The following is a 57671-nucleotide window of genomic DNA, read 5'->3' as shown; positions in this document are numbered from 1 at the left end:
CATTTTTGATATTTCTACCAAATGGTACGTATGGATTTTGCTTTTGCTCGCAACCGATTTTGTTTGGTACTGGTACCACAGGTTAGGGCATGAGATTAATTTTTTATGGGCAGCACATATTGTGCATCACCAGAGTGAAGAGTTTAATTTATCTGCAGCGGCGCGGATTACCACCATACAGGCTATTTTCCGTAATATTTTTTGGTGTGCCTTGCCATTGGTAGGTTTTCACCCCAACATGATTATTACCATTCTTTTGGCTCATGGTGCCTATTCATTTTTTACGCATACCCAATTGGGAGGTAAATTGGGCTGGCTGGAAAATATATTTATTACACCCTCTTTACATGGTGTTCACCATGCATCGGATGAGAAATATTTAGATAAAAACTATGGCGATGTATTCGTTTTTTGGGATAAACTTTTCGGTACTTTTCAAAAGGAGGAAGAAGCCCCCAAATATGGCTTAACACATCCTATTAAAAGTTATAGTTTTATTTGGCAGCACTTCCATTATTACCTGGAAATTGCTGAGGCTTATAAACGTGCAGATGGATTTAAAGCGAAATGGAATGCGGTTTTTGGTAGTCCGGCTTTAATGGACCAGAATATCAGGCCTATCCTGGAACAACGTTATTATCAGAATAAAATCCAGCATGAAGCCAAACCGAAACCCAAATTTAAAATTTATTTAAATATCCAGCTGGTCCTGGTGGTGGCCATGCTTACCGGAACCACCATGTTTTACGGGTATTTAACTCTGGTGCATAAAGTGGCCATATCGATTTTTATCTTGGTAACCCTTATCAATATCGGGGCATTGCTTGAACAGCGGAGATGGATTTATTACCTGGAATGTTTCAGGCTGATCCTCGTGTTCGGTTATGTTTTTTATACTTTCAATATTGTCGAATTTCTAATATTCCCGGTTGTAGGATTGATCGTTCTTGAGCGTAATTTTTCTTTGAACAGCCTTTACAAAAAGCACGTACTCAACATCAATCCAACACAATTAATACATAGGTAACTTAAAGGCAAAGTTTGCTTAATATTACCGTAACGTTGCCCGGGTACTTTTGCTGGCAAGATGAAGGATTTATATTTAAGCAAAAGCGACGAGGAACTAATGTCTTTATGGGTAAATCAGGACAGCCTTGCACTAGAAATCCTTTTTAACCGGTATTATCCTGCCTTATGCAAATTTACCTCTATTTACATTAAGGATTATAATAAGGCTGAAGAGCTGATCGCTGATCTTTTTATGAAGCTTTGGGACAAAAAAAATATGCTTCAGGTTAAATCGGTAAAGAAATACCTTTTTACAGCGGCTAAAAATTTGGCCTTTAATGAAATCCAGCGGGCAAAACTTCATATTTTAAGTATAAATGAGCATGGAGATGCTTTAGATTATCCGGATACACATTTAAATCCCCATGAGCAATTAACGAGCAGGGAATCTTATTCCGAAATTATAAATCTGATTAATCTGTTGCCCTATCGGCAGCGCGAAGTGCTTTTAATGAGCCGTATCGATCTGCTCGAAAAAAATATCATTGCCGATTTATTGGGTATTTCAGTAAGAACTGTAGAAACCTTATTGTACCAGGCAGTGAAGAACTTCAGATCGTTAACTGCCGATCGGTCGGCTATTTGATTTTCTTCCGTCTCATAGATAATAAGCGATTTTTTGCGCTTAACAATTTCTTAATAATTACTTGATCTTTTCCGCTACGTATCTGCGCTGTTTAATCTGTCTTAAACGAAGAACAGCATGACTAGATGGACGAACGTTACTACCGATTAATAGAAGATTACAGCAAGAAAACCATTAGCAGTGAAGATTTAACTGATTTACTGGCGTGGGTGGGGAGCAGCAAGCACAACCAACAGATTTTCAGGGAAACCTTGCAGGCCTTTGATGCCGCAGATTATTATTTAAAAAAGCCAGAAAACCAGCTAAAAAACTGGCTGGCAGTTCAACAACATATCAAAAATACAACTGCTGATCAATTACCCGTTGTACGCAAAATCAATTACCTTAAATATTTGACCATCGCAGCCGCCATAACGGTTGCTGTTTTGTTGCCATTGCTGTATTTCGGTACTTTCAATACTAAGAAAATTGAAGTTGTTTCCTATAACGAAATTTATAATCCACGCGGGCAAAAAAGATTGGTTACCATGCCCGATGGTTCGAATATTTATTTAAACGGAGATAGTAAAATCCGTTATGCCCTAAATTTTAATACTGGTAAACGCATAGTCTATTTAGAGGGCGAAGCCTTTTTTGATGTGCAGCATCGTGTTAAACAGCCTTTTGTGGTGTATGCCGGAAAAGTATGTACCACGGTTTTAGGCACGTCATTTAATGTTAATGCCTATTCATCACTAAACGATGTCAACATCACTGTTCAAACCGGAAAAGTAGGCGTGATATTCAGGGACAAGGGAAAAAATGGCCCTGTCCAATTTCTATTGCCGAATGAGCAGCTCAAGATTAACAAAAATAACGGCCGGTTTACAAGAACGCAGGTAAACGCAGCCGACTTTAACTGCTGGAGGGAGTATAAACTTTTTTTCTACGATAAACCCTTAAAGGAAATTGCTGAGATCATATCGCGCGAGTATGATCTTGATTTTGAAATAAAAACAGAGGCTTTAAAAGAGGTAAAGCTTACGGCAAAATTTGATAAATGTTCGGTAAAGCAAATTATGGAAATAATTGCAAAGTTATCCGGATCAAAATATACAATCTATGAAAATAAAGTAATCATTTATTAACGATAAACTATAAAAATAGATATGATATAAAACTACCAGAAAAAGAAAGATGGCCTGAAATGCTGGACACATTTCAAGCCCTGATAAACTGTATACTCATTTGACAAAGTAAAACTTAGTAAAGATATGAAAATTAATACCCGATGGATTAAAAATTTCCATCAGTATGCCTCAAAAATTATGGTTATTGCTACCGTAATGATGTTGAATCTGCTCTCTTCATCGATATATACCTGGGCACAAAGCGATAAGAAAATTCTATTCGAGGCAGATGGCATAACATTAAAAAAAGCTTTTGAAACTTTGGAAAAGCTAAGTGGCAATCATATTGCCTATAATAACTCGCAACTTGATGATCAGAAAAAGGTATATGTATCTCGCGGACAGCGCTCGGTAGGTGAGGTATTAGGGCTGCTGCTAAAAGGCTTGCCTTTCACCTTTAAATCGAGTACAACAGGTAATATTCTGATTACGGCAAAAAACATATCCACTGGGAAGCTCACAGGTAGGGTAGTCGACGAAAACAATCAGCCTATACCGGCGGCAACCATTAAAATTGTAGAGCTTAATATGGTTGGGCAAACAAATAATAATGGAGAGTACAATTTTAATATTGCGGAGGGAGTTTACACTGTTGAGGCGAGATTTATTTCTTACGAAATTTCCAAAAAACAACAGGTGAAGGTTGTTATTGGCAGAACTACCAGTGTTAATTTTAAACTTGTACCGGCAGATAATTCGCTTAATGAGGTGGTGGTAACCGCATTGGGAATTAAAAGACAAGAAAAAGCTTTAGGTTATGCCGTAACCAAAATTGATAGCAACCAGTTAACTGATGCGGTTTCTACGAACTGGACTGACGCACTATCTGGTAAGGTAGCAGGTTTAAACCTGATCAGGTCGAACAGTGGGCCAGCGGGTTCTAATAAGATTATTTTAAGGGGGGAAAATAACCTGACCGGCGATAATGAGGCCTTAATCGTATTGGATGGAGTGGTAATTAACAATAGCAGTGGCAGACGTACTGCCAATAGCTCAGACGGAGTTTACGGTACAGGAAGTGATAACATGCCTGCCGATTATGGAAGCTCCATCAACGATATTAATCCCGAGGATATTGAAAGTGTAATCGTATTAAAAGGTCCCGGAGCTGCAGCTCTGTATGGTCAGCGCGGAGCTAACGGTGCCATCATCATTACTACTAAATCAGGTAGCTCGAAACATAAAAAAGTAAACATTAAATTCACTTCTAACGGATCTTTTGAAGAAGTAAACCGGTGGCCTGATATGCAATACGAATATGGTCAGGGATTGGATGGTGCCGCATACTATTCGTACGGTACAACTGTAGATGGTGCAAGCACCAGTGGAACCAGTTCTGCCTACGGACCACGTTTTGACGGACAGATGTTTTTTCAGTACGATCCGGTTACACAAACCACTGGTAAAACCCGTACACCCTGGGTACCTTACAAAAACCAAATCAGGGATTTCTTTAGCACAGGCGAGAATTTAACCAACTCATTAAGTTTAGATGGCCGTTATAAAAATACCACAGCGCGTTTTTCGATCACCAATCAGAACAACACCTGGATTGTACCCAATACCGGGGTAGAACGAACCACGCTTACCTTATCTACCAATACCGATGTAACTTCTAAATTGAAGATTACAACTAAAGTAAATTACGGCAACAGGTTTAGCGATAACTTACCTGGTGCCGGTTATGGTAACCAATCGTTAATGTACTGGTTTATTTTTTGGCAGCCTAATGCCAGTTTGGATTGGATCAAGAATTATTGGGCAAATGGTAAAGAAAATTTATCTATCAAATACCCTTTCAGTTCATTTCCTGAAAACCCTTATGCGGTTGTGAATGAATTTATTAACAGGACAGGCCGTAATAACATTACTGCAAATATTCAGGCCAGCTATCAATTTAATAAAGAATTGAGCTTGTTGCTAAGATCAAGTATTGACTATTCTGAAGAAAGACGTGCCCAGGAACGTCCTTACGACGCAGGTAGCCGTTTGCCGCTGGGATCTGTTCGTAAACAGCACATCAAAGCACAGGAAACCAATATTGATTTCTTATTAAGATATGATAAAAAAATCAGCAAAAATTTCAGCATCAATGCTACATTAGGTGGTAGCGAGTTGAGGAACGAATACAATAAATCGGATCTGCGTGCTGATGGCTTGGCCGTTCCTAATATTTACGAGTTAACCAACAACCTATATCCATTAATTTCAATTCCTGATACCAGCAGATACAGAATTAACAGTTTTTACGGCGTTTTATCTACTAATTATAAAAATTACTGGTACGTTGAGCTTACCGGGCGTAAAGACTGGAGCAGTGTATTGGCTACTGCAACCAGAACAGATAACGTAGGATTCTTCTATCCGGCAATCAGTACCAGCTTTGTTCTTTCAGAATTCTTTAAGCTTCCAAAAGCAATAAGCTTTGCCAAATTAAGGGCTTCAGTATCACAGGTGGGTAGTGGTGGTACCACACCTTACCGTACGGCTTATACCTATTCTTTAGCAGCCAACGGCACCTATCCTGACAGCTCATTGGTAAACCCTACGATTTTGCCTAACGAAAATTTAAAACCATTAAAAACAACCACCTATGAGGTAGGTACTGAAGTAAGTTTATTTAAAGGCAGGTTAGGTTTTGATGTGGCTGTTTATGCAGGAAATACCAAAAACCAGATATTAACGAGAATTGTAGACCGCTCTTCGGGTTATAACCAGGCATTAATCAATGCCGGACAGGTAAATAACAGTGGTGTGGAGGTAGCTTTAAACGGAACGCCAATAGTTACAAAAGGTGGTTTTAAATGGACTATGAATGCAACATTTGCATCGAACAGAAACGAAATCAAGGCATTATCTGATAGTTCGATTATTCTCCGGACCGGACCGGTTGCGGGAGGACAGATTGTTGCCAAAGTTGGTGGCAGCATGGGCGATTTATACGGCAGGGGCTATGTTCGCGATCCCCAGGGGAATGTGGTTTATGATGCAGCAACAGGTTTTGCAAAAATTACCAACGATGTGGTTTACCTGGGTAATACCATGCCTAAATATAAATTCAGTATCGGTAGTACTTTTGCATACAAAAATCTGAGCTTAAGCGTGTTATTTGATGCGCAGGTAGGAGCGGTTGCACACTCTTTATTAAACTACAAAATGGTTGAGCAGGGTAAGTTAACCAGTACATTACCAGGTAGGTATAATGGTATTGTGGGCAATGGTGTGGTGCAATTAGCCGATGGTTCTTATGTTCCGAATACTACTGTTGCATACGACATCGACGAATATTACCGTTCACATATGGGAGCTGATAATGCCGAGGGAAGTACTTTCAGTACAGATTTCATCAAATTTAGAGAGGCTTCTTTAAATTATAAATTCAATCCGCGTTTTCTTAAAAAAATAGGCCTTTCTTCTGCAACTTTTGGGGTTTATGGCCGTAACCTTTACATCTGGTCGCCATGGCCGATGTTCGATCCGGAATTTGGAACACTTAGCGGTTCTGATATTGTAACTGGCTTCGAGATCGGTCAGTTCCCTTCAACCCGAACTTTTGGTTTCAATTTATCCATTGGTATATAATCTTTTAAAATATGAAAAAGAATCTATATAAAATTATTGCTGCTTCATTGGTATTGGTTACCATGCTTTCTTCGTGCGATAAAAACTTCCAGGAAGTTAACACCGATCCGATTAATATCCTCTCTACTACACCGGAAAAATTGCTGGCCCCGGCATTGGTAAATACCCTTACCGCAGGTATGACCCGTAACCGGAATTTTAATAATGAACTCATGCAGGTAACGGTGAGCATTAGTGATGGTGACGGTACAGTGTTCAGGTATGAATATAGAAATACCTTTTCTGACTATTTATGGAATGCCTGGTACATACAACTAACCAATTTTAAGGATATATATAAACTGGCAGGAAAACCGGGAATGGAAAATAAGTCGTATCAGGGAATATCATTGGTATGCCAGTCGTGGGTATATTCTATGCTGTCTGATACTTATGGTGATATTCCATATTTTCAATCAAACCAGGGTACTAATGCGGTTTTAGAGCCAGCTTTTGATAAGCAGCAGGATATTTATCTGGATATGTTTAAAAAACTGGAAGAGGCAAATACTTTATTAACTGAAGGAACAGCGATTACCACCTCCAGCGATCCGGTATTTAAGGGAGATATTGCTAAATGGCGAAAATTTTGCAATTCTTTGTATTTGAGGTTATTACTAAGGGTTTCGGGTAAAGCAGCAGTTTCTGCTCAGGTGATTGCTAAAATTAAAGAAATTGTAGATACCAATCCGGCCAAATATCCTATTATGACCAATAATGCAGAATCTGCCACACTGAAATGGACGGGTTTAACCGGTACTGATCCATTTGTTAACCCTTATGTAAATGGAGTAAGGGTTCAGGATTTCAGGGCTCCTGCCATTGGAAGCTTCTTTATCGATCATCTGGCAAACTGGGGCGATCCACGGATTGATATTTCTGCAGGTAAAGGTTATGCCGTTAACGGTATTAACAGATTTGGAATTTCGCAGGGCGCAACAGGTGGGTTTAAAGGTGTGCCGAGTGGTTATATAGTTGGCGCCGGGGTGGTTAAGGAGGCCTATTTTTATTCTTACGACCAAACCAGCTCAGGTGTAGCTATCGGAGCAAGATCTCTGCAACAATCATCACAAACAGGTATACTGATGAATTTTGCAGAAGTTCAGTTCATTCTGGCCGAAGCAGCACTAAAAGGCTGGATCAATGGCCCGGCCGAAGGTTTTTATAACACTGGTATTGCAAATGCCATTAATTACTGGGTACCAAATTTCCCTACATCTACCACTTCACCAACTTATATAGAGTATATCACAAATGCAGATATCGATTGGAATAATGGATTATCAGCAGATGAAAAAATGGAGCAAATCCATCTTCAGAAGTATTACGCACTGTTTCTGGTTGACATGCAACAATGGTTCGAGTACCGCCGTACAGGTCATCCCATTTTACCAAAAGGACCAGGACTGAGAAATGGCGGCATTATGCCTGCCCGTATGGTTTATCCCGTATATGTACAATCAGCAAATCCTACCAGCTATCAAAAAGCTATTGCCGCTCAGGGAGAAGATGTTATTTCAACCCAGGTTTGGTGGCAAAAACCATAGTTAAGGATCATTAAAATTATAAAAATGAAAAAGATAATATTGTATAGTATCATATTACTTGCAGTGCCATTGTTATGGATTGGCTGTAAAAAATCAAATTATCCGGGCGGTGTTGTAAGTCCTTATATTCCTTTATTCGATTTAAGAAGTTTATATAAAGGTTCAGATGTAACCCTGGGCCCTGATAATATGTTTGGTGGGAACAGCATCAGTGTAGTTGTTATTTCTGATCATTCAGGTAAAAACCTCCCCTCAGGATTATTGATTGTACAGGATAGAAGAAGGTTGAATGAATTAAGGGGGATTCAGATTCCGCTAGGGAGCGAGGCAAACAAATACGTTAGTGGCGATTCTATTTTAATCAATGTAGAAGGTGCCATACTTAAGCGTGTTGATGGCAACCTTCAGATTACCAATGTTAACCCCGGGGCCATTAAAAAAGTGGCTTCGAATGTTAAAATTGTTCCCAATGCAGTTTCCAGTTCTGTAATATTTGCCAATCCGGATAAATATGAAAGTACACTCTTGTCAATTGTTAAAGGAACTTATAATCCACAGCTTCTTCCTACCGATGTAATATCGGGTGATAAAATGTTAAATGATGGATTTGATGATATTAAACTTCATACGGAGGCAAGTGCATCATTCGCTGGTAAAATTCCACCGGTAATGGGGAATTACCTGGCTATTATGATGAATAAGGTTAGCGCTGATGGTAATGTTGTTCCGGAGCTGAGGTTACGTACAGACAAAGATATATTTACCTTAAGCTCTACTATTGAGATTCCGGCATTTATTATATCTGGTTGGATAGCAGATCCTAAAGGAACAGATGCCAATAACGAATACATTCAGTTTTTAGCTACCAGGGATATTAATTTCGCAGTAACGCCATTCTCTGTTGTTACCACCAATAATGCCGGGGCATCTACGCCAATCGGTAACCCAACAAACGGATGGGCTACAGGAGGACTTAGGACCTATAAGTTTAACCTCACATCCGGGACAGTTTCTAAAGGTCAGTTTTTTTACGTTGGTGGTGGTAATAAACTCATCAACAGTACAGGTTCTACCAGTATTGCGTCATCTAAATGGATCAGATCATTTAATTATTCTACCGCAGATGGTGATGGATTTGGAACCAAAACTACCAATTTGCTTGCCAATAGTGGTAATGCTTATGGGGTGGCTGCCTTTGAGGGTACTTCCGTAACGGCTGATAGCAAGCCAATTGATGTTTTATTTATATCAAGCGGCGGAAGCTTATTTTCTGCCGGTCCGCCAGCGGTGGGCTATAGAATCGGAAATACCGACCTTTATGATGTAATCGAGCCGCTTACCCAGGTAGCCCAGCCATTTTACCGGCAGGGCAACAATACCAAGTTTTTTGCCTACCATCCTGATGCTTCGACCATTTCCGATCAGGGCTATTATTATAAATTTGGTGGCATCTATAGTGTTACATTGGGTAAATGGATTAAAGCCAGAACCGTTACACACTTCTTATTAACCAAAACATCTCAGTTAAATGAAATTGAGGGCATATTTCCTGAAGCTTCAGCAACCAATCCTGATGGTGTGCCAGCAACCACACTTAAGTAATTGATTTTAAATGGCCAGAAAAACCTGATGAAAGGTTTTTCTGGTTAATAAATCACCGGCCGGAAGTGCCTTTATCAATATCACTTTATCTCCTTTATGCGAACCACCATTTAGTTATTAATGATATAAATTAAGAAAATTATGAAAAACCACATCCCTAAATTATTTACTGCACTATTACTTGTTCTCTTTGTCAATTTTTCTTTTGCAAATAAGATCGCTGGAAAAACAATTCCGTTACAAACAGCTTATAAAAAAAGAAATAACGCCGGATTTAGTATCATTAACCACACAGGCGTAGATTTTGTATCTATTACTGTTTCTGGTTTGGATATTAACGGAAATACGCAAACACAAACCATCCAGGGTATCGCTAACGGAAATTCGGATTACTTTGATTTTTACAATTATGGATCACTGCATTCGGTATCGGTAACTATTGTAACTTCATCTCCATCTGTTTATGCCTTTGATGTTCGTACTCAATTATATAGTCAGATTTATTCCACTATTAACTATAATACCAATCCCAAAACATTTTATATCCCTGATAATGAAAATGAAGAGATCATAATAGAATGTTATAGTGAAGACTATTAATTAAAATTTATTTGAATTAGAAACTCTGGTGGTTGAGCCATCTAAATCGTTAAAATTAAGCTTAAAACTTGCCAGTTGGTAGGTTTTGAGTTTTTAAATTCACCACATCACAAATGCTTTATTGAGCAGTTTTTAAAATGATATGAACAGAAGATCTTTTATACAAAAATCGACCATATTAACCACCACTTTATTTGTTAGCTTAAAATCATTCCCATCATCACTGTTTGCTGTTGACGGATGGGTAAGCGGTGCGGTAACCAGTAAAGGAAAAGCCATTTCGGGGGCAGTAATTTCGGATGGTTACAGCGTGGTACAAACCGATAAAAGCGGAAACTACCAGCTTAAATTGCACGGACTTGCGCGTTTTGTATGGATCAGCACGCCTTCGGGTTACGAATTTAAAACCGAAAGCAGTATTGCCCGTCATTATTACAAGCCTGATAGCGCTGGTAAATTAAACTTCGACCTTAAGCCTTTAAAACAGGATGATAACAAGCATAACTTTATTATTTGGGCCGATCCACAGGTAAAGAACAAAAAAGATGTTCAGCAAATGATGGAAACCTCCGTACCGGATACCAGGGATGTGGTAAATAGCATGGGTAAAACATTGGTGCACGGTATCGGAGTAGGTGACCTGGTTTGGGATAATTTTGATCTTTTTCCTGCCTACGACGAAGCCATTGCCAAAATAGGGATCCCGTTTTTTCAGGCATTGGGTAATCACGATCAGGATTACCGCCAAGGTGGCGACGATACGTCAGACCGTACTTTCCAGGCGCATTATGGTCCGACATATTACTCGTTTAACAGGGGCAAAGCCCATTACGTAGTTCTGGATGATGTACGTTATTTAGGGATAGAAAGAACTTATGATGGTTACATTACCCCAACCCAGTTGGAATGGCTGGCAAAAGATTTAGAACTGGTGCCCAAGGATGCACTGTTAATCATTTGCCTGCATATCCCGGTTCATAATAGTGTTAAAAATAAAGAAGATTTTTATGCCGTATTAAAAGATTTCAAAAATGTACACATTATGTCGGGCCATACGCATTTTAATAAAAACGTAATTAAAAATGGTATCTATGAACATAACCATGGAACGGTTTGTGGCGGCTGGTGGACAGGCCCTATATGTGAAGATGGTACACCCCGAGGTTATGGCGTTTACCAGGTAGATGGAACCAATTTAACGTGGTACTATAAATCAACAGGCAGAGATCGTAAAGAGCAGCTGGATATCTATGTAGATACCTTAACCAATCAGAAAAGATTGATTGCCAATGTCTGGAATTACGACCCGGCATGGAAGGTGGAATATTTTCTGGATGGTAAAGCAATGGGCATATTGGCACAGCAAGATGGATACGATCCCTTAGCTGTTAAATTATATAAAGGCGATAAATTGCCAAATCCAAGACCATTTGTCGAGCCACGTTCTACGGATCACTTATTTATGGCACATTTTAGCCCGGAAGTTAAAAAAGTTAAAGTAATAGCTACCGATCGTTTTGGAGAAAAATTTGAAGCGGAAACTGATGCTTAATGGGCCAGAAGTACGGTCAGATGTTACCTCAAACAGCTATTAAAAATTAATATAGATTTAATTAACCGCGTTAAATGTAAACACCAGATCTGTTTATCTTGGCGATTAACTAATAGCCTTATATGGTGTATCAAATTCAACTGTAAAATCCCTTTTTTGGATATGAAACTTAAAAAAACAGCAATCTTTATTTTTTTATCTGCATTTGTAGTAAAATCGAATGCTCAGGAAGTTAAATTCCCCGCATTTAGCGCTGAAGCACACCGTGGCGGACGTGGTTTAATGCCTGAAAATACTATAGAAGCCATGTTAAATGCCATGAAAATTGATGGTATTACCACTTTGGAAATGGATACACACATCTCAAAAGATGGTAAAGTGGTGGTAACACATGACGATTACCTGAGCCCGGCTTTTATGCGAACACCCGACGGACAGGACATTCCTACAGCTGATGCCAAAAAATACCCTATTTTCGGCATGAATTACGATGAAATTAAAAAGTTCGATTTGGGTAGTAAGTATTACGATCTCTTTCCTCAACAGAAAAAAGAAAAAACGCACCTCCCTTTGCTTGCCGATCTGATTGATGCTGTACAGCGTGATATCAAAACCCATAAACGTAAACAGTTTTTCTATAATATCGAAACCAAATGCAGTGAAAGTGGCGATGGTATTACTAACCCCATGCCTGAAGAATTTGTTAAGCTGTTAATGGACGTAATTATCAGGAAAAAAGTTGCTGATTTTGTCGTGATCCAATCTTTCGATAAACGCACTATTCAGTTAATCCATGAAAAATATCCGAAAATGAAAACCTCTTTTTTGGTGGCAAACAAAAAAACTTATGATGAAAATATAGCTGATTTAGGGTATAAACCTTTTATTTTAAGTCCGGTTTGGCAAATGGTGAATGAAGATTTGGTTAAAAGGGCACACGCTGATGGTGTAAAAATTATTCCCTGGACAGCCAATACACTGGCCGATATCCAAAAATTAAAAGCATTAAATGTAGACGGGATTATTTCCGACTATCCTGACATTTTGGTGCAGGCGAAATAAGTACAATATATTGAACGGAAATTTGCAACCTGCTATTCGAAAATAAATATAGGACTTTCAGTTCTTCTTAACCTGACAAGTCTTTTGTTCTCTTTAGGAATTAAATATTTTTATTCCTTAATTTAACTATTATGAAAGTACTGATCAAGAAGTTACATATCGTTATTATAGCATTAATCCTGAGCCATGGAGCAGCAGAAGCCCAGATTGTAAAATGGGACAGCACTTACCGTCCGGGAAAATATGTTGAGCTGGTGGCAAAGTTTAAAGCCGATCCAAAATCGAAAAAAGATTTTGTTTTCCTTGGAAACAGCATCACGGCCGGGACAGATTGGGCGAAGCTTTTAAATCTTCCTCAGGCAAAAAACAGGGGCATTTCGGGCGACATTACCTTCGGGGTTTTAGAACGGTTGCAGGATGTAATCGACGGTAAACCAGCCAAAATATTTATCCTGATCGGGATCAACGATATTTCGAGAAACATTCCGGACAGCGTTATCCTGAGTAATTATAAAACAATGATTTCACGTATCAGAAAAGGTTCGAAAAATACCCACATTTATTTCAATACCCTTTTGCCGGTAAATAGCGCTTTTGAGAAATTTAAAAAGCACTATGGTAAAGATGGGCATATCCTTTGGCTAAACAACGAAATCAGGAAATTTACGGCTAAAAACGTAACGGTTATCGATCTGTATCCAAATTTTATTGACCAAAACAAACAATTAAGGGCCGAACTTACCAAAGATGGTTTGCATCTTTTGCCTGAGGGGTATCAGCTATGGGCCGATTTTCTTAAGAAAAGTGGTTACCTGACCGAAAAATAAAATGTATGAGTGGTGGATTGAAAATCCGAAGTTAAATGGGTTGACATTGTAATCCCGACCGGCTCAAAATCTCAGGCCCCGCAGGCTTTCGAAACCTGTTGGGCCTTTTAGCATTTAAATCAATATATTTTCGCCAACTGTAGCAACCTGTTCCTTATTAATCAGCTTTAAGTTGGGTACATTGCCCAATTTGTTTATTTTGGCATATTGCCGGATATACCTTTCCGTTTCGGGGTTTTCATCCCCGTTAAAAATAATTCCCTTAACCGGAATCTCATACTGTTTAAGCAAATTGATAGATAAAAGTGTATGGTTAATGCTACCCAAGTAATTTTGAGATACCAATATCACTTCTGCACCCAGTTTTTTGATCAGGTCGATAATCAATTCAGTTTCATTTAAAGGAACCATTAAACCGCCTGCGCCTTCGATAATCAGGTTGTTTTCGGTTAAGGGTATTTTAATTTTGTTGAGGTCGATTTCAATTCCGTCCAGCCTGGCCGATAGATGTGGAGATAGGGGCTGCGTTAACCTGTAACACTCGGGATGGATAACCGTTTTTTGGTTACTGATTAAATTTTTTACTGTTAAGCTGTCGCTGCTTTCAAGATCTCCGGATTGTATGGGTTTCCAATAGTCTGCTTTTAATTTTTCGGTTAAAACAGCGCTGGTTATTGTTTTTCCAATCCCTGTTCCAATGCCTGTTATAAAGTATGTTGCCATTTAACTCAATTCTTTTAAATGTTCTACCAACGAGATAATCTCTTCGTCTGTATTAAATGTGTGAAGACATATCCGTAGCCTTTCTTTTCCCTCTGCTACAGTAGGACTTAATATGGCTCTTACATCAAATCCTTTATTTTGTAATGCGGTTGCCGCCAGTTTAGTTGCCCCGTTGGAGGAGAATAAAATCCCCTGAATGGTGCTTTCGCTTTCGAAAGCATTAATATTCTGTTCTTTTATGGTTTTTCTGAACAGGCCGATTTTTTGATGGACCAATTGATGGTTTATTTTATCCAAAAGCTGATAAGCCGAACGGATAGCTATCATATTATGGACCGGCGCTGCGGTGGTATAAATAAATGACCTGGCAAAATTAATAAGGTAATGCCTTAAACTGGTACTTCCTAATATAATTGCACCGTGTGTGCCCATTGCCTTGCCAAAGGTAACAATACGTGCAAATACTTTTTGGCTGAGGTTTAATTGACTGATCAGTCCTTCACCTTTTTTACCGAAAATACCTGTAGCATGTGCTTCATCTACAATTAAATTGGCCTGATAGGTTTCGCAGAGGTTTGAAATTTCTTTCAATGGGGCAATATCACCATCCATAGAATATACACTTTCTACCACCACAAAAATATTTCCTTTTGCCAGTTTAAGCCTGGCTTCGAGATCGTTGATGTTGTTGTGTAGAAATTTATAACGTGTTGCATAACTTAAGCGGCAACCATCAATAATGCTGGCATGGATCAGTTCATCTGTAATAATGGTATCGCCACGCTGCGGAACGCTTGATAGGAAACCTACGTTAGCATCATACCCCGAATTGAAAATCAACCCGCTTTCGGCCTGATGAAAATCTGCAATAAACTGTTCGGTTTCTTCGGTATATTGAGAATTGCCGCTCAGAAGCCTCGAACCTCCGGCACCATTTAGATAATGAGGTATTGTTGAAGCAGTTTTATTAATTAGTTTTTTCAATTCAACCGAGCGTGCAAAGCCCAAATAATCATTTGAGCAAAAATCAACAGGGTAGTGGTGGACAGATAAATTCCTGATCGAAAGATTATCTTTCCGCTCCTGAAGTTTGCTGTTAAGGAACTGTTCAATTTTACTCATCGGTCAAAAGTAAAAAAAGCGCCCCGGATTACCGGAACGCTTTTAAAAATATAATTAATTACGCTTTACTCAATTTATCCTTGCGAAGGAGGATTCGAAACCACCGGCGCTTTATCTCTTTTACCTCTGCCTCCAAACTCTTTTCTCATTTTTTCGCCTTTTTCTCTGGCTTCAGCACGAAAAGCATCCATTTTTGTTTTCTGATCGGCAGTTAAAACGGCATCAACTTTGGCTTTTTGTTCTTCTATTGCTGCTTTGCGCTCTTTTATTTTACCTTTAATATCGCTTTTGTCTGCAGTTCTCCAGGCATCTAGTTTTTTTGCATTTTCGAGCTCAATAGCATAGATTTTTGTTTTCTGATCTGCAGTTAAACTTAATTGTTTGTCCAGCCTGGCCGTTACTTTTTCAGCCCTTTGCTCAGCAGTCAATTTAGGCATTGCCCTTCTTTCACGTTTGGTTGTGTCTTGAGCAAATGCAGCAGTTAAACCCATTACTGCAATTGCCATTGTTAAAATTACCTTTTTCATGTTATGTTTTTTATGTGTTTGTTAGTGTAATAGATACATAAAAAAGCAAACGGTTTAATCGGTGCCTGTTAAAAAATGTTAATTCTTATTTAATTGTGAAATTGATTTCTGCATCTGCGCCATCATCTGGGTCAATGTTTCCATTGTAGGATCTGGTGCAGGCTCAGGCAAAGAAGTAGATATATAGGCTTTAGCTTTCCAGATTTCGAGGATATCATCGGCCGCAATTGTATAAGCATCATATACCTTATTATCTGATATTAATTTCAGGTCTTTATTTTCCCTGAAACGATTACCGGCCCTTTTATATACCACGCCTTCGTTTTTACTGATGATGATATAGGTTTCGCCGGTTTTTACTTCATTCCAGTTGTCAAGATATTCTCCAATAATCACACTTCCCGGTTGAACGGGTAACATACTATCGCCCATAATTTCAAAAGCCCTGAATGTGCCCTGTCTTAAAGCCGGTAAGGGAAGTTGAAACTTCGGCAAATCGCTGATGTATTGAGGATCTGAAAAACCGTTCAAATAACCAGCACTTGCTTTAACAGGAACCAGTTCGATGTTTTCTCTATCGTTCTGATCAACAGAAATACTTAGCACCCTTAGGTTAGATCCCTGGCTTTTTGGCTTTGGTTTCCAGCTGTCGTTTATTTTTTCGTTGATGAATTCATCGATGGTAAGGTCAAAGTATTCGGCTATTTTTTTTAGCAAATCGTATTTAGGTTCAGCCCGGTCTTCCTCGTAAGCACCGATCAATGATCTTTTAATTTCCATAATATCAGCGAAATTTTGCTGTGTATGGCCTTTTTTCTTCCTGAGGTACTTTAAATTATTTGAAATATTTGACATAAAAATAAATTTTAAAATAAATTTGGAATTACTAAAATAGTTAGTAATTTTATGCTCATAAAGTTAGTAATATTATTTTGAATTGCAAGAAAGTATACTAAATAGTTTAGTTTTAATTTTTTAAAGACCCAATCATGAAAAAGTTTGTTTATATCGTTACCGACAGAAATCGTACAAGTATGCACGTGGGCATGAGCTCTGATTTAATGAAGACACTGGATTTCTACAAACAAATGCCAAACTTATTTTTTGATAACGGGCAGCAGTTAACCAGGTTGGTTTATTTTGAAGAGTTTAAAACAGAAGCACAGGCTTTGGTGCGTTTTAAATCGATCAGCAGGTTTACACGCATGCAAAAGGAACGTTTGGTAAGGTCTTGCAATCCAGACTGGATTGATTTAACAATAGGTCTCGATTTCGAAAATATTCTTTTACACAGGAATGCCACCAATCAGGTAAAACTTTCATTCTCGAGCCTATCTTAGGCAATTTAAAGGTTAATAGAAGATTACTATGAAAAACATATATAAATTAAAATGCTTGAATGATGGCCTGGTTTTTGGCACCCAATCATTCAAGCACTTATAATATGTTTTTTAACTTACCTGTCAGGATCAATATTTATCGCTTTGCAACCTTCCAGGTATCTAAACGTTTTTGCCATTTAAAAACCAGAAATTATACAAGGGTTAAATTACCACCCTGGGGCAAATGTTAAACCAAATACTCCGGTTTTAACATCTTTTCTTTGGAAAGGAATTGCATAATAAGGTTCTAATACAAAGTAACCAAAAACATTTACCCGTACCGATACACCAACACTCATTACAGGAACACGCTCATTCGTAGCCAGATAGGTAACTGGGTTTCCTTTGTCATCTTTAACCGGCGCTCCGTTATTATCTAACAATGGTTCTGTAGTATAGGTTGGCTCACTTTTAAATTTCACTTTGGTATCGTTGGTCCAGGCTAAACCTGCATCAAAAAATAAATTCAGATCTGAAAATAAAAATTTCGATGGTATTGCTGCTAATTTTTTCGGCCCGGTAAATGGTAAACGTACCTCAAAATTGAAAACCGCTATCTTACTTCCTGTTAACTGGTTGATATCAAAAGACTCAGATGATTGTGCAGAGGTACTTTTGTAAATCGAGTTAGATTCATAACCTCTAATTAAATAAGGATAACCAAGGTACATTGGATAAAGCCTGTCGGCATCTTTACCAATTCTTAAGGTATTATAACTTCTTACTGCAAAGGTAACTGGTTTTGTTCGCCAGTATTTACGGAGATCGGCAGTTACACCAGCAAAATTATAGGTACCCAGGTATTTTTCGCCGCTTACACGATACCTGTAGCCGTCAAGCGGCGCGGTTAAACCGAAAATAGAATTATCGCCAACAAAACCAGCATTCAACTGATAGAGTGTAAACGAATTGAAGGGAATGCCATAATCTTGTGAAGCTACATCATTAGAAATCCTGCTCTTATCAGAACCAATATAATTTCCGAACGAATTATAATAATTACTGTACCTGTCAATTCTGTAACTATAATGAGAAAATGCGCCACCTAACTCAAAACGGTGTATTTTACTAAATGGATATGCTCCATAAACCTGTAACTGGTCTTCGAAAGTCCTGATGATATCGGTTCTGTCTGCCAGGGCGTTAATTGTTTGATTGTTGCCCGTAGGGATATTCTCGTAACCATACGATCTGAACCCTGATACATAAGGGATATGTGAAATAGCTGCTCCCCAGTTGATCCTGCTTTTTTGGTTGATATAACCTACCAAACCACCGAAATCATAAATTTCTCCATTTACCGATAAATTTGCCACAATCTGATTGGTGCCCAATATGTCGCTAAACATACCTACAATACCCCCGGCAATACCTGTTCCGAAACGACTTGTAGAAACCCCAACACCACTGTTAGCCAGATAATCTAATCTGAATTTTGGTTTGTAAGGTACCGCTCTCATCGAATCGGCAACAATTTTTTCAAAACGATCAAAATTATTCAGGTTGGAATTGATGATGTTCACCCCAATATTTTCCATGGGAGGGAGGATTGCAGCATCAAAATTTTCGTCCTGGTTACCAATTCGTTTTGCTTTAAAGCTGCTCAATTTGGCATTATATAAAGTATATCGTTGATAACGGTAATAACTGTACACAATTTCGTCGGTTGTAGAAACTGAAATGGCCGGAGAAAATTCGGTAATCCCGCTGATACCGGTAAAATAATCGGTTAACTGATCGACGGTATTATCTGCAAAATTGTATTTATATAAGTTCCTGAAACCGTCTCTGTTGGAAAGGAAATAAATATTTTGGCTATTGGCCGAAAACTGCGCATTTAAGTTGTTTGCTCCCGGAAAAACGTCAAGATTGGTAACGGTTTTTGAAGCGATATCGTAAACAGCCAGGTTGATCGGCAACACTGCATTGATTACATTGGCCTGTATAGCTGCCCGGTCTGAAGAGAATACCAATTTTTTGCCATCAGGCGAATAACTCGGTGCATAATCAGAATAAACATCGTTAGTAATCTGTGTTACTTGTTTGGTATCGAGGTTGTAAGAAAAAATGTCGCTCTGACCTTCAACCATACCTGAAAAAGCAATATCTTTTCCGTTCGGTGACCAGGTTAAATTGCCAAATTGTTGTACCTGGGCCATAGGGGTTTGAGATACAGTAGTTCCATTCGCCACATTGATAATCATCATCTGGTTTTTTCCCTGACTGAAAATACTGAAGGCAAATTGTTTACTATCTGGCGACCAGGCACCAGCTGATTCAATAAAGTTAAAATCATCAATGTGTCCGTTGGAAATCTGGCTGCTTAATTTCCTGATGATACGTCCGGTTTTTGCATCTGCAAGGAACAGATCGATGCCAAAAAGATCTTTTTCAGACATAAAGGCCAAGTATTTTCCATCAGGACTAAGGGCAGGAGCCACGTTCATGTTCCCTGCGTTTTTATTATCGATGATTTTTGTACCCGTAATCTTAATCTGCGAACTATCGGCTTTTAACATCGGTTTGTAATGTGCATCAATGGAGTTTTTCCAAAGACCAGATAACGTTTTATCATCGTAACCAAATGTATATCGGATGGCATTTTCGTAGCCATATTTTGCCGTATTCTTAAATAAAGGCACGATAGTAGTATCGCCATATTGCGAGCCTATGTAAGTCCAAAAGGCCTGACCATAACGATAAGGAAAATATTTGTTGGAATTGGTTAAGTCTTTTAACGAAGGAATATCTCGGTTCAGCATGGCATCACGCATCCACATGGAAGTAAACGCATCTTTTTTACCAATTGAAAGGTATTCGGCCATCCCTTCAACCATCCAAAGTGGTGTTTGTCCAACATTTTCTAAGCTGATTGAATCTTTTTCGAGTAGCAGGTGGTATTGAAAAGCATGAACAAGCTCGTGACCTAAAACGTGCCTGGTTTGACTGTTAAGTTCCATAACAGGCATAATTACCCTGTTTTTAAGTGCCTCGGTAACCCCACCTGTTCCGATGCCTATTTCTCCGTTAAGGACTGTCGTTTGCTGGAAATCGGGATGATTATTGTACAAAATAACAGGGTTTTTCTTTAAAAAAGTATCCCTGAAAACCTCCTGATGCATTTTGTACCAGGTTTCTGCATCTTGCGAAAAACGTTTCAAAAGTTTCTCGTTCTTGATGTAGTAGTAAATCTCGAAGTGAGGCGTTTGTAAAACCTTAAAATCTAGTTTTTTATACCTTACCTTATTTTGTCCGAAATATTGTGCTTTAACAGAAAAAGAAAGAATAAGCAGTAGCAATAAAAAAGAATATCGCTTTAATGTGGTAGAGCCTATTTTCATATATGTGTGTTTAGTAATGAAGTTCTATAATTTGCGAAAATGAAAATGTATAAGATTTGGAAAATAAAAATAGCAATTGTTTAAAAAAGTATTGAAATTTTAACACTTTTTAAAAGTTTATTGCCTGTTATTGTGCAGGCAATAAACTATTTGGGGGCATCGTGGCCTGAAAAACGATCACTGATTGTTATTTTCGTTTTTCTTTTTTTCTTTCTCTTCCTGGCGTTGTTTTCTCCTCAGTTCACGTTCTTCTTTCCGGGTTAACGGAATAGTAGGGGTAACCGGAGATTGAGCGGGTTCTGTTTTCTTCTCTTCTTTTTTAACTTCCGGATCCGGAGTTACAGGTACTTCAGTTACCGGTAATTCTGTAGGAACATTAAAATCTGCAGAATCGACCGCTACGCTGTCTGTAGCACTCGTATCCCTCACAATCCTTGGGCTAGGGCAGTTGTAGGTTCGGGTAATATCAACGGTTGCTTTAGGGAAGGGGCCGTAAGTATAACCCGAATGAGGGTCGAGGTATACTTTTTCCATAAACTTGGCAAAGATTGGTAAAGCCGTTCTCGATCCTTCGCCTTGTTCGCCATTTTTAAAATGTGCAGTTCTTTCATCACATCCTACCCATACACCAGTTACCAGGTCTTTAGTTAAGCCCATGTACCAGGCATCTACGTAATCAGAAGAAGTACCCGTTTTACCGCCAATCTGGTTATTTTTCTTAAACAGGTTAGGCCATTCCCATAGCGCCTGCGAAGTACCTTCGGGCTCTTCCATACCACCACGGAACATATAGGTCATTAACCAGGCAATTTCTTCACTTAAAACCCGCTTGGTTTTAGGCTTAAATTCTTCGATTACATTATTGTCCTGATCGGTAATTTTTTCTACTAAAATAGGATCGGTTTTAATCCCCTTATTCATAAAGGTAGCATAGGCTTTAACCATCTCGTAAACAGTAACATCATTTGATCCTAAACTTACCGATGGAACTGACTCTAAATGGCTATCGATACCGCACTCATGCGCATATTTAACCACATTATCCCAACCTACCTTTTCAGTAACCTGTGCAGTGATGGTATTAACCGACTTAGCCATGGCCCAGCGTAAGCTCATTTCGCGGTAAGAAACACTGTAATCGGCATTTTTTGGCTCCCAGTATTTGGTTTCACCTTTATCCTGATACTGAATTTTAACCGGTTTATCGGTAAATTTATCGCAAGGGCTCATTCCTTGTTCCAAAGCCGTTAAATAAGCAAAAGGTTTAAAAGTAGAACCCGCCTGGCGTTTAGACTGGTTAACGTGGTCGTATTTGAAAAAATTATGGTTAATACCGCCTACCCAAACTTTAATTTTTCCGCTGGCCGGCTCCATTGTCATCATACCCGTATTTAAGATTTTTCCATAATAACGGATCGAATCCATGGTTGAGAACAGGGTATCGCGATCGCCTTTGTAAGTAAATATCTGCATCCTTTTCTTTTTGTTGAAATAGGCTTTAACAGAATCAGGGTTATTCGGGAATTTCTTTTGTAAAAGCGCGTAGATTGGCAGGTTCTTCATCGCCCTGTCCGGGTAATCTACTTTTTGTTTTTCTGAATCATACCATGGATCTTCATTGCCCCAAACGCTGTAGAACCTGCGCTGCAAAATCCTCATCTGGTCAGCAACGGCCTCTTCAGCATATTTTTGGAGTTTAGAGTCGATTGTAGTGTAAATTTTTAATCCATCTTCGTAAAGGTCATAGCCATTATCTGTACACCATTTCTCTAAATATTTTGCTACAGCAGCTCTTAAATATGAGTCGCCATCACTACCATCCTGCATTTTACCTTCTTTTAATTTGATGGGCTCTTTTGATAATGCAGCCAAACTATCTTTGCTCAGGTATTTGTATTTATTCATTTGTGCCAGCACCACATTTCTTCTTTCCAATGCCTTGGCCGGGTTTTTAGTAGGATTGTACAGGGTAGTGCCCTTTAACATTCCCACCAGCATGGCTGCGTCAGTAGTGGATAAATCTTTAGCCTCTTTATCAAAATAAATCCGGCTGGCCGTTTTTATTCCGTAAGTGTTGTTACCAAACGAAACGGTATTAAGGTACATCGTAATGATCTCGTTTTTAGAATAATTAGATTCTAATTTTACCGCAGTCTGCCATTCTTTTAATTTTACAATTAATGTTCTTACCAGAGGAATTTTAATTAATAATCCCTGCGATTTGTTGTAACGTGTACGGTAAAGGTTTTTTGCCAATTGCTGAGTAATGGTACTCGCGCCACCATCTTTACCTAAACCTACCACGGCACGGCCCACCGCCTGTACATCAATGCCCCAATGTTTGTAAAAACGTACATCTTCTGTAGCTACCAGCGCCTGTATTACACTAGGGGCAATTTCTTCGTAATTAACCGGAGTTCTGTTCTCTTTAAAATAACGTCCGATGAGTTTTCCGTCTGCAGTATAAAGTTCTGAACCTACACGGAGGGTAGGCGCTTTGATATCATGAACGCTTGGAGAATAGCCAAATAACCACAAAAAATTTAGCTGAAGCGCAGAAAAGAAAATTATTATAAAAAATAAAACTATTGTGAAATAACGTAAATACTTGTTTTTTATCTCTTTAAACATATTAGACTGGGTAATCTTTAGGTAATTGCTGTGGCGTTAAATATAAAAAACTCTATATGCAAATTAACGTATTTAATTTACTTATTTTTTAGTTCTATATTTAAATTACAGTTGCATCAATTTATCTAAAATAATACATGATCATGAAAAACGAATTTAAAGGTTTAATTGTACGGGGTGATAAGAAATTTTCTTTAAAAAATCATAAAACCGACTTTACGGGCGGTTACAACAAAGAAAAAGCTAAAGATGCACTGGTAAATTCAAAAATAGAGCTTAACCACCTGCAGGAAAAATTATACGCATCAGGAAAACATTCTCTGCTGATTATTTTTCAGGCGATGGATGCTGCCGGAAAAGACAGTGCCTTAGAACATGTAATGAGCGGGCTAAATCCGCAGGGATGCCAGGTTTACAGTTTTAAGGTGCCTACATCCAAAGAGTATCAGCATGATTTTTTATGGAGACATTACAAGGCTTTGCCAGAGCGTGGACGGATCGGCATCCATAACCGGTCTCATTATGAGAATGTTTTGGTTTGTAAAGTACATCCTGAATACATTTTGAACGAAAATATACCTGGTTTTTCAGATGTAAAAAAGATCAATAAAAAATTTTGGCAGGAACGTTATAAAAGTATTAAAAACTTTGAAGAACACTTAACAGCTAACGGAACAGTGATTCTTAAATTCTTTCTAAATGTAAGTAAGGGCGAACAAAAGCAGCGCTTTTTGGATAGGATAGAGGATCCGACCAAAAACTGGAAATTTTCTTCAGGCGATATTAAGGAAAGGGCCTTATGGGATAAATATATGGAAGCCTATGAAGATGCGATCAATGCAACAAGTACCGAAGAATTACCCTGGCATATTATACCTGCCGATAAAAAATGGTTTACACGATTAGCCATCAGCGAAATTATAGTTGATAAGTTAAAAAGTTTAGGGCTTGAATTTCCGGTATTAGGAGAGGAAGAAACAGCTAAACTTAATGAAACCAAGAATATTTTGCTAAGTGAATAAAAAATGCAGGTCTATAAGCCGGGTTCTGTTTCCTGATTGCTCAGGCTTCTACCATTTATCTACTATAAACGTTGCCGTTTATCTCTAACGACCTACCCACTAACATCGGACGGGCAGCCCTTTATCCCGATATAAAATCGGGACGTTAGCCTATTTGGTCTTTCAACTCCCGGGGTTTACAAACCACTGCAGTCGCCTGCAGTGCTCGTGCGCTCTTACCGCACGTTTTCACCCTTACCGCGACTTAAAGCCGGGGCGGTATATTTTCTGTTGCACTAATCCGTAATTCAGGTTTTCATTCCTGAACCCCTTTCCGTTAGAAAGCGGGATGCCCTGTGTTGCCCGGACTTTCCTCTCTCCAGATAAATCCGGACAGCGATAGAACAACCTGCATTTTGCGCAAAGATGGTGTTTTTTGGCTACAAAGACACTAAGAACACAAAAAAATATTGAAAAGTATCCGCTATGCCGAAGCCTGAATATTTGGAAATGCTTTGAAGGAGTTGGCAAGCCAAAAGAAGCAATAAACTAAACAGTTCGTAATACCGTACCAGTTTCGCTTACAATAAAGGTGTGGTTTACACCACATCTTAAGGCAAAATTATTCCGTTGGTGACCAACAGGGAAATCGAAGGCAATGGGATAATGATACTCCTTAACTTTTTCAAGAACGATTTCATAGATGGTTTTGCCGAATTCTTCACCTATATCATCCGGTTTTACCTTAAAACCACCTACAATTAAACCTTTCAGGTTTTTCAATTTACCACTGCGCTTTAAATTCCACAACATTCTATCAATACTATAAAGGTATTCGCCGGTATCTTCAATAAAAAGGATTTTGTCTTTCGTATCCAGATCAGAATTGCTGCCCGCCAGGGTTTCGATAATGCTCAGGTTACCACCAACCAAAATACCATCCACCTTTCCCGCCCGGTTATTGATGTTAGCAGGAGCAGTGTAGCCCATCTGGTCGCCCATTAAAGCATTTTTTATGGATAATATGGTGTCAATTTGTATAGGTTCGGCTTTGCTCCAATCGTCGGGAAAACTGTTGCACATTTTGGAATGGATAGATGCAATTCCGTAATTTTTGGCCAAATGGCAATGTAATACGGTAATATCGCTAAAACCGATGATCCATTTCGGGTTTCTTTTAAAAACAGAAAAATCAAGCTTATCAATAATCCTTACAAAACCATAACCGCCACGTGCACACATGATAGCTTTAATTTCAGGATCGTTTAGCATTTTCTGGAAATCTTCTAGTCTTTCTTCATCCGTTCCTCCATAGGTGAAGTCACGTTTACCAATATTATCGCCAATTTTGATATTGAAGCCCCAGTTTTGCATCTGTAAAACTGAAGGCTGCGTTTGTTCTAAAGTAATGTAACCTGCCGGACTGGTTATTCCGATTGTATCGCCAAGTTTTAGATATGGAGGTATTTTAAATGATGGGCTTTCATTTTCTACGGTATTTGCCAGCGTTTTTAGTGTAGGAAGGACTGCTGCAGCGGTAATAAATGAGGAAAGAAAATGTTTTCTATTCATCTGAAATCAGATTTTTTGTTGATATGGCTAATATATGATTTAAAATATTGGCATAAAAGAAAAGGGATTTATATCCATAAATCCCTTTTTTAAACCAAACAAATAATCTGTAAAAGATTAGTATAATGTGAATTATATAGATAACCCCATTTGAGATAAAATGTTTGGGTGATTAATGAAAAAAGTAATTAACAAGAAAAGGAAAATCTGGTTACATGCGGTTAAGTTTAGGGGGGTACACATTGAATAACATTTCTGATTTATTCAGGCCGCTTTGTACAGTAAGGGTGCTGCAATAAATTCAGTATCAAAATAGCTGAAAAAGTTAAAGGCTATCCCTCGCGGATAGCCTTTGCTAACAACAAAACAAATATAAGATAACCAAATATTACCTGACTGAACAGAATCAGGTGAAGTGCTATGAGATACACTTTGCGGCCTAGTAATGGATTCGAACCATTGTAGAGGGTTTATGAAACCCCAACCTTCCTGTCGGTCAACTGGCCATGTTTTATAACTGTTTTAATGCCAAATAATCTCTTAATTCCAAGAGCTGCTCTTTAATTATCCTGTCTTCATCCTTTGTATATTCATGGTCTTCTTTTTCCTCTTTTACCGGATAGGGAATGGTTTGATATTCATCAATACTCGGGTACTGAAAATAGATTGACATGATTTTATCTTTTTAATTGTTCGACATTGTTTTTTTGATTAATGTTGAGCAAATATATAAATTAAGTATATAAAATCTATCTATTTAGTAGTATTTATTTGAAATATTTTATAAGTATCTTATTGTCAGATTTTTATTTTTTATAAAAAATAAAAAAAGAAGTTCAAAAAACTGATTTTAGGTCTTTAAGTAATCGCTTGGTTGGTTTCAAAGTGCCATAGGTTAGGCAGATCCATAAACCTGGCATTAAATTCAATTTCAGAAAAGCTAATTATTTTAAGGATATTTGCATTTCAATCATTAAAATAGGAACAGTGTCTTTAGATAAATTAAAACTTAGCAAACCACTTGTGGCGGCCATGACCGAAGCCGGATTTTTAACCCCAAAAGAAATCCAGGTTAAAACCATGTCGCGGATTTTAGGCGGTCAGGATGTTATAGCGGTGGGGCCTGAGGGGGCGGGAAAAACAACAACCTACGTTTTAGCTACTTTAATGAAATTGAAGTATGCTTTTGAAGAAGCACCAAGGGCCTTGATTTTAGTGCCTGATGCAGAACATGTAGATCATGTGTTGGAACAGTTTAAATTACTCAATCGAAACAGTACCTTCAGGATTCTGGGAATCGACAGCCGTGGCACAATTGATACGCAGATGAACGAAATAACAGATGGCTGTGATATTATAGTTGCTGTTCCGGACAGGGCACGTGCTTTATATTTAAAACTGGCGCTGAATACGAATAAAATCCAGTTGTTTATCGTAGATAATGCCGAACTTATCGTGAAAAAAGGCTTGCAGCTACCGGTAGTAGAATTGGCAAACAGTGCTTACAAATCACAGCATGTGGTATTTACGGAAGTGATGCACGAAAAGCTGAAGCATATGATTTTTCCTTTCATGAAAGATTCAGCCGCAACGGTCGAAGTGGATGAAATAGATGGAAAACAGGCTGAGGTTTATCCTCAAATGCTATATCAGGTACCTAATTTCCGCACCAAACTGAACCTGCTAACCTTATTGTTAAATGATGCTGAGGTTTTTGATAAAGTAGTGGTTTTTGTCAATACCAGGCTAACGGCACAAACGGTATATAAAAACTTCAATCATAATAAAAGAGGAGAAATCAGTATTTACCGACCATTGTTTTTTGACGATCAGGGATATGATAATATTGAAGATTTTAAAGATAACCCCAATGCAAGGGTTTTAATTGTTGCAAACGAAAATCTCGGGGAATTAAACATTCAGGGGATTCCCATTATTTTGCACTTCGAACTTCCTGAACAGAAAGAAACTTTAATTCAGCGTATTGTTAAAAATGGCGAGGAAGAAGTGATAGCAATTACCTTTTCTACAGATATTGAGCTGATCGAGGTGAAGAAAATAGAGCAAGCCATTGGGCAGAAACTGGAAGTGGTTGAACTGCCTGATGATCTAAAAGTTGTTGATATGGCTGCCAAACCAAAGAAAAAGAAAGCCGATGCCGAAGATGCAGATAGCGGGCGGGGAGCAGCTTTCCATGAAAAAAAAGCCAGTAACCTGAAAAATTATAATTACAGCGCCGGTACAAAGGCGAAAATGACTTATAAAAAGAAAAAAGGATTGTCTTAATAACATTCCCAGGTTTCAGGTCAATTCGTTGTGCTGATTTATTTTATAGCACAGATCGACAGCTAATCATGGCCAGCATGGCTTTGTAACTACAGCGTTTCCATAAAAATAAAAAAGCTCCCCAAAATTCATTTGGGGAGCTTTTTTATTAACTGTTATTTCTGATTAATATAAAGTAAACTCTACACGACGGTTTTGTTGACGGCCAGCTGCAGTTTTATTGGTTGCAATTGGTTGGTCAGGTCCGTAACCGGTAGCTTCAATTCGTGATGCGTTTGCACCTTGAGATACTAAATAAGCTCTTACTGATTCAGCTCTTTCTTTAGATAAACGTAGGTTTAATTCTCTGCTGCCTGTGTTATCAGTATGGCCAGCTAATTTTAAACTAAAGTTTTTCTCTACTAATAATCCGGCAACACGGTTTAAAGTAGCATAAGATTTTGAACGGATAGTTGATTTACCCAAATCGAACTCTAAGTTGGAAATAGCGTCTCTAACCACTTTACGATCGGCTTCAGTAATTACCTTGGTTTCTTTGATCACCTCACGTTGAACTTTGATCGGACAACCAGAACCATCAACAACAGTTCCTGAAGGAGTACCAGGGCATTTATCGAATTTGTTTGCTACACCATCGTTATCATCATCACCAAGATCTTTAGCATATTGTTCTCTGTCACGTTGTGCATTTTGCTCTGCTGTTGATAGTGCTCTTCTTAATTCTGCACTTTCTTCAGCACTTTGTTTGCGCAAGTTTGCCAATGAACTGTAGTTTTGTAACTGAGGTTTGTCTTTACTTCCTAAAGCAAATTCCAAACCTGCATGTGCATAGGCAAATCTATCGTTAGTACCGGTATTAAAACCATCAAATTTAGCCGATTTAACAAAATTCACATCGTAGCCTAAATCGATATTAATACCTTTGGCAACACCTAGTTTTAAACCAGCTCCAACCGGTACAAACCAACCTTCTCTGTAGTAACCAGCATCTTGGGTGTTAGGCGTAGTAGTAGCACCAGACGACATATAACCAGCACCTGCTTTTAGGTAAGGGGTTAAAATTGCATTTTCCTGGTTGATGTTGATATTAGCTACGTTCCACACTGCAGATAAAGCTCCAGACCATTGGATGTTGGTTTTGTAACCTGTGTTAGCAATAAAACCGCCTGCACCGTTCGATGCCCTTAATTCTTCTACTTTACCGGCTAAGAAATCGGCTTGAACACCTAATTGTGGCAAAATTTGTTTTTTAATGTAACCACCATAACCAATATGCTCAACAGGAGTTTCGAATTGATGGTTCGAATTGCCGAAAATGGTTCTCGGGGTTAACAAACCTCCGTGTACACCTACTGACCAGGTGCGGAATTGGGTAGGAGAGAAACGACCAGAGGCTGTAGGAGTTTCCTGTGCAAATAATTGTGATGATAATCCAAGTAAGGCAACCAACATTGTTGATTTAGTAATTCTCGTATTCATGTTTTTCTATTTTATAAATATTAGTGTCTTAACAGTTTTTATATCGTACTGTTTTACTCTGGCTAAGAAAAAATCTTGCCAAAAGACCTAATTTTTATACAAATACCCTATTTATCAGAAGATTAGGGGCTGAAAAATATTTCACGAAAAAGTTACGCAACAAAGGCGATTACTTTGTTTTTTGTATAGTATTCTGTACAATAACGCAATTTTGACTGAATTTATTGCGCTGGAATTTTATTTATCTGATGGATTTTTCTTCCGGTTTAACAGCATTTCTATAGTTTTTTCCAGTCTGCTGCTACGTGTTTTTTCCTGTTTTGCTGTTAAAATCCAAAGTACATATTCTTTTTTGTGAGAATAGGCAAGCGTGTTAAAATAGGCATAAGCCTCGGTATGGACAGCTAAAAGTGTTTGTAAATCATCAGGCAGCTTTACGGTTTTATTTACCGGATCGATATACTCACCAAATTCATTGGTTTTGATATGATCGTTGCGCATACCCGAAGGATTTATTTCGGAAATGAACTTTAGCCTAAGCGCCGTCCAGGTTTCGTTTACAGCTGCCGAAGCGCAGGGCGTTAAACCAAAAGCATTCAGTTCTTCCCAGCTTTTCATCAATTCCAGATCTGATGGTATTTTTGAAGTCTTTTTTGGATAAAATACCCAGCACACTGTTTTGGTATCTATATTTCCGATGTTATCTTTAATCTGGGTGTTTAATTGTGCTTTGCTGGTTGAAAAAATAATCAATGCATTAAAATCAACTGTATTTTCATATTGCATCACCACATCCAACGGGATATCACCAAATATAGCGGCTGCATTTTCTGGAGCATCAACTATTTTAACTTTAAAATTCGGTTTAATCTGAAGTTTTTTTAAAAGCAGGTTCTTCATATCAGTGCACTTACAGCCTCAATTTAGCAAAGAAATCCCAGAATACAATGCCGGCAGAAATTACAATATTGAATGAATGTTTGGTTCCGAATTGTGGGATTTCAATACATTCGTCAATTTTGGCCATAACCTCATCACTAACGCCATCAACTTCGTTACCGAATATTAAAGCATACTTTTTATGGGGATCAGGCTTGAAAGTATTTAGCATGGTACTTTTTTCTGCCTGCTCAATGGCAACAATTTCATAGCCCAGTTCCTTTAATGTTTCAATAGCCTGCAAAGTATCAGTATAATGGATCCAATCTACAGATTGCGTGGCGCCCAAAGCCGTTTTCTCTATTTCGCGATGGGGCGGCTGTGCGGTGATACCGCAAAGGATTACCTTTTCTAAAGCAAAACCATCTGCAGTACGGAATATCGAACCCACATTATGCATACTGCGCACATTATCCAAAACCACTACAACAGGCAGTTTCTCCTGTGCTTTAAACTCTTCGATATCCGGACGGTTTAATTCGTCTAATTTTAATTTTCTCATTATTTTAAAGGATTGCACAGATTGGCGGATCAGGCCGATTGAGTATTCATTTTATAATGGTTGGCGTCTGTAATTAAATAGGGGCCGCTACCAATCTCGCTGATGTAAATTGCGGCAGGATAACCTATTTTATCCACGTAATAATCTGTTAAATGTTTCGCAAAGTCGTCTTCATAACCTTTCTCCAGTAAAGCTATGGCACAGCCACCAAATCCTGCACCAGTCATACGTGCACCGATTACACCTTTATAGTTTTTGCAAAAATCAACAATGGCATCCAGTTCTTTTCCGCTTACCTCGTACAGGGTTTTTAAAGATTCGTGTGATGCATACATTAAACGGCCAAATTCTTCCAGATTTCCTTCATTTAAAGCTTTGGCCGCTAAATGAACCCTGTCATTTTCTTTAATTACGTGGGTGGCACGGTTTAAAATTACCCTGTCAGTAATTAAATGGCTGTGAAGTGCAAATTTTTCAGGATTCAATTCGCAAAGGTAATGCAGGGTAATTTCTTCGTTTAACTGTTTGAGTGCAGTTTGACATTCGGCTACACGTTCATTATATTTCGAATCGGCCAGCTCGCGCAGTTTATTGGTATTGATGATGGCCAGAACATAATTGCCCAGGTGTACATCTATCATTTTATACTTTAAGGTTTCACAATCAAGCACAATGGCTTTGTTTTTTTCGCCAAAAGCTACTGCAAACTGATCCATAATGCCTGAATTAAGGCCGATAAATTTATTTTCTACATTTTTGGCCATTTTTACCAGCTCTAGTTTACTATAACCCAGGTTGAAATAACTGTTTAGTGCATAGGCTGTGGCGATTTCGATCGATGCGGAAGAGGAAAGACCGGATCCGATGGGTATATTTCCGTAAAAAAGGAAGTCAATCCCCGTAATTTCCTTTCCGTCTTTAATAAATTCATTGATTACACCGATGGGATAATTAGCCCATATACCCCCATTTTTATCATTTAAAACATTACTATCAACTATGGTTTCAATTTCAAAATTTAAGCTTTTAAACCTGAATTTGTTATCGTGATTAGGTGCAATAGCCACCCAGGTGCCAAGCGTAATGGCGCAGGGCATTACCAACCCGCCGTTATAATCGATATGTTCGCCAATAAGGTTAACCCGTCCTGGAGTGAAATAAACGGCATCGGCATTTTTATGGTAATGAGCGGCAAATTTTTCCTTAAGGTTAATGTTCATTTGGCTAAAATATATTTATTAAAATCATTAATAATAGTATGTTTGTTTAGGAAACAAAAGCCCTAAGTTACAATTTATGAGCGTTCAGCAAATACCTACCGGAAAAATTATTAATGGCGAAGAAGTCATCGCAGTCGAACTAACCAATAGCAAAGGCACTTATGTTAAATTATTCAATTACGGTGCGATCATCAACAAGTTTATTGTCGAAAATGCGAAAGGCGAAAAGCAGGATATCGTACTCGGATTCGATACTTTTGAGGAATATCTTGATCCGGCTTATTTAAGCAGTTATCCTTATTTAGGTGCAGTGGTGGGCCGTTATGCCAACCGCATTAAAAATGGAAATTTAACTATCGATGGCGAGCACTATCAACTGGCGCAGAATGCCGGAACAGATACTTTGCATGGCGGTATAGAGGGGTTTGATAAAAAAGTTTGGGATATTATCGAGATTGTGGATGGACCCCAGCCATCAGTTACTATGCAGTATGAAAGTATTGACGGTGAAGAAAACTTTCCGGGCAACCTGATCATCGATCTGACTTTCGAACTAACCGAAAATGATGAATTAATTTTAAGCTATGAGGCAGAGACAGATAAGCCTACGGCAATTAATTTAACACACCATGGTTATTTTAATCTGGCTCCTAATGGTGGCAGCGTTAAAGATCATAAACAGCAGATTTTTGCCTCAAATTACTTAGAACAAGACGATAATTATTCAGTTACAGGAAAATTGATTCCGGTTGAGGGAACACCGCTTGATTTTACCAAATTAAAACCTATTGGACAGGATTGGGATGAGGGGGAAGGCTATGACCAAACCTTTGTTCTGGATAAAATTTATGGTGATTTGTCCCTGGCGACAAAAACAATTGAGGCTGAAAGCGGTTTAATTTTAAGCGTATACACGACTGAACCGGTGGCGCACCTTTATACTTCGAAGTATTTAGAAGTAAAGAACGGCAAGGGCGGAAGAGATTATGGAAATTTTGAGGCATTTTGTGTAGAAACACAACATCACCCCAATGCGATCAATATTCCTGCATTTCCAAGTACAGTGTTAAGGCCAGAAGACCTGTATACGCAAACAACCATTTATAAAGTTTCATTAAACAAATAAATTATGTTTACGATCGAAGACATCCGGGCAGCAGAAGTAAAAATTAAAACTGGTGCAGACTTCCCTAGATTTATAAAAGAAATTAAGAGATTGGGTGTTAAGCGGAACGATGTTTATGTTGGCAATGGTTTATCGATTTATTTTGATGACGAAGACAATGCCCTACAGGCCAGCCCTGAGGAGTATCCGAACCTGGTTATTAATGAAGAATCTTCAGCTGGAAAGTTGGAACATGCGTTAAAAATACATCAACAGGGTGAAACAGATTATTTGACCTTTTGTAAACAGGCTGCAGATGCCGGCGTAGAGAAATGGGTAACTGATCTCGAAGAAATGACCTGTACTTACCTAGATGCAGAAGGAAATGAACTGATAAAGGAGAAGATACCTTCTGTAAAATAAAGATTAGGTTGTATAACTTGTAATTTCATCTCCAATTTGTCACGTTGAGCTAGCCTGTACTGAGTTTGACGAAGGATCGAAGCGCCCCTAAGGCATTTAAAAATGGTCCTTCGGCAAGCTACTGTTGATAGGCTGTCAATTATATTGATTTTTATACAATAAATTATCCTTCAAGAGGACAATACTTATGTATTGCTGATTTTAATGTTCTGAGCTTTTTGGTAACCCTGCTTTAATTAAATCCTCTCCAGTACTGTTTTAATGGCCTGTTCTACTATTTTATTGGGATTACTGCTAAATTGAAAATTAACCCGACTGGCAAGAATAGCATTCACTGAAAGTGCTTTGTGGCCTAAAACTTTAGACAAAGCATAAATACCTGCTGTTTCCATCTCTAAATTCGTAATGCGGTATTGGTTGCTCTTAAAGCTATTAATTAAAGCTATGAAATCGGGAACTGCATTTTTTGCCCTTACTATTCTGCCCTGCGGTGCATAAAAACCGGGAGCAGTAATGGTAATACCATGGTGCATATCCTTGCCAATGGTGTTTAACAGGGTTTCGTCTGCTGCTGTTAAATAAGGGTTAATGTTTTTCAGGTGTCCGAAATGCGCCTTTACATCATCCATTAAAAGCTGTTCATCTCCTGATAATTGCTGCAGGTAATAATTCATCAGGGCATCCATGCCCAAACCATGTGATGAAGCTAAAATTGTTCCCATAGGGATATCGGGTTGTACAGCACCAGATGTTCCTATACGGATGATATTTAAACTGGTTATCTCTTTTTTAACTTCGCGGGTTTCGAAATCGATGTTCACCAATGCATCAAGCTCGTTAAAAACGATATCAATATTGTCGGTCCCGATACCCGTTGAGAGTACTGTTAACCTTTTTTTGCCTACAAAACCGGTATGGGTAATAAATTCGCGTTTACCTTTTTTGAATTCTATGCTGTCAAAGTATTTACTCACCTCGCCAACGCGCTCAGGATCGCCAACCGTAATTACGGTACCGGCAACATCTCCAGGCAGAAGATTTAAGTGGTATATACTACCATCAGGATTGATGATTAAATCGCTTTCAGATATTTTCATATTTGGTTGTTTTTGCCCACAGCTCTTGCATATATAAACAGGTTTATCTGTGTTGATCCTTATTTATGGTGGTTAAATCGTGTGGAGGTATTTTAGCTTAACACTTTCCAATTGATCAAATTTACTTAAAACCCGGTTGAGTTGTGCTTTTCTCACTTCAAATTTTAAGATACAGTCGGTATCAAAATTTTGAGCCAAAATATGCAGGTTTTCTTCCTTAACCAATTTCATTATATCATTCATCTGTAAATACCCAAAATAGGCTTCATACACATCATTTACTGTTTTGTTAATGATTTTTGAAGCTTTAATAGCTTCTACACTAGCGTTTTTGTAGGCGTTAATTAAACCCGGAACTCCAAGTAAGGTACCCCCAAAATAACGGACTACTACGATTAAAATATTGGTAATATCTTCCGATAACAGGCAGTTTAAGATCGGCCTGCCAGCGGTACCAGAAGGTTCGCCGTCATCATTTACCCTAAAAACAGTGCGGTTGGGTGTTAAGCGGTATGCATAGCAGAAATGATTGGCCTTTGCATTAGCTGAACGCAGGGCCATAATGATCGGCTTTACTTCTTCTTCACTGCTGATGGGGTAAGCATAAGCAATAAATTTGCTTCCTTTATCGCGAAATATGCCTTCTGAGGCACTTTCGATGGTTTTATAGGTGTCATCGAACAGCATTTTGCGATAAGGTTATGAAGATAACTGCAGCAATAGCCAAAACGATCCCTGCATAATTCAGTTTACTTAATTTTTCCTTAAAAGCAATTACACCGATCAGTGTACCGGTAATGATTACGCCCAAATTCATTGCCGCAAAAACTGTTGATGGGTTTTCTGCCAGTGCTTTGTGTGCTTTCATATAAAAAAGGATATTTCCAAAATTAAAAAAGCCCAGAATCAGTCCGCAAACCGCATTAACCAATTGTAACTTTATTTTGCCCAAGATCACCATCGCGATCACAATTAACAGCGATACAATGAATGAAAGGCAGAAAACGGTGAAAAGAGAGGTAGTATATGGCAATTCTTTGTATAAGGCAATCTGTTTAAAAAGAACATCGATCACACCAAAGCCCACAAAAACCATTATTGGGTAGAGTAAATTCCCTTTTCCATTTTTCTGATCCGGTTTGCGCAGAAAGGTTAAAACAATTGCAACAAAACCTATGGCTAAGCCAATTATTTTAAAGGTGTTAAAATCTTCTTTAAAAATGAAGTAGGCCGCTAATATGGGTATAAAGAGGGATAAGCGTTGGGCAATATCTGTTTTTACAATGCCAAGGTTTTTAACCGATGCAGCAAGAAACAAAAATATGGAGGGTAATAATACAGACAGCGTAATGTATATTGGCCATGGGGCATCAGCGCTAACCAGTTTTATATCTGGCTTGAAAAAGAGAAAACATAAGGTTAACGCAGCGAAATAGTTCACTGTAACTGCCTGTATAATGCTGATCTGGTAGCGCTTGGCCAGTTTCAATAATATGGCAACCGTAACACTACACAGAATGCTTAAAATAATGTAGATCATTTATTTATGTCGTTTATATAGATAGAGAGTTTATCATTTCCAATCTGGACCTGTTCTTTCAGGTTTCCGTTTATAACTGGTGAAGGAATACCTTCTGCCCAGCTTTTTGATGAGCTGAAGATGCGTGCTTCATCCCAGAGGTTAGTAGATAGAAACTGGTTAAGGATATTGGCACCTCCTTCGATCATTACCGATTGTATATCCATCAGATATAGCTGAAATGCAATTTTTTGTGCCAGGTAAAAATGCATGTCTTCCATTTGGATATAATGGATCTTACCAACAATATCGGTTTTAATCTCGTTAAAAATGATGGTTTTAGCTTCCGTGTTGAAAATGTGATTTGATAGTGGTACCTGGAGGTTTTTATCAATCACCAAGCGGATGGGGTTTTTACCCGGCCATTCCCGTGCCGTTAATTGCGGATTATCTGTAATGGCGGTCTGCTTTCCGATCAGGATGGCATCTTCTTCCGTTCGCCACTGGTGTGCCAATCGTTTGGCTAAAGCGCCTGTTATCCACTTCTGCTGGCCATCTTTTGTTGCAAAGTAACCATTGGCCGTTTCGGCCCATTTTAAAATGATGTATGGCCTTTGCTGTTGTATCCTGGTAAAAAACCTTCTGTTAAGGTAACGGCATTCATTTTCAAGAACTCCGCTGATTACTTCAATTCCGGCATTTTTAAGTTTTTCGATGCCTTTGCCATCAACGCCTGAGAAAGGATCTCTGTTGCCTATTACTACTTTTTTAATCTGGTGTTTCACAAAAAGATCGGCACAGGGAGGGGTTTTGCCGAAATGTGCACAGGGTTCGAGGCTCACATAAGCTGTAGCCAGTTTTAACATGGCCTCAGCGTCATTTCCGTATTGATCAAACACAGCTTTAACTGCATTAGGCTCTGCATGTGCGTGTCCGTATTCCTGATGATAGCCTTCGCCAATAATCTTTTGGTTTAATACGATTACGCAGCCTACCATCGGGTTTGGGCTTACATTGCCAATGCCTAAAATGGCTAACTCTAAACAGCGTTTTATATAGAATTCATCGCTCATTAGGGCAAAAGTAGTAAAAAAAGAGTCATAGCCTTATCAAAACAGACCTGTTATCGTCTCAAATAAGTAATTTTGCTGTTCATGAACATAGGCACGCTCGAGGAGCATTATAGATTGGAACTTGCACCCTTATACGAAAGTGATGAGGCGAAAACCTTATTTAGTCTTGCCGCTGAGCAGATTTTGGCATTGTCTGCCAGTAAGTTGATGGTAAAGAAAGATGAAGCCGTAAGTTTCATCAATATGCAAAAGTTTTTAAGTATCCTTAACGATTTGCAGATCGGTAAGCCTATTCAACATATTTTAGGAGAAGCTCATTTTTATGGACTGGTTTTTAAAGTGAACGAAAATGTGCTGATCCCGAGGCCTGAAACAGAGGAATTGGTTGATTGGATCATTTCAGCTTACGGTAAACAGGGTTCAATTAACAATTTTGAACCAAAAAAGCTCAGTATACTTGATATCGGAACGGGATCTGGTTGCATACCAATAACGCTTAAAAAACACCTTTCAAACACGAAGGTATCTGTACTGGATATTTCTGTTGACGCAATCGCAGTTGCAAAACAAAATGCCCGGCAAATTGGTGTCGAAATCAATTTTATTGCAGCCGATATTTTAACATTTAAAACTGAAGAAAAATTTGATATAGTAGTAAGTAACCCTCCTTATATCAGGGATTTGGAAAAAGATGAAATGCATAATAACGTGCTTTTGCATGAACCTCACTTAGCCTTGTTTGTCAGCAACGAAAATCCATTGATTTTTTATAAAGCAATTGCTGATTTTGCTAAAACTAATTTAAAACCCAATGGGGAGCTTTTTTTTGAAATCAATGAATATTTAGGTAAAGAAACTGTTAATATGCTGGCAGCTAAAGGATTTATAAATATTGAATTAAGAAAAGATATGCAGGGAAAAGACAGGATGGTAAAAGCAGGAATTTGATGTGAAATAGTCAGGAGTCAGGGGTCCGAAAGTCCGAAGATATGTGTACTAGATTAAATCCTTAATATACTTAACTTCTTAATGGTGAGGAAATGAAATCAAGTTAGGAGCCAGATATCCAAAAGTCCGGGGGTACAGAGCAGGTATAAACTATTTCAGCCAAACTTTGTGCCTTTGTGGTTAAAAATGGTGGCCACCACTGATGCTCAAGTACCTGTAAACCTTAGCCATGAACCATGATCTAAAAAACACCAATGCTAAGCCCTTGGATGAAACTGTGTAATTACCTCTTTTAAATAATCGCGGTCTATATGGGTATAAATTTCTGTGGTGGTAATGCTCGAATGACCCAGCATTTCCTGAACTGCACGTAAATCGGCACCGCCTTCGATTAAGTGTGTCGCAAATGAATGCCTGAGTGTATGCGGACTAATGGTTTTCTTTAATCCGGTGGCTACCGCAAGACTTTTAATCAGGTTAAAGATAGCAATACGCGAAAGTTTGGAGCCAAAGCGGTTTAGAAATATAAAATCTTCATGTCCCTTTTTAATATTTGTATGCACACGTACCTCATTAATATAAATATCGAGCAGTTTTAATGCTGTACTGCCAATGGGCACCAGGCGTTCTTTGTTACCTTTCCCGATTACCTTGATAAACTCAATCTGAGGGAAAAGGCCCGAGATCCTTAATTCTGTTAATTCCGTTACACGTAAGCCACAACCATATAATACTTCTATAATGGCTTTATTGCGCATTCCATCAGGTTTGGAAGCATCAATAGCGGCAATGAGTTCGTTAATTTCATAAATATTCAGCGTATCCGGAAGCTTTCTGGTTAGTTTAGGTGCTTCCAATAATGCCGTGGGGTCGTCGGTAATTACTTCTTCAAGCAGTAAATAAGAGAAAAAAGCTTTCAGTCCGGATATTACCCTTGCCTGCGTACTTGCAAGCATACCCAGTTCATTTAACCACGAAATAAAAGATCTTAAATGTGTTACGGTAACATCGGTTAGTTTAGGTTCTTCATTTAGGGACCTGAAATACTGGATCAACTTATCAATATCATTCAGATAAGCCTCCACAGAATTTCGCGATAACGATCTTTCCAGCTTTAAATACGACTTAAATCCTTTAATATATGATGACCAAAGCATGCTTTTATTTGAGATTTTTTATAACATTGCAACGTTACAACATTTAACGTTACAACAGACCATGAAACTACAAATTATTAACGGGCCAAATTTAAACTTATTGGGTGTTCGCGAACCGTCTATCTATGGAAATACCAGTATCGAGGATTATATAAAAGAATTAAAAACTGTTTATCCGCAAATCGAAATTGAATATTATCAAAGTAATGTTGAAGGCGAAATCATCAATAAATTGCATGAAGTTGGCTTTAGTTATGATGGGATAGTATTAAATGCCGGTGGTTATACACATACTTCTGTTGCCATTGCAGATGCTATAGCTGCCATTAAAACCCCTGTTGTTGAAGTACATATTTCGAATATCTATGCCCGCGAGGAATACCGGCACGTTTCACTTACAGGAAAAAATTGTCAGGGTGTTTTAACCGGGTTTGGCATTAAAGGTTACCGCCTGGCTATCGAAAGTTTGCTGATTTAATTAATCTACACCGATATTATCGCTGTTAGATATTACCATCTAACAGCACATCCGATTAAGACAGGGTTTATGTCAGTTTCGAAAAATATTTAATTTTCCTGATAAAGAAGGCCCAAACAATACTGTTATGGTATACCCCGGTATGTTTGGTATAATCTTTCTGGACTGATTTACGCTTTTTATTGGTTTTTGATAAAGATTTAAGAAAATGCCAGTGGCCTTTGCTCACGGCCATGGTAAATTTTGGTTTTCCGGTAAGCAGGAAGTGCCACCAGGCAATGAAATCGATAAACATGCGGATGATAATCCTGAAAACAGCATCGCCTGCAGGAAGGTTTTTTTGCATGATGATTAGGTTGTTCCTGAAATTAAGGTAAGTTTTAAATGGATTTTCTGTCTGTAAAGTTCCGCCGCCAACATGGTATACTTCGGCATCGGGACAATACATAATTTTATAGCCCAGGTTTTTTAAGCGCCAGCACAGGTCTATTTCCTCCATGTGGGCGAAAAGATCAGCATCCAGGCCTCCGGCTTCTCTCCAGCATTTGCTTTTGATAAAAAAGGCTGCGCCACTCGCCCAAAAAACCTCTTGCTGTTCATTGTACTGACCATTATCAAACTCATAAACATTAAAAAGCCTTCCACGGCAGAAAGGAAAGGCGTAAATGTCCAGGTAGCCTCCGGCGGCTCCTGCATATTCGAACTGGTTTTTGTTCAATTGCCATTTAATTTTAGGTTGTGCTGCTGCAATCTTTGTGTCACTTTCCATCAGCCTGATAACAGGTTTGATCCAGTTTGGACTTACTTCTACATCCGAATTGAGCAGAATAAAATAATCGGCTTCTACACGTTCTAAAACTTTGTTATAACCTCCTGCAAAACCATAATTCCTGTCGTTATGGATAATTTTAACCGTAGGGAAATTTTCCTGTAAAAATGAAACCGAATCATCTGTTGAAGCATTATCGCCTACAATAATCTGCAGGTTGTCATATTCTGAAAGTAAAATTCCAGGTAAAAACTGCTTCAAATAGGCTTTTCCATTCCAGTTTAAAATTACAATGGCTACTGATGGGTTCATTCTTTTATTCGGGTTTAAATTTCCAGCGTTTATGGCTCCAAAGCCAGTATTGTGGCTGTTCTTTTATAATATTTTCTAAAAAATTAAAGTGCAGGTCAGTGATCTTAAATTCCTCCATTTTAGCAGGTTCGAGGCACATGGGCAACACTTCTACATGGTAATAACCTTTTTTAATCACATTTACCTTAAAGTAATATATAGGTCTCCTGGTCGATTTTGCAATTTTTTCCACACCTAAAAGTGCGGCAGTGGGCTGGTTTAAAAAATTGGTGAAATACTTGGTTTCTTCTCTGGTGGGGGATTGATCGCTTGCAAAACATAAAAGTACGGGCTCATTTTTATAAGCAGCCATACCGCGCAGTGTTTGCCGCATAGCAATAAAAATATTGCCATACTTGGTTCGCATACAATCAAACCAGGTTTCGAAAATTTTATTTTTAATGGGTTTAAAAATAGCCATGGTTTTGGCTGATATACTCAATCCAAGGGCTAGGGTACCTAATTCCCAGTTGCCATAATGGCCTGTACAGGCCAATACGCTTTCCCCGTTTTTAAAATGAGCTTCCAATTGCTGCAATCCGGTAAACTTTACCCTTCTTAAGGTTTCGGCTTTCGAAATACTCGTCATTTTAATGATTTCAAAAATAAGTTCGGCCAGGTACAGGAAGAATTTTTTTTCGATAACTTTTAGCTCAGTAGCAGATTTTTCGGGAAAAGATTGGATTAAGTTCTGTCTGACAACTTTTTTTCGATAGCCGATTACGTAATAAAGGAGATAATATAGTAATCTTGCAAAAATAAAGAGCAAAGGCAAAGGGAGTAGCGATAACAGGTATAAAAAAAATACGCCAACATGCGAAATCCCTCTTTTAATCATTATTTTTAAAACGTTTCAGCTACAAACATAAATTTTCAAATGCAGAATACAGCTATACTTCCATTATTTTATCTTCCACCGGTAGGTTATTTTAGTTTATTGCAAAACCTGGGAGAGAATTTTTTAATTGAAAAACATGAACATTTCGCCAAGCAGACTTACCGTAACCGGGCCAGTATTTATTCGCCAAACGGCAAACTGGATATTACCGTGCCTGTGGTTAAAGGTGCCAAGGTGCATACGAAAATGAAAGATGTACGCATTAGCTATGGTTTTAACTGGCAGCGTTTGCATTGGTTAAGTTTAGAAAGCTGTTACAGGAGTTCTGCTTATTTCGAATTTTACGAAGATGAACTGTCGCATTTTTATACCAAAAAATTCGATTTCTTGTTTGATTATAACCTCTCACTTTTAGAGTGGCTCAACAAAAAATTAAAATTGAACAAAAGCTTTGGCGTAACTGGCGAATATTTTGATGAGGTTAAACCAGGACTTGATTTCCGTTCGGCTATGAATCCTAAAAAGCAGGAGGATATTGTAAACAATAAGCCATATTATCAGGTTTTTGAAGATAGACATCAATTTTTACGCAACTTAAGTATCGTTGATCTGTTATTTAACCAGGGCCCGCAGGCCCGGCTATATTTATAAGCTATGGGAAAAAACAAGCCACGTAACCGTCATAAACATTATAAAGTTCCGGCACCAGGCACTAGCCCGGGTTTGTATGCCATTGATGAAGATGCATTAAAGCCAATTATTGTATTGCATATTTATAATGATAAGACTTATAAGAAAACCGAACTGGATAATATCAATAACATCGATAAACTGGTCGAGGATAAAGATTTTTATTACTGGTTCGATATCAAAGGCCTGGCTGATCCCAACATATTCGAAACCCTGTATGCAAAGCTTGACATCAGCAGGCTTGTGCTTGAAGATATTACCAGTTCTTATCAGCGGCCCAAGCTGGATGAATACGACAATGATAAATACATTTTTTCGGTAAGCAGGCATTTATATTTAAGCGATGATAATGTGCTCTGCAATGATCAGATCTCTTTTATCCTGTCAGAGCGTACATTAATTACCTTCCAGGAAACTTATGCAGATTGTTTTGAACCGGTAAGAAAACGTTTGGAAGTAGGGAAGGGCAACATCCGAATTGGCGGCAGCAGTTATTTAATGTATGCCATTATGGATGTAATTGTAGATAACTATTTTGCGCTATTGAATTTTTGGGGAGAGGAATTAGATGCAATAGAAGACCGGCTGTACGATCATCCTGATAAAAGGATCATGTACGATACACAAGCCATTAAAAGATCATTGATTACCATCAGGAAAGTAGCCTGGCCGGAAAGGGATAAATTGAATGATATTATCCGTACAGACAGCCCATTAATATCTGATCTGACCAAAACATATATTAAAGATGCATACGATCATTGCATCCAGATTATAGATTTTATAGAATCTTTAAAAGAGATTGCATCTGCCAATATTGACATGAATTTATCGATCATCAGCAACCGGATGAACGAAATTATGAAGGTATTAACCATTATATCATCCATATTTATTCCATTAACCTTTATTGCCGGGATTTATGGAATGAATTTTAGCAGGGAAGATCCGGCAACTGGAAAAATACTAAAAGATAATATGCCTGAGTTGTACGCAGAACATGGTTATTTATATACCTGGATTGTGATGGCTGTAATTGCGATTTTACAGGTGATCTATTTTTGGCGTAAGGGTTGGTTTAAATAGTTTTAACATACACAAAAATATATTTTGAAGGGAAAAGTGCCCTTAAAGTATGCCATCCTCAACACAAACAGATTCAAAAGATTTCTTATTTTATTGTTGTAAACACTTTTTTCTTACATTTGCGGCGCTTTTGGTTTCCGGCATACAACCGGAATTAAAAGGGAATACAGTGTAAATCTGTAACTGTCCCGCAGCTGTAAGCTCTGTAACGGTTTTTCTATTCTTTCGCCACTGTGCCGACTTGTCGGCATGGGAAGGCAGAAAACCGGGAGTAAGTCAGAAGACCTGCCTTTAGCATTAATTTCATAGCTTTCGTGGATTGAAGCTGGGGTTGAAGTACTTAACGTTTACGTATTTTCATTTCTTTTACAATCTGTTGGCTATAGGTAAAACTAACCATCAAAAATGAACAAAAAAACAATTTTAGCAGCCGCCGGTTTAGGTATGGCGCAGCTAATGATTAGCCAGTTGGCTAACGCGCAGCAAAAAGACACTTTGCAGCTTAAAGATGTGGTCATTTCTGCCACTAAAAACGATCAAAAACAATCACAAACCGGTAAAGTGGTCAGCATCATCAGTCGAGAGGTGTTGGAACGCAGCAATGGTAAATCGTTACCAGAACTCATCAGTGAGCAGGCTGGTATTATTGTAGCCGGCGCCAGCAGTAACCCGGGACTTAACAAATCGGTTTTTTTCAGAGGTGCCGGAAGTGCCTATGCTGTTGTTTTAATTGACGGTATTGTGCAGAACGATCCATCAGGAAACGGTGGTGCATTCGATTTAAGACTGCTTTCCATCGATCAGATCGATCATATCGAAATTTTAAGAGGCGGACAATCTACCATTTATGGTTCTGATGCTGTTGCAGGAGTAATCAACATCATTACTAAAAAAGGTGGTCCAAAAGGCAATACCATTTATGGTGTGGCCAGTGCAGGCAGTTACGAAACTTATAAAGGAACCATTGGTTTAAATGGTAGTGTTGAAGGTTTTTCTTATAACATCAATTATACCCATGCCAAAACCGATGGGATTTCAGAAGCAGCAACGCCAGTGGGAAGCACAGCCCAATTTGATAAAGACGGTTTTAAAACCGATGCCTTAAATGCAAATTTCGGAATCAAATTGGACAATCATTTCTCGGTTAATCCATTTGTACGTTATTATTTCGGTAATTATAAATTTGACGGTGGCGCATTTTCCGATGCAAACAACTATTCTATCCTGAAAAACTTTGCAGCGGGTACCAATGCGAAATATGAATTTGCTACCGGTAAAGTAACGCTAAATTATAGTTTCGAAAATACAAGAAACGATGCGCATAGCCAGTATCCTAGTCTTAACGAGGGAAGGGCATCTTTGCTGGATTTATTCTACAATCAAAAATTGAACAATAAACTCGATTTATTGGTAGGTATCGATAATCGTGTATTGAAGTTATCATCAGTGGCAAATAAACCGGAAACAAATATTTTCGCCGCCTACGGATCATTGTTCTTACACGATTTAAGTGTATTCAACCTTGAAGTTGGCGGACGTTATAATAAACATGAGCAATATGGCGAAAACTATACCTATTCAATTACCCCAAGTATCAACATTATAAAAGAAATTAAATTATTCGGAACGGTTTCAACAGCATTTAAGGTACCTACCTTAAATATGCTTTTTGGCCAGTTTGGTGCCAATCTGGACCTAAAGCCCGAAAAATCAAAGAATTACGAAGCTGGTGTTAACTTTAGCTTTGCTGATGATAAATTCAGCTTGCGTTTAGCTGGTTACAAACGCGACTTAACTGATGCCATTATTTACGTTTATCCTACCGGTTACATTAACCAGGTAAGCCAAAAAGCCAAAGGATTCGAGGTAGAGCCGGCAGTTAAATTCGGTGTGTTCAATATCAATGCATATTATGCCTATGTAGAAGGAAACGAATTTAATTTTATAGATAATGCCGTTGCCAATTATCTTTTCCGCAGACCGAAACATACTTTTGGCATCAATGCAGGTGCACAGGCCACAGATCATTTATATGTAAGTGCCAATTTCCGTTATTTTGGCAAACGTAACGATGGTAATTTTATCACTTATACCGTAGACAATCTGCCTGCTTACAAATTGTTAAATGCTTATGCAGAGTATGCCTTGGCCAAAAAACGTGTAAAACTGTTCTTCGATGCCAAAAATATCCTGAACGAAAAATACAACGAGATTATCGGCTATAACAGTTTAGGTTTCAATTTTAATACCGGTGTAATTTTTAATATACACTAATAAAAATTAACTTTGCTTAACGAATAACCAAAATACAATGGCTCATTTAAAATTTAATCCCCGTAACTTAGTACTGCTCTTAATGATATTAGCAATTACGGCCTTGCGTTTGCTGATAACATTTAATTCAGATGAATTGAAATTTGCTAATTTTTCCTCGATAGGAGCAGTAGCTTTATTTGGTGGTGCCTATTTTAAAGATCAGGCCAAAGCTTTTGCTTTTCCGTTATTGAGTTTGTTTTTAAGCGACTTTATTTTAGCCTCAACTATTTTTAGTAAATATAGCGGTGATTCTTTTTTATACGAAGGCTGGTATTGGACCTATCTTGCTTTTGCTTTAATGGTTTTAGTAGGCAGAATCCTGCTTAAAAATGTAAACGTGGTAAATTTATTAGCCTCAACATTAAGCATTGTGCTTATTCACTGGTTGGTTACCGATTTAGGTGTTTGGATCAATAATCCAGCCTATACCCAGGATTTAGCAGGCTATTGGAGCTGCCTGGTAAAAGCCATTCCATTCGAAATCAGGTTCTTAGAAGGGACTGTTATTTATGGGGCTTTACTTTTTGGCGCTTTCGAAATTTTAAAAGCTAAATACCCGGTATTAAAATTAGAAGCGCAAGCGGTATAAAATACCAGATTTAAATAGAAATCCTCTTTTGATTCAGTTCAGAAGAGGATTTTTTTTATCTTAGATAACTAATTACATTTTTACTTAATACATTTTACATCCAATGAAGGTTGTTTCCTTTTTACCTGCTGCTACCAAAATGATGTATGATATGGGCCTTCAGGATTACCTGCATGGCGTAACCTTCGAATGCCCGAAAGAAGCGGCCGATCAGCCCAAGGTGGTGCGTTGCATATTGGAAGGTAAAAATTACTCCAGTATAGAGATCGACCGGATTTTTTCGGCTTCTAAAGCGCAAGGCAAAAGCCTGTATTGGGTAGATGATGCACTTTTAGAAAGCATTGCACCTGATGTTGTTTTTACGCAGGATATTTGTGAGGTATGTAATATTGATACGGTTTGTACCGAAACGGCTGTGATGAAACTGAGCAAGCAGCCACTTTTGGTTCCGCTTTCGCCCAATAACCTGCAGGATGTTTTCGAATGCGCCATCACTATTGCAAGGGCACTGGGAAAGGAAGAAGTCGCTTTTACTTACTTAGCCCGTTTGCAGCAGAAAACCGATCAGATTTTGGATCAATTACGCGAAAACCGGTCTCCTTTAAAGCGGGTAATGCTGATGGAATGGATAGAACCAATATACAATTGCGGGCATTGGATTCCCTTCCAGATTGCCGCTGCCGGAGGGGTAGATATGCTTTCGAACCCTGCGGGCGATTCGATTGTGACTCCTTGGGAGAAGATTGTGAAATATAATCCTGAGGTTCTGGTTATTGCTCCTTGCGGCTTTGATCAGAAACGCAGCCTGGAAGAAATGAACCTGCTCACAGCGAAAGCCGGATGGAAAACACTCGATGCGGTAAAAAACAATCAGGTGTATATTGCCGATTTTGATATGTTTACCCAGCCCAGCATAGGAACCTTGGTAGAAGGTATCGAAGCCTTAGCTTGCATGTTCCATCCCCAGATCTTTAAAGCTGATGAAAATATCGCTAAGAAATTTATCAATTACACGCAGTCTGTTCAATCACTCCAATCGGTGTAATATTTTATGAAATTAGTTGTTTTAACAGGGGCAGGCATCAGTGCCGAAAGCGGATTGAAGACTTTCAGGGATGCTGATGGCTTATGGGAAGGATATAATGTGTATGATGTAGCTACACCAGAGGCCTGGGAAAAAGACCCGGAGTTGGTGCAGGAGTTTTACAACGAAAGAAGACGCCAGGTTTTAGCAGCCGAACCTAACCGGGCACATCAATTACTTGCCGGACTCGAAAAAGACTTTGATGTTGAAATTATTACCCAAAATATCGACGACCTCCACGAAAGGGCAGGATCTACCAAAGTTACCCATCTTCATGGTGTAATTACCAGATCGCAGTCTGATCTACGACCTGATTTAACTTACCCTATTCAGGGAACAGAAATCAAAATGGGCGATTTATGTGAATTGGGGTCCCAGCTCAGACCCCATGTGGTGTGGTTTGGCGAGGCGGTGCCCATGATTGAAGTTGCCGCAAAACTTTGTAAACAGGCAGATATATTTGTGCTCATAGGTACTTCACTGGCCGTTTATCCGGCAGCTGGATTAATCGATTTTGTACCCAGTGTTGTAGATAAATACATCATCGATCCGCGTATACCCGATGTTAAACGTTACAAAAATGTAATCAATATTGAGAAAAATGCTGTTGAAGGTGTAGCTGAACTTAACGAAATCTTATTGAATGCCCGGTAAAAAGATTTGTATATTCAACTGGAGCGGTGGTAAAGACAGTACGCTGGCACTTCACTATGCCCTGCAGGATCCCGGGCTGGAAATCCGTTATCTCATTACAACGGTTACCGAAAAATATAACCGCGTTTCGATGCACGGTGTAAGGGAAGCTTTACTGATCAGGCAGGCTGAAAGTATTGGTATTCCTTTATATCAGATCCGTTTAGGCGAAATGCCCGATATGGAAGCTTACGATAATACGATGAAAATGCATCTTTCGAAATTTAAGGAAGAGGGCATCACCCATTCTATTTTCGGAGATATATTTTTGGAGGATTTACGTTTATACCGAGAAAACAAACTAGCCGAAATTGGTATTGAGGCTATTTTTCCGTTATGGCAAAAAAATACCAGGCAACTGATCAGTGAGTTTATCAAGCTGAACTATAAAACCATCATTGTTTGCACACAACAGAATCTAAAAGATATTTGTGGAAAAGTAATCAATGAGGAACTGATTGATCAACTTCCACCAGAAATTGATCCTTGTGGAGAAAACGGTGAGTTTCATACTTTTGCGTTTGAAGGCCCTGTTTTCAGGAAAAAAATCAACTTTTCGGTCGGTGAGCAGGTTTTCAGAACCTATAATACACCCGCAAAAGCTGCACATGACAACGATTCTCCATGTGCTTCAACAGCACTTTCTGGCTTTTGGTATACCGATTTGGTAGAATAATTTTTTCTTTCTAAAACATTTTGGCATCATTTTTTCTTTACTATTCATAATTAACTAATAATTAACTAAATCGCACATTCCAAAATGAAACTGTTTAGCAAGGTTAGGTAGCTAAACTGGCGTCATATTTAAAATTTAAAGTTATGAAAAAGATATTGGTAGTAATCGCATTAAGTTCTGTTATGTTTGCTTGTAACAATAAGGAAAAAGAAGAAGCAGCATTAAAACAACAACAGTTAGAAAAACAAATGGCCATTAAAGCAGTAAAAGACAGTTTACGCTTAGACAGCTTTAAGAAAGCTGAAGTGGCTAAAGTAGAACAGGAAAAAGAAGCTAAACGCCAGGCAGAATTAGCAGCAGCCAGAAGGGCAGGTGCTGCATCGTCAAGATCATATGCAAGTTCTGGAGGTAGCTCAAGTGGTTCGTATGGTGGTACTCAGCCAACGGCTAAGAAAAAAGGCTGGAGTGATGCTGCAAAAGGAGCCGTAATAGGTGGAGCAGCAGGTGCTGTAGGTGGTGCCTTAATTGATAAGAAAAAAGGTAGGGGTGCTATTATAGGTGGATTGGTTGGAGCCGGTGGCGGTTACCTGATTGGTAGAGGAGAAGACAGGAAATCAGGCCGTGTGCAACCTAAAAACTAGGCTTTTTTAAGATAACAAGAATCCCGATTTTACATCGGGATTTTTTTATGCCCAATTAAAAAGGTTTAATATATTTACAAAAAAAATATCCAATGACAGAAACTGCAGATAAAGGCCAGATCCAACACTTTGTAATGTTTTGGTTAAAACCACAACTTACCAAAACTGAAATAGCAGACTTTGCTAACTTTTTTGAAAGTTTAAAACCGATTAAATACATCAAAAGTCTAAGTTATGGTTTAGCAGCCAATACACCGGTACGTCCTGTTACCGATAATTCTTTTACTTACTCACTGACCATTACTTTTGCAAACATTGCCGACCATAATGCTTACCAAGAAGATAAAACGCATTTAGATGCTGTAGAAAAGTTTTCTAAAAACTGGTACAGGGTTGTTGTACACGATACGGTAGTTTCGGTTTAAGGTATCGAATTTAGCGAAAGACCTCTAAACTATATTAACTACAGATAAACGCAGATTTCTCTTTGCGTTTTTTTTTGGTCACGCTGAACTTTCCTCACGTTTCGTCATTTCGACCGGAGTGCAACGTAGTGGAGAAATCTACTCATTCAAGTTTCTATAATTTAACCTTTATCTACTCCTGTAAAGGTTGCTTCATCTGTCTACATTATAGTGCCTGCAGTTCGCAACGACTAGGATTTTAAGCCCCGTTATCTGCGCCTCGCCAACAAAATGAACCAATGGACGATCTTTAGCCAGAGGTTTACACATAACGAGCTTTTCGTTTTTACCATGAGTTTTCGTCATTTCGACCGGAGTGCAACGTAGTGGAGAAATCTACTCATTCAAGTTTCTATAATTTAACCTTTATCTACTCTTGTAAAAGATTGCTTCATCTGTCTACATTATAGTGCCTGCAGTTTGCGACGACTAGGATTTTAAGCCCCCGTTATCCGCGCCTCACCAACAAAATGAACCAATGGACGATCTTTAGCCAGAGGTTTACACATAACGAGCTTTTCGTTTTTACCATGAGTTTTCGTCATTTCGACCGGAGTGCAACGTAGTGGAGAAATCTACTCATTCAAGTTTCTATAATTTAACCTTTATCTACTCTCGTAAAGGTTGCTTTATGTTACCCGTACTTCCTGCGCCTTGTTCGCAATGAAGAGTTATTAAGCTTTGTTATCTGTATGCGCTAGCAAATGAATCAATAGCAAATAAGCCTATAAACTAACAAACTTCTCATTTATTTGGCAAAATCAAGTCTCAGAATTATATTTTGTTTAATGATTTAATAATCAGTATATCAATAATTTATATTTTATCATCTTCAGTGATAATATAGATATTGCATATTTTTCAGCTCTAAAACACTGAAAAATTCAGAATATAATTTTGAATAATGTACTAATTATTTGGTAATCAGGTATTTGTGTGTTAAGTTTCTAGTATTGATGCCTGTTATATGCTGCAGTAAAGTCAGTACGCATACTCTTAAACCTTTCGGTAACAGTTTGGATAAATTCTTCATCTAAAATTTCGAACACGTCATTTACGCCGCCCCCGCTCAGGTCGAGTTCGGCCAGTTTATAACTTTGTTCAAAAGTACCCTGTTCAAACTTGATAATGAATTTCTGGTTCATTGAAAAAATGGTAATCTTACATTCCGGGTGTGGAAGTTCCGCTACTACTCTCATGCTGATTTTAAGTTTTAATTATTTGTATTGATTTCAACGCCATTTAGTGAGCCCCAGCTATCGATAATTGCGAAACGGGCAAACAGCTCTTCTTTATACCACTTGCGCGCCCGCGTTAGCTTGATCACATCTGAATGATCAAATGATTGGTAGGCATAAGCCTTCATGCTTTCCATGTTCTCCCATATTGAAAAAGTAGCCTGATCAAAAAACGGATTTTCGCCAATCCCTGCTGAAAGGATAAAACCAGTGGCATTCCTCATGGCCTCCGCTGCTCTTTTTACATTGCTCCTGAATTCCTTCAACTTATTGAACCTGATAGCTGCCCTGGTAATCACAGCAATTTTTTCTGTGTGATTTATGTCAGATATTTGCGTCTTAAATGGTTGTTTTCCTGACCATAATCCGTGGCTTGATAAAGGATTAAGTAAGATAGTAAAGCTTTCGCTGCCAAAGAAATTGAACCATTTCATTACGAACGATCTGAAGTTGAAGTCGTCATAAGTCTCCCGGTTATCCCAGGTAGTTAATATGGCCCAGTGCCGGTAATCGGCAGGGAGGTCTACCTGTGCATCTTTGCCACTGCCCATCAATTTCCAAAACCTGCACCTTTTGTTTAACCATAATGGGAGCCTGAGGACTGCCATGCCGATAAAGGCAAAGGGGATGGTAAAACTCCGGAATTTGGTGATGGTTAATGCTACGATCATAACAAGTGGTTGACCTGCCAAAACTAAGGAATTTAAAGATAGCTTATCATTCAAATTTTCGTCATTAAAATCAAAGTTTCCATACATCTCGCAAATCATGATTAACTTTGGGTTACACAAAAAATAAAATGGCAGAAGATTTAGTTATTACCAGGGATACTTCGAAAGAAGAACAATACCAATCGATTATTCCTCAGATTGAGGCTTTATTGCAGGGAGAAACAGATTTTATAGCCAACCTTGCAAATGTTGCTGCTGCGCTTAAAGAGCAGTTTGGCTGGTTTTGGGTAGGCTTTTACTTAGTTAAGCATGATGAACTTGTTCTTGGTCCGTTTCAGGGACCAGTAGCCTGCACGAGGATTAGAAAAGGAAAAGGTGTTTGTGGTGCTTCCTGGGCTCAGGCTCAAACTATTATTGTTCCCGATGTTGACGAATTTCCCGGGCACATCGCCTGTGCATCAGCTTCAAAATCTGAGATCGTTTTGCCTTTGGTTGTTAACGGTGAGGTTATCGGTGTGCTTGATGTGGATAGCGAGGTGTTAAATAAATTTGATGAAACAGATAAGCTTTATTTAGAGCATGTTATATCTGTTTTATTAAATAGATAATTCAGATAAATAAGTGAAATTAAAACCAGGGTATTACCTGAATGAAGATGTTGTAGGGCTTGCGAAAGACCTGCTGGGCAAAGTGTTGTATACCAAAATTGGCGATGAGGTTACTGCCGGTGTTATAGTTGAAACAGAAGCCTATTTTGGAATAAAAGATAAAGCCTCTCATGCATATGGCGGTCGGCGTACCAGCCGAACCGAAACCATGTATGGGGCCGGTGGCATTGCTTATGTGTACCTTTGTTATGGTATGCATCATCTTTTCAATGTGGTTACTTCTATAGAAAATGATCCGCACGCAGTTTTGATCAGGGGGGTAGAGCCGTTGGTTGGTACAGAAATTATCGAAAAACGGAGGGGGATGTCTCACACAAAGGGAGCTATTTCAGCTGGACCTGGATCTGCTGCAAAAGCACTGGGGATTGATAGGGGCTTCAATACAAAAAGCCTCCTGGGGGATGAAATCTGGATTGAAGATCAGGGTATTAGATATGAAGAAGAAGATATTGCTGCTACGCCACGTGTGGGTATTGCTTATGCCAAAGAGCATGCACTGTTGCCCTGGCGATTTTTTGTAAAGGGCAATAAGTACGTGAGTAAGCCAAATAAAGTGTAAATAAAGCAAGTATTAAAGTTGCATGGGGCATGAAAGACAGGAAAGTTGGTTTATGTTGTAATACAGTGAAGTTTTAATAAAATACAAGAAATTGGAAAGCAGGATTGGAAACAATACCTGCTTTTTTTGTAATATTGGCGCAATGAATTTCGAAAATACCCTTTCATTTGCTCAGGCACAGGACGAGGCTGATCAGCTCCGTCATTTTAGGTCAGATTTTTTATTTCCAAACCATAATGGAAAAGATTTTATTTACCTGTGTGGTAATTCTTTAGGTCTTCAGCCTAAAGTTGCACATCAGGTATTGGAGCGCCAGTTGAACAACTGGGCCAATTATGCTGTTGAAGGCTGGTTTGACGGGAATGAGCCATGGATGTTCTACCATAAAGAGCTGAAAAAGCTAATGGCGCCGATTGTAGGTGCTTTACCTGCTGAAGTTTGTCCTATGAATACCCTTACTGTTAACCTGCATCTGTTAATGGTCAGTTTTTACCAGCCCAAAGGTAAGCGCTTTAAGATCATTATGGAAGGTGGTGCCTTCCCATCCGATCAGTATGCGATAGAAAGCCAGGTACGGTTTCATGGTTTTGATCCAAAAGAAGCGATTATAGAGGTTTTTCCGCGTGAGGGTGAAGAGATACTTCGGACAGATGATATCGTAGCTCAGATCAAAGATAATGCGGGTGAAATTGCCTTAGTATTGTTTGGTGGAATCAACTACTACACAGGGCAATGGTACGATATGGAGGCTATTACCAAAGCCGGCCATGAAATTGGAGCTGTTGTGGGTTGGGATTTGGCGCACGCAGCCGGGAATGTTCCGGTAAAACTACATGATTGGGGTGTCGATTTTGCCTGCTGGTGTTCTTACAAGTATCAGAATTCTGGTCCGGGGGGTATTAGCGGAATATTTGTTCATGAGAAACATTTTAACAATACCGGTTTAAATCGTTTTGCAGGCTGGTGGGGTTACCAGGAAAGCAACCGCTTTAAAATGGAAAAAGGCTTTGTTCCTGAAGCTGGAGCAGATGGCTGGCAGGTGAGTTGCACCCAGGTCATGCCGATGGCTCTTTATCATGCATCCCTTCAGATTTTTGAACGGGCAGGGTTCATTGAGTCTTTAAGAAGTAAAAGTATTACTTTAACTCAATATCTTGAATTTGTTATAAATGAAGTGAATATAAACTTAGATTTTGAGCAATACAAAATCATCACACCAAACAATCCTAAAGATCGGGGTGCGCAATTGTCTATTATTGCCCAGCGTAACGGCAAGCAGATTTTTGATGGTTTAATGGCCAATCATGTACTCGGCGATTGGCGCGAACCTGATGTAATCCGTTTAAGTCCGGTGCCACTCTATAATTCTTACGAAGATGTTTACATGGCCGGACAAGTGTTATTACAAGTAAGTAAAGATGTTTTAACATAAAAAAGAATAAAAAATGATCAACTACAATCCTAAAAACTGGAGTGCTTTCATTTTTCATATCCATAAAAGCGATACTTTTAGAAAATTGTGGCCTTTAATGCTTGCTGTGGCTTTCTTTTCGGGTGTGGTAGCTTTTGCTGAACTGAATTTCTTTCAGCTCTCCAAAAGCAGTTATGTGACCAACGTAGGTATGATGCACAGTTTACTGGGTTTTGTTCTGTCCCTTTTGTTGGTGTTCAGGACAAATACGGCTTACGATAGGTGGTGGGAAGGGCGAAAGCTGCTTGGATCATTAACCAACGTGAGCCGGAATCTTGCCATGAAAATCAAAGCGCTTAAACTTGCAGAGGAGGATGTCCGCTTTTTTGAGTACGGCATACCCAAATATGCTTTTAGCTTAAAGGAGCATCTACGAGAAAAATTGTATTTCGGCAAAAACAGTTTTTTGATCGAAGTAGAAGAAGGTAAGCACATTCCAAATCAGATTGCGGGCAGTTTAATCAACAGGCTTTACGGTTTGCTGGAGAAGGGAGCGATTTCCCAGGAACAATTTATTGTGTTGTCAGGCGATTTTAATCAGTTTACCGATATCTGCGGCGCCTGCGAAAGGATTAAAAATACACCGATTCCATTCTCCTACAGTGCTTTTATTAAAAAGTTTATCTTTATTTATGTGGTTACTTTGCCATTTGGCTGGGTGTTTAGTTTGGGGTATTTTGTGGTTCCTATAGTACCCTTTATTCTCTATGTATTAGCGAGTTTGGAGCTTATAGCTGAAGAAATAGAGAATCCGTTCGGTTATGATGCCAATGATTTGCCGGTAGATCAGATCTGTAACAATATCGAAAAACATGTGGGGGAGATTTTAGGTTAAATGATCAAAATTGCCTGGCACCCCACTTACGTACACCCTTTACCGGAAGGGCATCGCTTTCCTATGTTAAAATATGAGCTGATACCCGAACAGCTTTTGTATGAGGGGACCATTGGACACCATAATTTATTCAATGCTGATCTCCTTAGTGAAAACGTTGTATTGCTGACGCATCAAAAAGCCTACTGGGAACAATTAAGGGATCTGACCCTGTCTGCCAAGGATCAACGTCGTATAGGCTTTCCTCTGGATGCGCAGCTGGTAGAACGGGAATTGAGGATTGCGAAGGGTACGATTGATGGTGCTTGTTTTGCTCTGGAGCATGGGATTGCCTTTAATGTGGCCGGTGGGACGCATCATGCAGGCAGTAATTGGGGTGAAGGATTTTGCTTGCTGAATGATCAGGCAATATCGGCTAACTATTTATTAAATAATAATTTAGCTAACCATATCTTAATTATTGATTTAGATGTGCACCAGGGGAATGGTACTGCAGAAATCTTCAGGCATGAGCCGCGTGTATTTACTTTTTCGATGCATGGTGATAAAAATTTCCCTTTCCGGAAAGAAATTTCCGACCTGGATGTACCACTGGATGATGGCCTGCGGGACGAGGCTTATTTATCAATCTTAAATACCAACCTTAAAAAAGCATTCGAAAGCGCCCGGCCTGATTTTGTATTTTACCTTTCAGGTGTAGATGTGCTTTCAACTGATAAACTGGGTAAACTGGCTTTGAGTAAAGCCGCCTGTAAAGAGCGCGATAGGATGGTTTTGCAGACCTGTAAGGATAAAAATCTGCCTTTACAGGTCAGTATGGGAGGAGGTTATTCGGTTCATATCAAGGATATTGTGGATGCCCATTGTAATACTTTCCGCCTCGCTTTTGATTTATTTACATAGGGAGCTCCCAAAAAATATAATATCCTTATCTTCGCGGCAATATGTTGGAGATTATTTACCAGGATGAGCATTTAATTGCAATTAACAAACCCCATGGCCTTTTGGTACATCAATCTTCAATAGCCAGGGATGCTACAGAATTTGCCCTGCAGCTATTGAGAGACCAGATAGGCAAGCACGTTAGTCCGGTACACCGCTTAGACCGAAAAACCAGCGGTATCTTATTATTTGCTTTTGATAAGCCGTCTGAAGTGGCTATGCATCAGCAATTTATGAATGCAGAAGCTGGTAAAAAATATTTGGCCATATTACGGGGTTTTACACCTGATACCATGGATATCGATTATCCCCTGGCCAAAGAAAACGGAACCATGCAGGATGCTTTTACCGCTTTCAGAACGTTGCAAAGGGCAGAGGTTGATGTTGCATTCGGCAAGCATCCAACCTCGAGATATTCGCTTGTTGAGGCCACACCTAAAACCGGGAGGATGCATCAGTTGAGAAGGCATTTCAGCCATATCCTTCATCCCATTATTGGAGATCGGACACACGGTTGTAACAAACAGAATAAATTTTTCAAGGAGCAATGGAATATGACAACAATGCTACTTCATGCTTCCGAACTGGAATTTATTCACCCTGCAACCAAAGAAAAAATACATTTAAAGGCCCGTTTGCACGATGAATTTATAAGGGTAATGGATTTCATGAAAATGGAGCATTGACACAATTTTTGCCTTTAAAATCTGTTTATATAGCATCTATGATTAAATACCTACGATTCACACTCCCAGTTTTAGCACTTTTCGCTGCCAGTTGTTCTTCTGTTTATATGCCAAACGTTCCCAATACGCCAATGTTGAGTAAACAAGGCGAATTTAGCGGAGGCGCGCACATCTCACTAAAAGGCAATGCGAGTATTAATGGCGCTTATGCTGTTTCAGATCATATTGGACTACTCTTTAGTGGT

Annotated in this window: 54 protein-coding genes, 1 other RNA gene and 1 riboswitch (2 of these 56 only partly in view); of the genes, 33 read left to right on the top strand and 22 right to left on the bottom strand. The window is 38.7% G+C overall.

What is annotated here, in order from left to right:
* The 10 genes from ACFSR6_RS05395 to ACFSR6_RS05350 all read left to right on the top strand — a co-directional run.
* Positions 1 to 1027, top strand: the 3' portion of a protein-coding gene (locus ACFSR6_RS05395) for a sterol desaturase family protein (RefSeq protein WP_379075984.1). It extends 212 nt beyond the left edge of the window; the window shows 1027 of its 1239 coding nt (coding positions 213–1239); its start codon lies off the left edge, out of view; the stop codon is at positions 1025 to 1027.
* A gap of 60 nt (positions 1028 to 1087) precedes the next feature.
* Positions 1088 to 1654: an RNA polymerase sigma factor gene (locus ACFSR6_RS05390; protein WP_379075981.1), complete on the top strand. Its 567-nt coding sequence runs from the start codon at positions 1088 to 1090 to the stop codon at positions 1652 to 1654.
* Positions 1655 to 1779: 125 nt separating this feature from the next.
* Positions 1780 to 2781 (top strand): FecR family protein, encoded by a 1002-nt coding sequence (locus ACFSR6_RS05385; protein ID WP_379075978.1) that lies wholly within the window; start codon positions 1780 to 1782, stop codon positions 2779 to 2781.
* Between the two features lie 126 nt (positions 2782 to 2907).
* Positions 2908 to 6405 (top strand): SusC/RagA family TonB-linked outer membrane protein, encoded by a 3498-nt coding sequence (locus tag ACFSR6_RS05380; protein ID WP_379075976.1) that lies wholly within the window; start codon positions 2908 to 2910, stop codon positions 6403 to 6405.
* An 11-nt stretch (positions 6406 to 6416) separates the two neighbouring features.
* Complete coding sequence (locus tag ACFSR6_RS05375) at positions 6417 to 7991, top strand: SusD/RagB family nutrient-binding outer membrane lipoprotein (protein ID WP_379075973.1); 1575 nt, start codon at positions 6417 to 6419, stop codon at positions 7989 to 7991.
* 24 nt (positions 7992 to 8015) lie between these two features.
* Positions 8016 to 9593 carry a DUF5689 domain-containing protein gene (locus ACFSR6_RS05370; protein WP_379075970.1) on the top strand — a complete coding sequence of 526 codons (1578 nt, stop codon included), beginning with the start codon at positions 8016 to 8018 and terminating at the stop codon, positions 9591 to 9593.
* A 141-nt stretch (positions 9594 to 9734) separates the two neighbouring features.
* Positions 9735 to 10193: a hypothetical protein gene (locus ACFSR6_RS05365; RefSeq protein ID WP_379075967.1), complete on the top strand. Its 459-nt coding sequence runs from the start codon at positions 9735 to 9737 to the stop codon at positions 10191 to 10193.
* Positions 10194 to 10335: 142 nt separating this feature from the next.
* Positions 10336 to 11745 carry a calcineurin-like phosphoesterase C-terminal domain-containing protein gene (locus tag ACFSR6_RS05360; RefSeq protein ID WP_379075965.1) on the top strand — a complete coding sequence of 470 codons (1410 nt, stop codon included), beginning with the start codon at positions 10336 to 10338 and terminating at the stop codon, positions 11743 to 11745.
* Positions 11746 to 11907: 162 nt separating this feature from the next.
* Positions 11908 to 12807 (top strand): glycerophosphodiester phosphodiesterase family protein, encoded by a 900-nt coding sequence (locus ACFSR6_RS05355; protein WP_379075962.1) that lies wholly within the window; start codon positions 11908 to 11910, stop codon positions 12805 to 12807.
* Between the two features lie 131 nt (positions 12808 to 12938).
* Positions 12939 to 13634: a GDSL-type esterase/lipase family protein gene (locus ACFSR6_RS05350; RefSeq protein ID WP_379075959.1), complete on the top strand. Its 696-nt coding sequence runs from the start codon at positions 12939 to 12941 to the stop codon at positions 13632 to 13634.
* 114 nt (positions 13635 to 13748) lie between these two features.
* Here the strand turns inward: ACFSR6_RS05350 and bioD are convergent, their stop codons facing one another.
* From bioD to ACFSR6_RS05330, 4 genes are all read right to left on the bottom strand, one after another.
* On the bottom strand, positions 13749 to 14357 hold the full coding sequence (gene bioD, locus ACFSR6_RS05345; protein WP_379075956.1) for a dethiobiotin synthase: 609 nt from the start codon (positions 14355 to 14357) through the stop codon (positions 13749 to 13751).
* The gene (locus ACFSR6_RS05340) at positions 14358 to 15479 is read right to left on the bottom strand and encodes an aminotransferase class I/II-fold pyridoxal phosphate-dependent enzyme (protein WP_379075953.1); all 1122 of its coding nucleotides are present in this window, start codon (positions 15477 to 15479) and stop codon (positions 14358 to 14360) included.
* Between the two features lie 74 nt (positions 15480 to 15553).
* Positions 15554 to 16006, bottom strand: coding sequence for a hypothetical protein (locus ACFSR6_RS05335; RefSeq protein WP_379075950.1), 453 nt, complete (start codon positions 16004 to 16006; stop codon positions 15554 to 15556).
* Between the two features lie 78 nt (positions 16007 to 16084).
* A complete protein-coding gene (locus ACFSR6_RS05330; RefSeq protein WP_379075948.1) occupies positions 16085 to 16861 on the bottom strand; it encodes an XRE family transcriptional regulator in 777 nt (258 codons plus the stop codon).
* Positions 16862 to 16995: 134 nt separating this feature from the next.
* Between ACFSR6_RS05330 and ACFSR6_RS05325 the strand changes: the two genes are divergently transcribed.
* Entirely contained in the window at positions 16996 to 17346 is a 351-nt protein-coding gene (locus ACFSR6_RS05325; RefSeq protein ID WP_379075945.1) for a GIY-YIG nuclease family protein, read from the top strand.
* 209 nt (positions 17347 to 17555) lie between these two features.
* On the opposite strand, the gene ACFSR6_RS05320 is transcribed toward ACFSR6_RS05325, so the two are convergent.
* Together ACFSR6_RS05320 and ACFSR6_RS05315 are read right to left on the bottom strand one after the other, a co-directional pair.
* Complete coding sequence (locus tag ACFSR6_RS05320; protein WP_379075942.1) at positions 17556 to 20729, bottom strand: peptidase MA family metallohydrolase; 3174 nt, start codon at positions 20727 to 20729, stop codon at positions 17556 to 17558.
* A 177-nt stretch (positions 20730 to 20906) separates the two neighbouring features.
* The gene (locus ACFSR6_RS05315) at positions 20907 to 23360 is read right to left on the bottom strand and encodes a transglycosylase domain-containing protein (protein WP_379075939.1); all 2454 of its coding nucleotides are present in this window, start codon (positions 23358 to 23360) and stop codon (positions 20907 to 20909) included.
* Positions 23361 to 23503: 143 nt separating this feature from the next.
* On the opposite strand from ACFSR6_RS05315, the gene ACFSR6_RS05310 reads away from it, so the two are divergent.
* Positions 23504 to 24382 carry a polyphosphate kinase 2 family protein gene (locus ACFSR6_RS05310; RefSeq protein WP_379075936.1) on the top strand — a complete coding sequence of 293 codons (879 nt, stop codon included), beginning with the start codon at positions 23504 to 23506 and terminating at the stop codon, positions 24380 to 24382.
* On the opposite strand, the gene rnpB is transcribed toward ACFSR6_RS05310, so the two are convergent.
* The 3 genes from rnpB to ACFSR6_RS05295 form a co-directional block, all read right to left on the bottom strand.
* Positions 24381 to 24777, bottom strand: an RNA gene (gene rnpB / locus ACFSR6_RS05305) — RNase P RNA component class A. The genes ACFSR6_RS05310 and rnpB overlap by 2 nt on opposite strands.
* 133 nt (positions 24778 to 24910) lie before the next feature.
* Positions 24911 to 25933 carry a S66 peptidase family protein gene (locus ACFSR6_RS05300; RefSeq protein ID WP_379075933.1) on the bottom strand — a complete coding sequence of 341 codons (1023 nt, stop codon included), beginning with the start codon at positions 25931 to 25933 and terminating at the stop codon, positions 24911 to 24913.
* A 511-nt stretch (positions 25934 to 26444) separates the two neighbouring features.
* Positions 26445 to 26606, bottom strand: coding sequence for a hypothetical protein (locus ACFSR6_RS05295; protein WP_379075930.1), 162 nt, complete (start codon positions 26604 to 26606; stop codon positions 26445 to 26447).
* 314 nt (positions 26607 to 26920) lie between these two features.
* On the opposite strand from ACFSR6_RS05295, the gene ACFSR6_RS05290 reads away from it, so the two are divergent.
* The gene (locus ACFSR6_RS05290) at positions 26921 to 28219 is read left to right on the top strand and encodes a DEAD/DEAH box helicase (protein ID WP_379075928.1); all 1299 of its coding nucleotides are present in this window, start codon (positions 26921 to 26923) and stop codon (positions 28217 to 28219) included.
* A 165-nt stretch (positions 28220 to 28384) separates the two neighbouring features.
* Here the strand turns inward: ACFSR6_RS05290 and ACFSR6_RS05285 are convergent, their stop codons facing one another.
* From ACFSR6_RS05285 to ACFSR6_RS05270, 4 genes are all read right to left on the bottom strand, one after another.
* On the bottom strand, positions 28385 to 29698 hold the full coding sequence (locus tag ACFSR6_RS05285; protein WP_379075925.1) for an OmpA family protein: 1314 nt from the start codon (positions 29696 to 29698) through the stop codon (positions 28385 to 28387).
* Positions 29699 to 29935: 237 nt separating this feature from the next.
* Positions 29936 to 30598 carry a YdeI/OmpD-associated family protein gene (locus ACFSR6_RS05280; RefSeq protein WP_379075923.1) on the bottom strand — a complete coding sequence of 221 codons (663 nt, stop codon included), beginning with the start codon at positions 30596 to 30598 and terminating at the stop codon, positions 29936 to 29938.
* 10 nt (positions 30599 to 30608) lie between these two features.
* Positions 30609 to 31139 carry an RNA methyltransferase gene (locus ACFSR6_RS05275; RefSeq protein ID WP_379075921.1) on the bottom strand — a complete coding sequence of 177 codons (531 nt, stop codon included), beginning with the start codon at positions 31137 to 31139 and terminating at the stop codon, positions 30609 to 30611.
* Between the two features lie 29 nt (positions 31140 to 31168).
* Positions 31169 to 32359 carry a galactokinase gene (locus tag ACFSR6_RS05270; RefSeq protein ID WP_379075919.1) on the bottom strand — a complete coding sequence of 397 codons (1191 nt, stop codon included), beginning with the start codon at positions 32357 to 32359 and terminating at the stop codon, positions 31169 to 31171.
* A gap of 76 nt (positions 32360 to 32435) precedes the next feature.
* Between ACFSR6_RS05270 and ACFSR6_RS05265 the strand changes: the two genes are divergently transcribed.
* On the top strand, positions 32436 to 33485 hold the full coding sequence (locus ACFSR6_RS05265) for an aldose epimerase family protein (RefSeq protein ID WP_379075917.1): 1050 nt from the start codon (positions 32436 to 32438) through the stop codon (positions 33483 to 33485).
* 3 nt (positions 33486 to 33488) lie between these two features.
* On the top strand, positions 33489 to 33887 hold the full coding sequence (locus ACFSR6_RS05260; RefSeq protein WP_379075915.1) for a DUF1398 domain-containing protein: 399 nt from the start codon (positions 33489 to 33491) through the stop codon (positions 33885 to 33887).
* Between the two features lie 236 nt (positions 33888 to 34123).
* Here the strand turns inward: ACFSR6_RS05260 and ACFSR6_RS05255 are convergent, their stop codons facing one another.
* From ACFSR6_RS05255 to ribD, 4 genes are all read right to left on the bottom strand, one after another.
* Complete coding sequence (locus ACFSR6_RS05255) at positions 34124 to 34984, bottom strand: nucleoside phosphorylase (protein ID WP_379075913.1); 861 nt, start codon at positions 34982 to 34984, stop codon at positions 34124 to 34126.
* 72 nt (positions 34985 to 35056) lie between these two features.
* Entirely contained in the window at positions 35057 to 35671 is a 615-nt protein-coding gene (locus ACFSR6_RS05250; protein ID WP_379075911.1) for an IMPACT family protein, read from the bottom strand.
* Positions 35658 to 36524 carry an EamA family transporter gene (locus tag ACFSR6_RS05245; protein ID WP_379075907.1) on the bottom strand — a complete coding sequence of 289 codons (867 nt, stop codon included), beginning with the start codon at positions 36522 to 36524 and terminating at the stop codon, positions 35658 to 35660. The genes ACFSR6_RS05250 and ACFSR6_RS05245 overlap by 14 nt, the downstream gene beginning before the upstream one ends.
* Positions 36521 to 37576: a bifunctional diaminohydroxyphosphoribosylaminopyrimidine deaminase/5-amino-6-(5-phosphoribosylamino)uracil reductase RibD gene (ribD, locus tag ACFSR6_RS05240; RefSeq protein WP_379075905.1), complete on the bottom strand. Its 1056-nt coding sequence runs from the start codon at positions 37574 to 37576 to the stop codon at positions 36521 to 36523. The genes ACFSR6_RS05245 and ribD overlap by 4 nt, the downstream gene beginning before the upstream one ends.
* An 81-nt stretch (positions 37577 to 37657) precedes the next feature.
* Between ribD and prmC the strand changes: the two genes are divergently transcribed.
* Positions 37658 to 38524: a peptide chain release factor N(5)-glutamine methyltransferase gene (prmC, locus tag ACFSR6_RS05235; protein WP_379075903.1), complete on the top strand. Its 867-nt coding sequence runs from the start codon at positions 37658 to 37660 to the stop codon at positions 38522 to 38524.
* 257 nt (positions 38525 to 38781) lie between these two features.
* Here the strand turns inward: prmC and xerD are convergent, their stop codons facing one another.
* Positions 38782 to 39681, bottom strand: a complete 900-nt coding sequence (gene xerD, locus ACFSR6_RS05230; RefSeq protein WP_379075901.1) for a site-specific tyrosine recombinase XerD — start codon at positions 39679 to 39681, stop codon at positions 38782 to 38784.
* A 61-nt stretch (positions 39682 to 39742) separates the two neighbouring features.
* On the opposite strand from xerD, the gene aroQ reads away from it, so the two are divergent.
* Positions 39743 to 40159 (top strand): type II 3-dehydroquinate dehydratase, encoded by a 417-nt coding sequence (gene aroQ, locus ACFSR6_RS05225; protein ID WP_379075898.1) that lies wholly within the window; start codon positions 39743 to 39745, stop codon positions 40157 to 40159.
* Between the two features lie 67 nt (positions 40160 to 40226).
* Here the strand turns inward: aroQ and ACFSR6_RS05220 are convergent, their stop codons facing one another.
* Together ACFSR6_RS05220 and ACFSR6_RS05215 are read right to left on the bottom strand one after the other, a co-directional pair.
* Positions 40227 to 41240 carry a glycosyltransferase family 2 protein gene (locus tag ACFSR6_RS05220; protein WP_379075895.1) on the bottom strand — a complete coding sequence of 338 codons (1014 nt, stop codon included), beginning with the start codon at positions 41238 to 41240 and terminating at the stop codon, positions 40227 to 40229.
* A gap of 4 nt (positions 41241 to 41244) precedes the next feature.
* On the bottom strand, positions 41245 to 42117 hold the full coding sequence (locus ACFSR6_RS05215; RefSeq protein WP_379075892.1) for a lysophospholipid acyltransferase family protein: 873 nt from the start codon (positions 42115 to 42117) through the stop codon (positions 41245 to 41247).
* Positions 42118 to 42156: 39 nt separating this feature from the next.
* On the opposite strand from ACFSR6_RS05215, the gene ACFSR6_RS05210 reads away from it, so the two are divergent.
* From ACFSR6_RS05210 to ACFSR6_RS05170, 9 genes are all read left to right on the top strand, one after another.
* On the top strand, positions 42157 to 42768 hold the full coding sequence (locus ACFSR6_RS05210; protein ID WP_379075889.1) for a WbqC family protein: 612 nt from the start codon (positions 42157 to 42159) through the stop codon (positions 42766 to 42768).
* Positions 42769 to 42771: 3 nt separating this feature from the next.
* On the top strand, positions 42772 to 43893 hold the full coding sequence (gene corA / locus ACFSR6_RS05205; protein ID WP_379075886.1) for a magnesium/cobalt transporter CorA: 1122 nt from the start codon (positions 42772 to 42774) through the stop codon (positions 43891 to 43893).
* 114 nt (positions 43894 to 44007) lie between these two features.
* Positions 44008 to 44200, top strand: a riboswitch (cobalamin riboswitch).
* Positions 44201 to 44298: 98 nt separating this feature from the next.
* On the top strand, positions 44299 to 46167 hold the full coding sequence (locus ACFSR6_RS05200) for a TonB-dependent receptor plug domain-containing protein (RefSeq protein ID WP_379075884.1): 1869 nt from the start codon (positions 44299 to 44301) through the stop codon (positions 46165 to 46167).
* Positions 46168 to 46204: 37 nt separating this feature from the next.
* Entirely contained in the window at positions 46205 to 46798 is a 594-nt protein-coding gene (locus tag ACFSR6_RS05195; protein ID WP_379075881.1) for a DUF6580 family putative transport protein, read from the top strand.
* 103 nt (positions 46799 to 46901) lie between these two features.
* Positions 46902 to 47843 (top strand): ABC transporter substrate-binding protein, encoded by a 942-nt coding sequence (locus tag ACFSR6_RS05190; protein ID WP_379075879.1) that lies wholly within the window; start codon positions 46902 to 46904, stop codon positions 47841 to 47843.
* A gap of 6 nt (positions 47844 to 47849) precedes the next feature.
* Complete coding sequence (locus ACFSR6_RS05185; RefSeq protein ID WP_379075876.1) at positions 47850 to 48536, top strand: SIR2 family NAD-dependent protein deacylase; 687 nt, start codon at positions 47850 to 47852, stop codon at positions 48534 to 48536.
* Positions 48526 to 49251, top strand: a complete 726-nt coding sequence (locus ACFSR6_RS05180; RefSeq protein WP_379075873.1) for a Dph6-related ATP pyrophosphatase — start codon at positions 48526 to 48528, stop codon at positions 49249 to 49251. Before ACFSR6_RS05185 ends, ACFSR6_RS05180 begins: the two co-directional genes overlap by 11 nt.
* Positions 49252 to 49394: 143 nt before the next feature.
* Positions 49395 to 49892: a YMGG-like glycine zipper-containing protein gene (locus tag ACFSR6_RS05175; RefSeq protein ID WP_379075871.1), complete on the top strand. Its 498-nt coding sequence runs from the start codon at positions 49395 to 49397 to the stop codon at positions 49890 to 49892.
* Positions 49893 to 49984: 92 nt separating this feature from the next.
* On the top strand, positions 49985 to 50317 hold the full coding sequence (locus ACFSR6_RS05170; protein ID WP_343521792.1) for a Dabb family protein: 333 nt from the start codon (positions 49985 to 49987) through the stop codon (positions 50315 to 50317).
* Between the two features lie 986 nt (positions 50318 to 51303).
* Here the strand turns inward: ACFSR6_RS05170 and ACFSR6_RS05165 are convergent.
* Positions 51304 to 51555, bottom strand: coding sequence for a hypothetical protein (locus ACFSR6_RS05165; protein WP_379075868.1), 252 nt, complete (start codon positions 51553 to 51555; stop codon positions 51304 to 51306).
* Positions 51556 to 51569: 14 nt separating this feature from the next.
* Positions 51570 to 52265 carry a DUF3291 domain-containing protein gene (locus ACFSR6_RS05160; RefSeq protein ID WP_379075866.1) on the bottom strand — a complete coding sequence of 232 codons (696 nt, stop codon included), beginning with the start codon at positions 52263 to 52265 and terminating at the stop codon, positions 51570 to 51572.
* Between the two features lie 128 nt (positions 52266 to 52393).
* Here ACFSR6_RS05160 and ACFSR6_RS05155 point away from each other — a divergent pair, with 128 nt between their 5' ends.
* The 7 genes from ACFSR6_RS05155 to ACFSR6_RS05125 form a co-directional block, all read left to right on the top strand.
* Positions 52394 to 52873 (top strand): GAF domain-containing protein, encoded by a 480-nt coding sequence (locus ACFSR6_RS05155; protein ID WP_379075863.1) that lies wholly within the window; start codon positions 52394 to 52396, stop codon positions 52871 to 52873.
* A 13-nt stretch (positions 52874 to 52886) separates the two neighbouring features.
* Positions 52887 to 53492 (top strand): DNA-3-methyladenine glycosylase, encoded by a 606-nt coding sequence (locus ACFSR6_RS05150; protein WP_379075861.1) that lies wholly within the window; start codon positions 52887 to 52889, stop codon positions 53490 to 53492.
* Between the two features lie 142 nt (positions 53493 to 53634).
* Positions 53635 to 54924 carry a kynureninase gene (kynU, locus tag ACFSR6_RS05145; RefSeq protein WP_379075859.1) on the top strand — a complete coding sequence of 430 codons (1290 nt, stop codon included), beginning with the start codon at positions 53635 to 53637 and terminating at the stop codon, positions 54922 to 54924.
* A gap of 13 nt (positions 54925 to 54937) precedes the next feature.
* Complete coding sequence (locus ACFSR6_RS05140) at positions 54938 to 55798, top strand: bestrophin family protein (protein ID WP_379075856.1); 861 nt, start codon at positions 54938 to 54940, stop codon at positions 55796 to 55798.
* Positions 55799 to 56701, top strand: coding sequence for a histone deacetylase family protein (locus ACFSR6_RS05135; protein WP_379075853.1), 903 nt, complete (start codon positions 55799 to 55801; stop codon positions 56699 to 56701).
* Between the two features lie 41 nt (positions 56702 to 56742).
* The gene (locus tag ACFSR6_RS05130) at positions 56743 to 57426 is read left to right on the top strand and encodes a pseudouridine synthase (RefSeq protein WP_379075851.1); all 684 of its coding nucleotides are present in this window, start codon (positions 56743 to 56745) and stop codon (positions 57424 to 57426) included.
* Positions 57427 to 57464: 38 nt separating this feature from the next.
* Positions 57465 to 57671: the beginning of a hypothetical protein gene (locus tag ACFSR6_RS05125; RefSeq protein WP_379075848.1), read on the top strand. 528 nt of this gene lie beyond the right edge of the window; the window shows 207 of its 735 coding nt (coding positions 1–207); it begins with the start codon at positions 57465 to 57467; the stop codon falls past the right edge of the window.

Source organism: Pedobacter vanadiisoli, assembly GCF_042684385.1.
Lineage (GTDB): Bacteria > Bacteroidota > Bacteroidia > Sphingobacteriales > Sphingobacteriaceae > Pedobacter > Pedobacter vanadiisoli.
Note: the sequence above shows the minus strand (reverse complement) of the source record. Positions and strands in the feature narration are given on the sequence as shown.

Coding starts and splice junctions, on each gene's coding strand:
- ACFSR6_RS05180 (WP_379075873.1), top strand. CDS start 48,526: ATGCCCGGTAAAAAGATTTGTATATTCAACTGGAGCGGTGGTAAAGAC.
- ACFSR6_RS05390 (WP_379075981.1), top strand. CDS start 1,088: ATGAAGGATTTATATTTAAGCAAAAGCGACGAGGAACTAATGTCTTTA.
- ACFSR6_RS05170 (WP_343521792.1), top strand. CDS start 49,985: ATGACAGAAACTGCAGATAAAGGCCAGATCCAACACTTTGTAATGTTT.
- ACFSR6_RS05270 (WP_379075919.1), bottom strand. CDS start 32,359: ATGAACATTAACCTTAAGGAAAAATTTGCCGCTCATTACCATAAAAAT.
- ACFSR6_RS05310 (WP_379075936.1), top strand. CDS start 23,504: ATGAAAAACGAATTTAAAGGTTTAATTGTACGGGGTGATAAGAAATTT.
- ACFSR6_RS05210 (WP_379075889.1), top strand. CDS start 42,157: ATGCAGAATACAGCTATACTTCCATTATTTTATCTTCCACCGGTAGGT.
- ACFSR6_RS05250 (WP_379075911.1), bottom strand. CDS start 35,671: ATGCTGTTCGATGACACCTATAAAACCATCGAAAGTGCCTCAGAAGGC.
- ACFSR6_RS05385 (WP_379075978.1), top strand. CDS start 1,780: ATGGACGAACGTTACTACCGATTAATAGAAGATTACAGCAAGAAAACC.
- ACFSR6_RS05265 (WP_379075917.1), top strand. CDS start 32,436: ATGAGCGTTCAGCAAATACCTACCGGAAAAATTATTAATGGCGAAGAA.
- ACFSR6_RS05300 (WP_379075933.1), bottom strand. CDS start 25,933: ATGAATAGAAAACATTTTCTTTCCTCATTTATTACCGCTGCAGCAGTC.
- ACFSR6_RS05365 (WP_379075967.1), top strand. CDS start 9,735: ATGAAAAACCACATCCCTAAATTATTTACTGCACTATTACTTGTTCTC.
- ACFSR6_RS05175 (WP_379075871.1), top strand. CDS start 49,395: ATGAAAAAGATATTGGTAGTAATCGCATTAAGTTCTGTTATGTTTGCT.
- prmC (WP_379075903.1), top strand. CDS start 37,658: ATGAACATAGGCACGCTCGAGGAGCATTATAGATTGGAACTTGCACCC.
- ACFSR6_RS05160 (WP_379075866.1), bottom strand. CDS start 52,265: ATGATCGTAGCATTAACCATCACCAAATTCCGGAGTTTTACCATCCCC.
- ACFSR6_RS05375 (WP_379075973.1), top strand. CDS start 6,417: ATGAAAAAGAATCTATATAAAATTATTGCTGCTTCATTGGTATTGGTT.
- ACFSR6_RS05190 (WP_379075879.1), top strand. CDS start 46,902: ATGAAGGTTGTTTCCTTTTTACCTGCTGCTACCAAAATGATGTATGAT.
- ACFSR6_RS05130 (WP_379075851.1), top strand. CDS start 56,743: ATGTTGGAGATTATTTACCAGGATGAGCATTTAATTGCAATTAACAAA.
- ACFSR6_RS05330 (WP_379075948.1), bottom strand. CDS start 16,861: ATGTCAAATATTTCAAATAATTTAAAGTACCTCAGGAAGAAAAAAGGC.
- ACFSR6_RS05295 (WP_379075930.1), bottom strand. CDS start 26,606: ATGTCAATCTATTTTCAGTACCCGAGTATTGATGAATATCAAACCATT.
- ACFSR6_RS05215 (WP_379075892.1), bottom strand. CDS start 42,117: ATGATTAAAAGAGGGATTTCGCATGTTGGCGTATTTTTTTTATACCTG.
- ACFSR6_RS05195 (WP_379075881.1), top strand. CDS start 46,205: ATGGCTCATTTAAAATTTAATCCCCGTAACTTAGTACTGCTCTTAATG.
- ACFSR6_RS05200 (WP_379075884.1), top strand. CDS start 44,299: ATGAACAAAAAAACAATTTTAGCAGCCGCCGGTTTAGGTATGGCGCAG.
- ACFSR6_RS05335 (WP_379075950.1), bottom strand. CDS start 16,006: ATGAAAAAGGTAATTTTAACAATGGCAATTGCAGTAATGGGTTTAACT.
- ACFSR6_RS05275 (WP_379075921.1), bottom strand. CDS start 31,139: ATGAGAAAATTAAAATTAGACGAATTAAACCGTCCGGATATCGAAGAG.
- ACFSR6_RS05255 (WP_379075913.1), bottom strand. CDS start 34,984: ATGAAAATATCTGAAAGCGATTTAATCATCAATCCTGATGGTAGTATA.
- ACFSR6_RS05185 (WP_379075876.1), top strand. CDS start 47,850: ATGAAATTAGTTGTTTTAACAGGGGCAGGCATCAGTGCCGAAAGCGGA.
- ACFSR6_RS05165 (WP_379075868.1), bottom strand. CDS start 51,555: ATGAGAGTAGTAGCGGAACTTCCACACCCGGAATGTAAGATTACCATT.
- ACFSR6_RS05380 (WP_379075976.1), top strand. CDS start 2,908: ATGAAAATTAATACCCGATGGATTAAAAATTTCCATCAGTATGCCTCA.
- ACFSR6_RS05135 (WP_379075853.1), top strand. CDS start 55,799: ATGATCAAAATTGCCTGGCACCCCACTTACGTACACCCTTTACCGGAA.
- aroQ (WP_379075898.1), top strand. CDS start 39,743: ATGAAACTACAAATTATTAACGGGCCAAATTTAAACTTATTGGGTGTT.
- ACFSR6_RS05280 (WP_379075923.1), bottom strand. CDS start 30,598: ATGAAGAACCTGCTTTTAAAAAAACTTCAGATTAAACCGAATTTTAAA.
- corA (WP_379075886.1), top strand. CDS start 42,772: ATGGGAAAAAACAAGCCACGTAACCGTCATAAACATTATAAAGTTCCG.
- kynU (WP_379075859.1), top strand. CDS start 53,635: ATGAATTTCGAAAATACCCTTTCATTTGCTCAGGCACAGGACGAGGCT.
- ACFSR6_RS05285 (WP_379075925.1), bottom strand. CDS start 29,698: ATGAATACGAGAATTACTAAATCAACAATGTTGGTTGCCTTACTTGGA.
- bioD (WP_379075956.1), bottom strand. CDS start 14,357: ATGGCAACATACTTTATAACAGGCATTGGAACAGGGATTGGAAAAACA.
- xerD (WP_379075901.1), bottom strand. CDS start 39,681: ATGCTTTGGTCATCATATATTAAAGGATTTAAGTCGTATTTAAAGCTG.
- ACFSR6_RS05370 (WP_379075970.1), top strand. CDS start 8,016: ATGAAAAAGATAATATTGTATAGTATCATATTACTTGCAGTGCCATTG.
- ACFSR6_RS05155 (WP_379075863.1), top strand. CDS start 52,394: ATGGCAGAAGATTTAGTTATTACCAGGGATACTTCGAAAGAAGAACAA.
- ACFSR6_RS05260 (WP_379075915.1), top strand. CDS start 33,489: ATGTTTACGATCGAAGACATCCGGGCAGCAGAAGTAAAAATTAAAACT.
- ACFSR6_RS05350 (WP_379075959.1), top strand. CDS start 12,939: ATGAAAGTACTGATCAAGAAGTTACATATCGTTATTATAGCATTAATC.
- ribD (WP_379075905.1), bottom strand. CDS start 37,576: ATGAGCGATGAATTCTATATAAAACGCTGTTTAGAGTTAGCCATTTTA.
- ACFSR6_RS05220 (WP_379075895.1), bottom strand. CDS start 41,240: ATGAACCCATCAGTAGCCATTGTAATTTTAAACTGGAATGGAAAAGCC.
- ACFSR6_RS05315 (WP_379075939.1), bottom strand. CDS start 23,360: ATGTTTAAAGAGATAAAAAACAAGTATTTACGTTATTTCACAATAGTT.
- ACFSR6_RS05360 (WP_379075965.1), top strand. CDS start 10,336: ATGAACAGAAGATCTTTTATACAAAAATCGACCATATTAACCACCACT.
- ACFSR6_RS05245 (WP_379075907.1), bottom strand. CDS start 36,524: ATGATCTACATTATTTTAAGCATTCTGTGTAGTGTTACGGTTGCCATA.
- ACFSR6_RS05320 (WP_379075942.1), bottom strand. CDS start 20,729: ATGAAAATAGGCTCTACCACATTAAAGCGATATTCTTTTTTATTGCTA.
- ACFSR6_RS05340 (WP_379075953.1), bottom strand. CDS start 15,479: ATGAGTAAAATTGAACAGTTCCTTAACAGCAAACTTCAGGAGCGGAAA.
- ACFSR6_RS05355 (WP_379075962.1), top strand. CDS start 11,908: ATGAAACTTAAAAAAACAGCAATCTTTATTTTTTTATCTGCATTTGTA.
- ACFSR6_RS05325 (WP_379075945.1), top strand. CDS start 16,996: ATGAAAAAGTTTGTTTATATCGTTACCGACAGAAATCGTACAAGTATG.
- ACFSR6_RS05140 (WP_379075856.1), top strand. CDS start 54,938: ATGATCAACTACAATCCTAAAAACTGGAGTGCTTTCATTTTTCATATC.